The organism is Actinospica sp. (assembly GCF_035552695.1).
Taxonomy (GTDB): domain Bacteria; phylum Actinomycetota; class Actinomycetes; order Streptomycetales; family Catenulisporaceae; genus Actinospica.
Window position 1 is genome coordinate 1 of sequence record NZ_DASZKT010000038.1, and the last position, 56380, is coordinate 56380.

Annotated in this window: 52 protein-coding genes and 1 tRNA gene (1 of these 53 cut by a window edge); 32 read left to right on the top strand and 21 right to left on the bottom strand. The window is 70.2% G+C overall.

Annotated elements, in window-relative coordinates:
• Nucleotides 1-38: 38 nt before the first annotated feature.
• The gene (locus VG296_RS06020; protein WP_414641060.1) at nt 39-1505 is read right to left on the bottom strand and encodes a purine-cytosine permease family protein; all 1467 of its coding nucleotides are present in this window, start codon (nt 1503-1505) and stop codon (nt 39-41) included.
• Nucleotides 1506-1841: 336 nt separating this feature from the next.
• Between VG296_RS06020 and VG296_RS06025 the strand changes: the two genes are divergently transcribed.
• The 13 genes from VG296_RS06025 to VG296_RS06085 all read left to right on the top strand — a co-directional run bounded on the left by VG296_RS06025 (nt 1842) and on the right by VG296_RS06085 (nt 18035).
• On the top strand, nt 1842-2873 hold the full coding sequence (locus VG296_RS06025) for a 2,5-dihydroxypyridine 5,6-dioxygenase (RefSeq protein ID WP_325563935.1): 1032 nt from the start codon (nt 1842-1844) through the stop codon (nt 2871-2873).
• Between the two features lie 30 nt (nt 2874-2903).
• Nucleotides 2904-4175, top strand: a complete 1272-nt coding sequence (locus tag VG296_RS06030) for an FAD-dependent oxidoreductase (protein WP_325563937.1) — start codon at nt 2904-2906, stop codon at nt 4173-4175.
• A 22-nt stretch (nt 4176-4197) separates the two neighbouring features.
• Complete coding sequence (locus VG296_RS06035) at nt 4198-5070, top strand: FAD binding domain-containing protein (protein ID WP_325563939.1); 873 nt, start codon at nt 4198-4200, stop codon at nt 5068-5070.
• Nucleotides 5067-7466 carry a xanthine dehydrogenase family protein molybdopterin-binding subunit gene (locus tag VG296_RS06040; protein WP_325563941.1) on the top strand — a complete coding sequence of 800 codons (2400 nt, stop codon included), beginning with the start codon at nt 5067-5069 and terminating at the stop codon, nt 7464-7466. Before VG296_RS06035 ends, VG296_RS06040 begins: the two co-directional genes overlap by 4 nt.
• Nucleotides 7463-8008 (top strand): (2Fe-2S)-binding protein, encoded by a 546-nt coding sequence (locus VG296_RS06045; protein WP_325563943.1) that lies wholly within the window; start codon nt 7463-7465, stop codon nt 8006-8008. Before VG296_RS06040 ends, VG296_RS06045 begins: the two co-directional genes overlap by 4 nt.
• Nucleotides 7999-8637 carry an SRPBCC family protein gene (locus VG296_RS06050; protein ID WP_325563945.1) on the top strand — a complete coding sequence of 213 codons (639 nt, stop codon included), beginning with the start codon at nt 7999-8001 and terminating at the stop codon, nt 8635-8637. The genes VG296_RS06045 and VG296_RS06050 overlap by 10 nt, the downstream gene beginning before the upstream one ends.
• Nucleotides 8634-10154 carry an isochorismatase family protein gene (locus tag VG296_RS06055; RefSeq protein ID WP_325563947.1) on the top strand — a complete coding sequence of 507 codons (1521 nt, stop codon included), beginning with the start codon at nt 8634-8636 and terminating at the stop codon, nt 10152-10154. Before VG296_RS06050 ends, VG296_RS06055 begins: the two co-directional genes overlap by 4 nt.
• An 8-nt stretch (nt 10155-10162) precedes the next feature.
• Nucleotides 10163-10636: a MarR family winged helix-turn-helix transcriptional regulator gene (locus tag VG296_RS06060; protein ID WP_325563949.1), complete on the top strand. Its 474-nt coding sequence runs from the start codon at nt 10163-10165 to the stop codon at nt 10634-10636.
• Between the two features lie 15 nt (nt 10637-10651).
• A complete protein-coding gene (locus VG296_RS06065) occupies nt 10652-11410 on the top strand; it encodes an Asp/Glu racemase (RefSeq protein ID WP_325563951.1) in 759 nt (252 codons plus the stop codon).
• Between the two features lie 15 nt (nt 11411-11425).
• Nucleotides 11426-12547 (top strand): XdhC/CoxI family protein, encoded by a 1122-nt coding sequence (locus tag VG296_RS06070; protein ID WP_325563953.1) that lies wholly within the window; start codon nt 11426-11428, stop codon nt 12545-12547.
• 55 nt (nt 12548-12602) lie between these two features.
• Nucleotides 12603-15089, top strand: coding sequence for a SpoIIE family protein phosphatase (locus tag VG296_RS06075; protein ID WP_325563955.1), 2487 nt, complete (start codon nt 12603-12605; stop codon nt 15087-15089).
• The gene (locus VG296_RS06080) at nt 15086-17794 is read left to right on the top strand and encodes a hypothetical protein (protein WP_325563957.1); all 2709 of its coding nucleotides are present in this window, start codon (nt 15086-15088) and stop codon (nt 17792-17794) included. The genes VG296_RS06075 and VG296_RS06080 overlap by 4 nt, the downstream gene beginning before the upstream one ends.
• Before the next feature lie 169 nt (nt 17795-17963).
• A tRNA-Cys gene (locus VG296_RS06085) sits at nt 17964-18035 on the top strand.
• 26 nt (nt 18036-18061) lie between these two features.
• Here the strand turns inward: VG296_RS06085 and VG296_RS06090 are convergent.
• From VG296_RS06090 to VG296_RS06105, 4 genes are all read right to left on the bottom strand, one after another.
• On the bottom strand, nt 18062-19312 hold the full coding sequence (locus VG296_RS06090) for a dihydrolipoamide acetyltransferase family protein (RefSeq protein ID WP_325563959.1): 1251 nt from the start codon (nt 19310-19312) through the stop codon (nt 18062-18064).
• Complete coding sequence (locus tag VG296_RS06095; protein ID WP_325563961.1) at nt 19305-21500, bottom strand: alpha-ketoacid dehydrogenase subunit alpha/beta; 2196 nt, start codon at nt 21498-21500, stop codon at nt 19305-19307. The genes VG296_RS06090 and VG296_RS06095 overlap by 8 nt, the downstream gene beginning before the upstream one ends.
• Nucleotides 21493-22017 carry a VOC family protein gene (locus VG296_RS06100; protein ID WP_325563963.1) on the bottom strand — a complete coding sequence of 175 codons (525 nt, stop codon included), beginning with the start codon at nt 22015-22017 and terminating at the stop codon, nt 21493-21495. The genes VG296_RS06095 and VG296_RS06100 overlap by 8 nt, the downstream gene beginning before the upstream one ends.
• Nucleotides 22018-22110: 93 nt before the next feature.
• Nucleotides 22111-23373 carry a M24 family metallopeptidase gene (locus tag VG296_RS06105; RefSeq protein ID WP_325563966.1) on the bottom strand — a complete coding sequence of 421 codons (1263 nt, stop codon included), beginning with the start codon at nt 23371-23373 and terminating at the stop codon, nt 22111-22113.
• 495 nt (nt 23374-23868) lie between these two features.
• On the opposite strand from VG296_RS06105, the gene VG296_RS06110 reads away from it, so the two are divergent.
• The 3 genes from VG296_RS06110 (at nt 23869) to VG296_RS06120 (ending at nt 27448) form a co-directional block, all read left to right on the top strand.
• Nucleotides 23869-24888, top strand: coding sequence for a LacI family DNA-binding transcriptional regulator (locus tag VG296_RS06110; RefSeq protein ID WP_325563968.1), 1020 nt, complete (start codon nt 23869-23871; stop codon nt 24886-24888).
• A gap of 458 nt (nt 24889-25346) precedes the next feature.
• On the top strand, nt 25347-26459 hold the full coding sequence (locus VG296_RS06115) for a glycoside hydrolase domain-containing protein (protein ID WP_325563970.1): 1113 nt from the start codon (nt 25347-25349) through the stop codon (nt 26457-26459).
• 20 nt (nt 26460-26479) lie between these two features.
• On the top strand, nt 26480-27448 hold the full coding sequence (locus VG296_RS06120; RefSeq protein WP_325563971.1) for an FAD-dependent oxidoreductase: 969 nt from the start codon (nt 26480-26482) through the stop codon (nt 27446-27448).
• 46 nt (nt 27449-27494) lie between these two features.
• On the opposite strand, the gene rph is transcribed toward VG296_RS06120, so the two are convergent.
• Nucleotides 27495-30092 (bottom strand): rifamycin-inactivating phosphotransferase, encoded by a 2598-nt coding sequence (gene rph / locus VG296_RS06125; protein ID WP_325563973.1) that lies wholly within the window; start codon nt 30090-30092, stop codon nt 27495-27497.
• 190 nt (nt 30093-30282) lie between these two features.
• Complete coding sequence (locus VG296_RS06130) at nt 30283-31806, bottom strand: CYTH and CHAD domain-containing protein (protein ID WP_325563975.1); 1524 nt, start codon at nt 31804-31806, stop codon at nt 30283-30285.
• A gap of 110 nt (nt 31807-31916) precedes the next feature.
• Here VG296_RS06130 and VG296_RS06135 point away from each other — a divergent pair, with 110 nt between their 5' ends.
• Nucleotides 31917-33026, top strand: coding sequence for a response regulator (locus VG296_RS06135; protein ID WP_325563977.1), 1110 nt, complete (start codon nt 31917-31919; stop codon nt 33024-33026).
• A 33-nt stretch (nt 33027-33059) separates the two neighbouring features.
• On the opposite strand, the gene VG296_RS06140 is transcribed toward VG296_RS06135, so the two are convergent.
• On the bottom strand, nt 33060-34643 hold the full coding sequence (locus tag VG296_RS06140; RefSeq protein WP_325563979.1) for a SpoIIE family protein phosphatase: 1584 nt from the start codon (nt 34641-34643) through the stop codon (nt 33060-33062).
• A gap of 372 nt (nt 34644-35015) precedes the next feature.
• On the opposite strand from VG296_RS06140, the gene VG296_RS06145 reads away from it, so the two are divergent.
• Genes VG296_RS06145 through VG296_RS06160 form a run of 4 tightly spaced genes read left to right on the top strand, consistent with a single transcriptional unit; the run spans nt 35016 to nt 37747 of the window.
• A complete protein-coding gene (locus VG296_RS06145) occupies nt 35016-35363 on the top strand; it encodes an STAS domain-containing protein (RefSeq protein WP_325563981.1) in 348 nt (115 codons plus the stop codon).
• Nucleotides 35364-35412: 49 nt separating this feature from the next.
• The gene (locus VG296_RS06150; RefSeq protein WP_325563983.1) at nt 35413-36249 is read left to right on the top strand and encodes a patatin-like phospholipase family protein; all 837 of its coding nucleotides are present in this window, start codon (nt 35413-35415) and stop codon (nt 36247-36249) included.
• Nucleotides 36249-37343: a 1-acyl-sn-glycerol-3-phosphate acyltransferase gene (locus VG296_RS06155; protein ID WP_325563985.1), complete on the top strand. Its 1095-nt coding sequence runs from the start codon at nt 36249-36251 to the stop codon at nt 37341-37343. Before VG296_RS06150 ends, VG296_RS06155 begins: the two co-directional genes overlap by 1 nt.
• A 56-nt stretch (nt 37344-37399) precedes the next feature.
• Nucleotides 37400-37747 (top strand): STAS domain-containing protein, encoded by a 348-nt coding sequence (locus tag VG296_RS06160; protein WP_325563987.1) that lies wholly within the window; start codon nt 37400-37402, stop codon nt 37745-37747.
• Here the strand turns inward: VG296_RS06160 and VG296_RS06165 are convergent.
• Complete coding sequence (locus VG296_RS06165) at nt 37737-38858, bottom strand: sensor histidine kinase (protein WP_325563989.1); 1122 nt, start codon at nt 38856-38858, stop codon at nt 37737-37739. The genes VG296_RS06160 and VG296_RS06165 overlap by 11 nt on opposite strands.
• A 34-nt stretch (nt 38859-38892) precedes the next feature.
• On the opposite strand from VG296_RS06165, the gene VG296_RS06170 reads away from it, so the two are divergent.
• A complete protein-coding gene (locus tag VG296_RS06170; RefSeq protein WP_325563991.1) occupies nt 38893-39126 on the top strand; it encodes a hypothetical protein in 234 nt (77 codons plus the stop codon).
• A 141-nt stretch (nt 39127-39267) separates the two neighbouring features.
• On the opposite strand, the gene VG296_RS06175 is transcribed toward VG296_RS06170, so the two are convergent.
• The 8 genes from VG296_RS06175 to VG296_RS06210 all read right to left on the bottom strand — a co-directional run bounded on the left by VG296_RS06175 (nt 39268) and on the right by VG296_RS06210 (nt 47524).
• Nucleotides 39268-40803: a GMC family oxidoreductase gene (locus VG296_RS06175; RefSeq protein WP_349259475.1), complete on the bottom strand. Its 1536-nt coding sequence runs from the start codon at nt 40801-40803 to the stop codon at nt 39268-39270.
• Nucleotides 40804-40883: 80 nt separating this feature from the next.
• On the bottom strand, nt 40884-41474 hold the full coding sequence (locus tag VG296_RS06180; protein ID WP_325563994.1) for a gluconate 2-dehydrogenase subunit 3 family protein: 591 nt from the start codon (nt 41472-41474) through the stop codon (nt 40884-40886).
• On the bottom strand, nt 41474-41926 hold the full coding sequence (locus tag VG296_RS06185) for a hypothetical protein (RefSeq protein WP_325563996.1): 453 nt from the start codon (nt 41924-41926) through the stop codon (nt 41474-41476). Before VG296_RS06185 ends, VG296_RS06180 begins: the two co-directional genes overlap by 1 nt.
• Complete coding sequence (locus VG296_RS06190) at nt 41913-43694, bottom strand: glycoside hydrolase family 15 protein (protein ID WP_325563998.1); 1782 nt, start codon at nt 43692-43694, stop codon at nt 41913-41915. Before VG296_RS06190 ends, VG296_RS06185 begins: the two co-directional genes overlap by 14 nt.
• Nucleotides 43691-45493, bottom strand: a complete 1803-nt coding sequence (locus VG296_RS06195; RefSeq protein ID WP_325564000.1) for a thiamine pyrophosphate-requiring protein — start codon at nt 45491-45493, stop codon at nt 43691-43693. The genes VG296_RS06190 and VG296_RS06195 overlap by 4 nt, the downstream gene beginning before the upstream one ends.
• Before the next feature lie 49 nt (nt 45494-45542).
• Nucleotides 45543-46577: an SDR family oxidoreductase gene (locus VG296_RS06200; RefSeq protein ID WP_325564002.1), complete on the bottom strand. Its 1035-nt coding sequence runs from the start codon at nt 46575-46577 to the stop codon at nt 45543-45545.
• A gap of 13 nt (nt 46578-46590) precedes the next feature.
• Nucleotides 46591-46911: a plasmid stabilization protein gene (locus VG296_RS06205; protein ID WP_325564003.1), complete on the bottom strand. Its 321-nt coding sequence runs from the start codon at nt 46909-46911 to the stop codon at nt 46591-46593.
• Nucleotides 46912-46951: 40 nt separating this feature from the next.
• On the bottom strand, nt 46952-47524 hold the full coding sequence (locus VG296_RS06210; protein WP_325564005.1) for a hemerythrin domain-containing protein: 573 nt from the start codon (nt 47522-47524) through the stop codon (nt 46952-46954).
• A gap of 285 nt (nt 47525-47809) precedes the next feature.
• Between VG296_RS06210 and VG296_RS06215 the strand changes: the two genes are divergently transcribed.
• From VG296_RS06215 to VG296_RS06250, 8 genes are all read left to right on the top strand, one after another.
• The gene (locus tag VG296_RS06215) at nt 47810-49588 is read left to right on the top strand and encodes a complex I subunit 5 family protein (RefSeq protein ID WP_325564007.1); all 1779 of its coding nucleotides are present in this window, start codon (nt 47810-47812) and stop codon (nt 49586-49588) included.
• A gap of 76 nt (nt 49589-49664) precedes the next feature.
• A complete protein-coding gene (locus VG296_RS06220) occupies nt 49665-50183 on the top strand; it encodes a Na+/H+ antiporter subunit E (RefSeq protein ID WP_325564008.1) in 519 nt (172 codons plus the stop codon).
• Nucleotides 50173-50436 carry a monovalent cation/H+ antiporter complex subunit F gene (locus VG296_RS06225; protein WP_325564010.1) on the top strand — a complete coding sequence of 88 codons (264 nt, stop codon included), beginning with the start codon at nt 50173-50175 and terminating at the stop codon, nt 50434-50436. The genes VG296_RS06220 and VG296_RS06225 overlap by 11 nt, the downstream gene beginning before the upstream one ends.
• Complete coding sequence (mnhG, locus tag VG296_RS06230; RefSeq protein ID WP_325564012.1) at nt 50433-50768, top strand: monovalent cation/H(+) antiporter subunit G; 336 nt, start codon at nt 50433-50435, stop codon at nt 50766-50768. The genes VG296_RS06225 and mnhG overlap by 4 nt, the downstream gene beginning before the upstream one ends.
• A complete protein-coding gene (locus VG296_RS06235) occupies nt 50761-51090 on the top strand; it encodes a Na(+)/H(+) antiporter subunit B (protein WP_325564014.1) in 330 nt (109 codons plus the stop codon). The genes mnhG and VG296_RS06235 overlap by 8 nt, the downstream gene beginning before the upstream one ends.
• Nucleotides 51038-52045 carry an MnhB domain-containing protein gene (locus tag VG296_RS06240; RefSeq protein WP_325564016.1) on the top strand — a complete coding sequence of 336 codons (1008 nt, stop codon included), beginning with the start codon at nt 51038-51040 and terminating at the stop codon, nt 52043-52045. The genes VG296_RS06235 and VG296_RS06240 overlap by 53 nt, the downstream gene beginning before the upstream one ends.
• A complete protein-coding gene (locus VG296_RS06245; protein WP_325564018.1) occupies nt 52042-52410 on the top strand; it encodes a sodium:proton antiporter in 369 nt (122 codons plus the stop codon). The genes VG296_RS06240 and VG296_RS06245 overlap by 4 nt, the downstream gene beginning before the upstream one ends.
• A 51-nt stretch (nt 52411-52461) precedes the next feature.
• On the top strand, nt 52462-53088 hold the full coding sequence (locus VG296_RS06250) for a hypothetical protein (protein WP_325564020.1): 627 nt from the start codon (nt 52462-52464) through the stop codon (nt 53086-53088).
• Nucleotides 53089-53171: 83 nt separating this feature from the next.
• Here the strand turns inward: VG296_RS06250 and VG296_RS06255 are convergent, their stop codons facing one another.
• The 4 genes from VG296_RS06255 to VG296_RS06270 form a co-directional block, all read right to left on the bottom strand.
• Complete coding sequence (locus VG296_RS06255) at nt 53172-53753, bottom strand: hypothetical protein (protein ID WP_325564022.1); 582 nt, start codon at nt 53751-53753, stop codon at nt 53172-53174.
• Between the two features lie 2 nt (nt 53754-53755).
• On the bottom strand, nt 53756-54085 hold the full coding sequence (locus VG296_RS06260) for a hypothetical protein (RefSeq protein ID WP_325564024.1): 330 nt from the start codon (nt 54083-54085) through the stop codon (nt 53756-53758).
• 122 nt (nt 54086-54207) lie between these two features.
• The gene (locus VG296_RS06265; protein WP_325564026.1) at nt 54208-55011 is read right to left on the bottom strand and encodes a SigB/SigF/SigG family RNA polymerase sigma factor; all 804 of its coding nucleotides are present in this window, start codon (nt 55009-55011) and stop codon (nt 54208-54210) included.
• A gap of 21 nt (nt 55012-55032) precedes the next feature.
• Nucleotides 55033-55497 (bottom strand): hypothetical protein, encoded by a 465-nt coding sequence (locus tag VG296_RS06270; protein ID WP_325564028.1) that lies wholly within the window; start codon nt 55495-55497, stop codon nt 55033-55035.
• Between the two features lie 180 nt (nt 55498-55677).
• On the opposite strand from VG296_RS06270, the gene VG296_RS06275 reads away from it, so the two are divergent.
• Both VG296_RS06275 and VG296_RS06280 read left to right on the top strand, forming a co-directional pair.
• Nucleotides 55678-56094 carry a CBS domain-containing protein gene (locus tag VG296_RS06275; RefSeq protein ID WP_325564030.1) on the top strand — a complete coding sequence of 139 codons (417 nt, stop codon included), beginning with the start codon at nt 55678-55680 and terminating at the stop codon, nt 56092-56094.
• Nucleotides 56095-56223: 129 nt separating this feature from the next.
• A protein-coding gene (locus VG296_RS06280) for a serine/threonine-protein kinase (protein ID WP_325564032.1) crosses the window boundary here: on the top strand, nt 56224-56380 show its 5' end (the start). Its footprint extends 1154 nt past the window's final position; only the first 157 of its 1311 coding nucleotides appear in the window; its start codon is at nt 56224-56226; its stop codon lies off the right edge, out of view.

A 56380-nucleotide genomic window follows, 5' to 3' on the forward strand; every position in this document is an offset into this window, starting at 1 on the left:
TGCACGGCGGCACGGCACTGCGCATCGCCAAGCACGCACTAGTGAGATAGCGACTGCTCCTGCTCGCGGATCCGGTTGCGGGACAAAGCGAGTGTGACCACAAAACCGAGTGCGAGTGCGGCAAGCACGCCGAGGTTGGCGTACGCCCAGGAGCCGGTCTTGCCGCCGAGCCCGAACGCGGAGAGCAGGTAGCCGTGCCAGTTGAGCCAGCCGGCGGAGGAGTTGGTCACCAGGCCCCAGCCGAGCACGGTGCCGATGACGGTTGTTGCGAGTGGCAGGATCCGGATATCGCCGTAGCGGCCTCGGGTGCTGAACAGATCGTGTTCGTCGTATCCGCGGCGGCGCAGGGCGAGGTCGGCGAGGATGACGCCGCACCAGGCGGAGATCGGCACGCCGAGGGTCGTCAAAAAGCCCTCGAACTGTCCGATGAAGCTGGTGCTGAAGAACACGATGTAGATCGCGCCCGCGGTCATCAGCACGCCGTCGATCCCGGCCGCCGCGTAGCGCGGAATCCGCACGCCCGCCGCCAGGAGGGACAGCCCCGAGGAGTAGATGTCCAGCACCGCTCCGCCGACCATGCCGAGAATCGCCACGATCGCGAACGGGACCAGGAACCAGGTCGGCAGGATCGTGGTCAGCGCGCCGATCGGATCGGCGGCGATGGACTTGTTCAGCGAGGTGGACGAGCCGGCGAGCAGCAGCCCGAACAGCAGCAGGACCAGCGGCGCCAGCGACCCGCCGAACGTCGTCCAACCCACGATCGATCGGTTCGAGGCCTTGCGCGGGAGGTAGCGGGAGTAGTCGGCGGCCGCGTTGACCCAGCCGAGGCCGAACCCGGTCATCATGAAGACCAGGGCCCCGATCAGCTCCTGGACGGTGCCCGAGGGGATCGCGCTGACCGTGTGCCAGTGGATGTGCCCCACCACGAGGACCATGTAAACGATCGTCAGCACGCCGGTGACGACCGTGATGATTGTCTGCAGGCGCATGATCATGTCGAAGCCCAGCACCCCGCCGGCGACGGTCAGCGCCCCGACCACGATCAGCGCGATGATCTCCGTGCTGGTCCCGCCGCCCCAGCCGAGCCGGCCGAACACCGTCGCGGTGGCCATCGTGGCCAGGGCGATCAGCACCGTCTCCCAGCCGACGTCAAGCACCCAGGAGATCACGGCCGGCATCCGGTTGCCGCGCACGCCGTACGCCGCGCGGCTGAGCACCATCGTCGGCGCCGAACCGCGCTTGCCGCCGACCCCGATGAAGCCGCACAGCAGGAACGAGAAGACGATCCCCACCACGCCGGCGATCAGCGCCTGCCAGAAGGAGATCCCGAATCCGAGGGCGAAGGAGCCGTAACTCAGGCCCAGGAGCCCCACGTTCGCGCCGAACCAGGGCCAGAACAGCGTGCGGGGAGAACCCTTCCGCTCGCTCTCGGCGATCACGTCGAGTCCGTGCGACTCCACCGCGAACGGCCGACTGTCAAGTCTTTCAACCGGGGCATCCACCATGATGGCCTACCTGTCTAGACGTGTATAGGGGAAATTACGCACTTCCGCTCAGATATGTCAAGAGGCTCCCTAGCATCGTCAAGCTGGTGCCTCTCAACTAGTCCGAGTGCGGATAATTAAGCACGCGCAACCCCATTGCGCAAGACCTCGCGCTTTCGAGGTTACGTGCATGATTCGAAGCGTGCAGATCAGAGACTTGCGGTGTCGGTCCTCGTCAGCGGCTGAGTGCAGAAGAAATCCCCCGTACCCCCTTGACGGATGTAGATAGTTGGTGCTCGGATTAATTAGCGATGGGCGCGCGCTCCGCGTCGCCGCCCCCACCTCTTGGAGCGAGACATGCTCGACCTCACCTCCGTCGATCTGCTCGACGCGTTCACCCGTGAGCTGAAGCTGTGCAAGCTCGAGCCCGACGAGCACGTGGTGGTCCTGTCCGAGCCGAGCAGCCGCGGCGACTACGTGGCGGCCGCCTTCGGCGCGGCCAAGGCCTGCGGTGCGCACGTGATCGCGGCGACCGTGCCCGGCGGCAATCCGTCGCCCTCGGACAGCACGCACACCGGCGCCGGGCCGGGCCTGACCGCGGTACTGAACGACACCGCCGCCCAGGGGCTGCTCAAGTCCGCCGACCTGGTCGTGGATCTCACGCGCGAGGGATTCATCCACGCACCGCTGCAACAGGAGATCCTGCGGACCGGAACCCGCATCCTGTTCGTCTGCGACGCCCCGGACGTCCTGATCCGCAACCTGCCCAAGGAGCAGGACAAGGCGGAGGTCCAGAAGGGTGTCGCGCTGCTGAAGAACGCGTCCGTGATGCGCGTGACCTCCGCGGCCGGCACCGACCTGACCGTCGAACTGCCTGGCTCCAAGCCGGAGTTCCAGGTGGGCTTCGCCGACGACCCGGGCCGCTGGGACCACTGGCCGAGCACGATGGTGCTGTGCTGGCCGCGGCTGTCCGACGGCCGGATCGTGCTGGCCGAGGGCGACATCCTGCTGCCGTTCAAGGAGTACGTGCGCCGGCCGGTCACCCTGGAGATCGCGGGCGGGACCATCGAGAAGGTCTCCGGGGGCGGCGAGGCCCAACTGTTGAGCATGTTCTTCGACGACGCGAACGATGAATGGGCGCGCAGCCTGTCGCACATGGGCTGGGGCCTGATGCGGACCGCCGACTGGTTCGCCACCGCGTTGTACGGCAAAGACGAGCTGATGGGCATGGACGCGCGCGCCTTCGCCGGGAACTTCCTGTGGTCCACCGGTCCGCACCCGGTGCTCGGCCGCGAGTCGTACGCGCACCTCGACATCGCCATGCGCGGCTGCACGGTCTCCGTGGACGGCCGGGACGTGGTCGCCGCCGGACGGCTCGTCGACTTCTGATACCGCTGCCGCACCCGCACTGGAGAACACATGCCATCCACCCAATCGTTCGAAGTGGTCGTCGTCGGAGGCGGACTCGGCGGCATGACCGCCGCGCTCTCGCTGCGGCAGCGGGGCCTGCGGGTCACCGTGCTGGAGCAGGCACCGCGATTCGGCGAGATCGGCGCGGGCATTCAGACGGCGCCCAACGCGAGCCGGATCCTGCTCGGTCTCGGACTGCGCAAACGGCTCGAGGCCATCCACACCGAGCCGCAGGACCAGGTGCGGCGCCGGTGGAAGGACGGCAGCATCGTCGGCCTGACCCGGCTCGGCGACTTCTGCACGCAGCACTACAACGCCCCCTACTGGCACTACCACCGGGCCGACCTGCACAACGTCCTCACCGACGCCTGCACCGACCCAGCCGGTCCCGGACCGGTCGTCGAACTGCGCACCGCGAGCCGCGTCGTGCGGCTCGACCTCGGCGACCCGCTCCGGCCCGCCGCCGTGACCGAGGACGGACAACGCTTCGAGGCCGACGTGGTGATTGGCGCGGACGGCATCCGCTCCCGAGTCCGCGACCTGATGGGCCTGCCCGACACCCTGCAGTTCTCCGGAGAGATGGCCTTCCGGGCGCTGATCCCCGGCGACCTCATCGCCGCGGACCCCGCGACCCGCTTCCTGATGGACCGTTTCCAGAGCACCATCTGGTACGGCCCCGACCGGCATCTGGTGCACTACATGATCCGCGGCGGCGAGTACCTCAACGTCGTCGGCTGCGTCCCGTGCACGGACGAGGCCGCCGCGGATTGGACCGTGCCCGCCACCGCGGACGACCTGGTCAAGGCATATCAGGGCTGGGACGACCGGGTGGCGGCGATGCTGTCCAAGGCGAAGGAGGACGTGCTGGCCTTCGCGCTCTACCACCGCCGGCGCGACCCGGTCTGGGTGGACGGCCGCGTCGCGCTGCTCGGTGATGCCTGCCACGCCATGCTGCCCTACCAGGCCCAGGGCGCCTCGCAGGCGATGGAGGATGCCGCGGTCCTGGCCGAGGAACTGGGCCGCGTCGGGGCCGGCGAGGTCGAGGCCGCGCTGCGCCGCTACGTGGACCGGAGGGCCAAGCACGCCGGCATGGTGCAGGACGCCTCCTTGCAGAACAAGACCTTCTACCACATGCCGGACGGCCCCGAGCAGGAGGCTCGCGACGACCTGCTCAGGCGCGGCTTCAACGGCGAGTCAGACGTCTCCTACGACTGGTTGTGGAGCGGAACGCCGCTCGACGACCCGGATCTGGGCGCCTACTCCTACAGCTTCGCCCGCTGACCGCGGCCAGGAAAGGAGAGAGATGAAGCCCGCAGCCTTCTGCTACCACCGGGCGCGCGACGTCGACGACGCCACGGCGCTGCTGGCCGAGCTGGGCGACGACGCCAAGGTCATCGCCGGCGGCCAGAGCCTGGTCGCGATGATGAACTTCCGGCTGGCCCGCCCCGGGCACCTGGTGGACATCGCCAGGCTGCGCGAACTCGACCACCTCGGCATCGACGCCGATGGCGGATTGCGCATCGGGGCGCTCACCACGCACCACACGGTGGAGACCGCCCCGTCGCGAAAGTTGGGGACGGGCTTCGACGTGATCCGCGACGCCATGGCGTGGATCGGCCACCTGCCGATCCGTACCCGCGGCACGGTCGGCGGCAGCATCGCGCACGGCGACACGACGGCCGAGTGGTGCCTGCTCGCCGTGCTGCTGGACGCCGAGTTCGTGGCCCAGAGCCCGCGCGGCCGCCGCCGCATCCCGGCAGACGGATTCTTCTTCGGCTACTACACCACCGCCCTGGAGCCGGACGAGATCCTCGTCGAGGTCGTCTTTCCGCGCCCGGCGCCGCACGCGGCGCTCACCGAGTTCGCCGAGCGGCGCGGGGATTTCGCGATCGTGTCCGCGGCCGTGGACCTGGACGTGGCCGTGGACCTGGACCTGCACGCCGAGGGATCGGCGGTCCGCGGCGGACGGGTGGCGCTCGGCGGGGTGGCCGCGATGCCGGTGCGGGTCCCGGAGGCGGAGGCGGTACTGGCCGACGGCGGTTCCTTCCGCGACTGCGCCGAGGCCGCGGCCGCCGCGGTGGACCCGCCGAGCGACGCGAACGGCAGCACCGCGTATCGAAAGCACCTCGTCCGCACCCTGGTCGAACGCGCCTGCAAGGAGGCGGTGGCCCGATGAACGCGGTCCCAGTGAACGCCGACCCGATGAAGCCCGTCCAGGACGACCGGATGGTCGGCAAATCGGTACGCCGCCGCGAGGATCCCCGGCTGCTGACCGGGCGCGGCCGTTTCGTCGACGACATCGAGCTACCCGGCATGCTGCACGCGCAGTTCGTCCGCAGCACGGTCGCGCACGGCCGGATCACCGCCATCGACCTCTCCGAAGTACGCCGCGTCCCCGGCGTGCTCGCGGCGTTCACCGCCGCCGACCTGGAGTTGGGCGATATCGTGGCGCAACTCGGTCGCCCGCTCAGCGAGTTCGTGCCCACCGCCATGCCGGTGCTCGCCCGCGAACGCGTCCGCTTCGTCGGCGAGGCCATCGCCGTCGTCGTCGCCCGAGACCCGTACGCCGCCGAGGACGGCCTGGAGGCGGCCAAGGTGACGTACGAGACGCTCCCTCCCATCACCAACGAGCAGCAAGCGCTTGCCACCGGCGCCGCGCTCGTGCACGAGGAGGCCGCGCACAACACACTGGTCGACGTCTCCCTGTTCGCCACCGAGGGCATCGACGAGATCTTCGATCAGGCCTCGTGCGTGGTCCGCGTGGAGGCGAGGACCGGCCGCCAGAACGCGCTCCCGCTGGAGACACGCGGCGCCGTCGCGCAATGGGACGACCGCGAGGAACAGCTCGTCCTGCACACCTGCACCCAGATCCCGCACCAGGTACGGACCGTGGCCGCGCGCTGCATGCGGCTCGACGAGCGCGCGGTGCGGGTCATCGTCCCTGACATGGGCGGCGGCTTCGGACTCAAGTGCGTGGTCGGACGCGAGGAGATCGCGGTGGCCGCGGCCGCGCTGCGACTTCGCAGGCCGGTCAAGTGGATCGAGGACCGCAAGGACGCCTTGTCAGCATCCTTCCTCGCGCGCGAACAGCACTACACCGCCCGCGCCGCTTTCAACGCCGACGGCCGGATCCTCGGCCTCGACGCGGACGTGGTCTGCGATATGGGCGCCTACTCCTGCTATCCGTTCACGGCGGGCATCGAGCCGCTGATGGCCTCCGCCGAGATGCCCGGTGTCTACAAGGTTCCGGCATATCGGGTGCGCGGCCGGGCGATCGCCACCAACAAGGCACCGACCGCGCCGTACCGGGGTGTGAGCCGCCCGCAGCAGGTGATGGTCGTCGAACGGCTCATGGAACGTGCGGCACGCGAGCTGGATCTGGATCCGGTCGAGATCCGGCGGCGCAACGTCATCACCGAGTTCCCGTACACTGGAATCAATAAGATGACATACGATCCCGGCTCGTACCTGGAATCGCTCAACCTGTGCGAGCGGAGCCTGCGGGATGCCGGCTGGTACGAGCGGCAGACCGCCGCCCTCGCCGAGGGGCGGCACATCGGGATCGGCTTCAGCTGCTTCAGCGAACGCACCGGCTACGGCTCGGGCGCCTTCGCCCAGCGGAAGATGAAGATCGTCCCCGGCTTCGACCTCGCCGAGGTCCGCATGGACACGAGCGGCGCGGTCACCGTCACCACCGGCACCATGAGCCACGGCCAGAGCCACGAGACGACCATGGCGCAGATCGTCGCCGACGCGCTCGGCGTGGACATCGCCAAGGTCAAACTCCACCAGGGCGACACGGACCGCATCACGTACGGCTGGGGCACCTTCGCCAGCCGCTCCATCGCGATCGGCGGCAGCGCCGTACGCCTGGCCGCGACCAAGCTCGGCGACAAGCTTCGCGCGATCGCCGCCGCCGAGTGGGGCATCTCGCCCGACGAGATCGAACTGGACCGGGGCCGGGTGCGCCGTCGCGACGTCGACGCCGTACTCACCCACGAGCACCTCGCCGATATCGCCTACCTCCAGTCGCACCTGCTGCCCAAGGACATCGACCCAGGTCTGTCCGCGAGCGCCGTGTTCGACGTCTCCAACGACGGCACGTTCTCCAACGCCACGCACGGGGTCGTCGTCGAACTGCACGAGGGCACCGGCCAGGTGGAGATCCTCGCGTACGTCTGCGTCGAGGACTGCGGCGTGGCGATCAACCCGCAAGTCGTGGAGGGCCAGTGCCGCGGGGGCATCGCGCAGGGCATCGCGGGCGCGCTGTTCGAGCAGGTCACCTATGACGCGCAGGGCGAGCCGTCGGCCACGAGCTTCATGGACTACAAGGTCCCCACGGCTCATGAGATCCCTGATATCAGCATCCATCATCTGGAGACTCCCTGCACGTTCACCGAGACCGGGGCCAAGGGCGCCGGTGAGGGCGGCACGATCGGGGCTCCCGCCGCGGTACTCAACGCCGTCAACGACGCGTTGCGCGCCACCGGCGTCGAGTTGGACAACACCCCGATCACACCGGAGACCGTCCACCGTGCGCTGACCCCATCCACACCGGAGCGGACACCATGAACGAGACCAGCGAACTGGACGACATCCAGCTCATCACCCTCGATGTCAACGGCACGTCGCACGAAGTGATCGTGCCGGCGCGCCACACTCTGGTGGACGTACTCCGCCACGATCTGCGGCTGACCGGCACGCACGTCGGTTGCGAGCACGGAATCTGCGGAGCCTGCACCGTGCTCGTCGACGGGCTGCCGGCCCGGGCCTGCCTGATGTTCGCCGCGCAGGCGGAGGGGGCGCGGATCACCACCGTCGAGTCCCTCGCCGACCCCGAGACCGGCGCACTCGGAGATCTGCAGCGGGCGTTCACCGAGCACCACGGACTGCAGTGCGGCTTCTGCACTCCCGGCTTCCTGATGCTCGCCGAGGGCTTTCTCGCGCAGCGGCCGGAGCCGACCCGCGAGGAGATCCGCGAGGTCGTCGCCGCGAACCTCTGCCGGTGCACCGGCTACCAGACCATCGTCGACGCGATCGAAGCCTGCGCGACCGCCCGGTGCGCGGATCGGGCCGAGCAGGCTCCGGGCGCGGAGGAGACACCATGCAACTGACCAACACCGTCCCCGTCAAGGCGGCGCCCGACGCGGTGTTCGCCCTGATCAGCGACGTCCAACGGGTCGCGTCCTGCATGCCGGGCGCGGCCCTCGAAGGCCGGGACGGCGACGCCTGGCGCGGCACCGTCAAGGTCAAGGTGGGGCCGATCACGGCCGCCTACGCGGGCGCCGTCCGCTTCCTGGAGGTCGACGCCGACAAGCGCGTCCTGCGCGTTCACGCCAGCGGCGCCGACACGCACGGCAGCGGCGACGCGGAGGCCGAGGTCTTCCTGGAGGTCGTCCCGGCCCCGGACGGCGCGCAGCTGAATCTCACCACTGATCTGGTGATCCGCGGCAAGATCGCGCAGTTCGGCAAGGGCGCCATCGCCACCGTCTCCGACCGGATCCTGCAGCAGTTCGCCCAGAACCTCGGGAATCTGCTGCTCTCCGGGGACGGCGCCGCTACTCCCCCGGCGACCGCGACCGCGGCTCCCACGGCACCCGCGGCAGTCGCGGCGGCCGCCGCGCCCGCCGAGTTGAACGGTCTTTCGCTGATCGCCGGTCCGCTGCTGAAGAAGTACGGCCCGGTGATCGCCGCCTTCGCGTTCGGGTTCGTCCCGGGCTGGCTGCTGGGCAGGCGTCGATGAGCGGATTGCACGGCGTCGCCACCGATCTCACCTACGAGCAGGCCGGATTCGGCGCACCGGTTCGCCGCGGCAGCCGGCCCGCGATCGTCGTGGTGGACCTGACGCGCGGTTTCACAGAAGACTCATATCCCTCGGGCGCCGACCTGACCGACGTCGTCGCCGCGACGACGCGCCTGATCGAGGCGGGTCGGTGCGCCGATGTGCCGGTGCCAGTGATCTTCACGGCCATCGCCTATACCGAAGCCGAAGCGACCGGCGACTCGGTCGCCTGGCTGCACAAGGCACCAGGGCTGCGCGCACTGCGCGAGGGCAGCGAAGCGGTGGACCTCGATCCCCGGCTGCCCTGGCAGCACGAACGCGACGTGCTGGTCGTGAAGAAGGGCGCGTCCGCGTTCTTCGGCACCCATCTCGCCGCCGTGCTGACCGGACTCGGCTGCGACACCGTCCTGGTGTGCGGCGCCACCACGAGCGGCTGCGTGCGGGCCACGGTCGTCGACGCCGTCCAGTCCGGCTTCTCAGCGCTCGTGCCGCGCGAGTGCGTGGGCGACCGGGCCGTCGGACCTGCCGACTCAGCTCTCTTCGACATCCAGGCCAAGTACGGCGACGTCATCAGCCTCGCCGACGCCGTCGGCTATGTCAGCTCGCTGTCTCAGCGTTCGATTTCGCGGGACGCGCTCGCCGACCTGGCCGACGCGCCGGCCGTCAGCCGATGGGTCCGCTCCGAGGACGTGCGGCTGCACGCGCTCGACTACGGGGGCGAACTTCCTCCGCTGGTCGTGCTGCCCGGCATCACCAGTCCCGCGATCACCATGGATTTCGTCGCCCGCGAACTGACCGACCTGGTCAGGCCGGTGGTGGTGGACGTACGCGGCCGAGGGCTGTCCGACGAGGGCGGAGCCTACGGGCTCGCGGAGTACGCATCCGACGTCGAGGCTCTGATCACCGGGTTGGGGCTCGATCGGCCGGTGCTGCTCGGCCACTCCATGGGCGCGCGGATCGCGGCCGTCGTCGCGGCGCGGGCCAAGGTGCCGCTGCGCGGGACCGTGCTGGGCGATCCGCCGATGAGCGGGCCGGGCCGGGCGCCGTACCCGACGAGCCTGGACGCCTTCCTGCGGCAACTGTCGGAGGCTCAGCGCGGCACGGACGCCGATGAGGTGGCCAAGTCCTGGCCCGCCTGGCCGCGACGCGAACAGGCGTTGCGGGCACGCTGGCTGTCCAGCTGTGCGCGGCAGGCGATCGTCGCCACGCATCACGGCTTCGAGCACGAGGACTTCTTCGACTGGTGGCCCTCGGTGCCGACGCCCGTCGCCCTGCTGTACGGCGCCGACAGCCCGGTGGTCACCGCCGCCGGAGCCGCGGAGGCCGCGGCGAGCAACCCCGCGGCCTCGCCGCACCGGATCCCGAGCGCCGGGCACATGATCTTCTGGGACGCCCCGTCCGCGGCCCTCGCGGCCCTGCGCGGGGCCCTGGAAGAGATCCTTTCCCCGTCCCGTCCGCACTCGCGGCAGCGTGCTTAAGTGTGACCATGCCCGATGAGACCTCTGCTTCCGCCCCCCAGGCCCCCGCCGCCCTGACCGCGGCCCCCGGCTACCAGGTGCGCCGCCTGTACCAGGCCTATCTCGCCGTATGGCTGCGCGAGGTGGACCCGGTGCTCACCGGGCCGCAGTTCGCCGTGCTGCAGACCGTGCAGGCGTATCCCGGCCGCGACCAGAGCTCCCTGGCATCGGCGGTGGCCCTGGACACCTCGACGATGGCGGACGTCGCCCGGCGCCTCGAGCGGCGGCGGCTGATCACCCGTCGCACCGCGGCCGACGACGGCCGCCGCAAACTGCTCTTCCTCACCGAGGAGGGCGAAAAGATCCTCACCGAGGCCGAGCACCGCACGCGGGCGCTGGACGAACTCCTGCTGGAGCCGTTCGGCCGCGCCGGCCGAGAGACCGCGCTGCACCTGCTCACGTCCCTGGCCGACCACTGGGCCGGACTCGCCTCGGGCTCATAACCCCCGGAGGAACACATGACGGATCATCACATCGGGCTGATCGTGCCGAGCTCCAACCTGACGATGGAGACGGAGCTGCCGCGGATGTTCAACGCCCGCGAGGCGGTCCTGCCCGGGGACCGTTTCGTGTTCCACAGCAGCAGAATGCGGATGAAGCACGTCACCCCCGAGGAACTGCGCGGGATGAACGCGCAGACCGAGCGGGCCGCGCTCGAGCTGGCCGACGCCCGCCCGGACGTCGTGGCCACCGCCTGTCTCGTCGCCATCATGGCGCAGGGACCGGGACACCACTGCGTCGCGGAGGCCGAGATCAGCTCGGCGCTGCGTGCCGAAGGCGCCGAGGTTCCCGTCGTCTCCAGCGCCGGCGCGCTGCTCGGCGGGATCGAGGCCCTCGGGGTCAAGCGGGTCGCGATCATCACGCCGTACATGAAGGAGCTGACCGCCCGGGTCGTCGACTACATCGAGGACACCGGCATCGAGGTGGTCGACGCGCTCAGCCTCGAAGTGCCCGACAACCTGGCGGTCGCCCGCCTGGACCCCGCCGATCTGCGCGAGCACTGGCGGCGCCTCGACCTGCGCCGCGCCGACGCCCTGGTGCTGTCGGCGTGCGTGCAGATGCCGTCTCTAGCGTCGATCCAGCAGGTGGAGGACGAATCGGGGCTGCCCGTGCTGTCGGCGGCCACATCCACCGCGTTCCGCATCCTCGCGGAACTCGGCCTGCCCCCGGTCGTGCCGCATGCCGGAAGCCTGCTCGGGTCGGCCGCGGCCGCGTGACGGGAGGAGGCATCCATGCGCGACGTGCTGGACCAACTGCTGCCCTGGTGGGCTGAGGGCAAGGCGTGCGCGCTGGCCACCGTCGTGGCCACCGATCACTCCGCTCCCCGCCGGCCGGGCGCGTCGATGCTGGTCGGGCCCGGCGGCGAGGCGGTCGGCAGCGTCTCGGGCGGCTGCGTCGAGGCCGCCGTGTACGACCGCGGCACCGCGGTGCTCGCCGGAGCCCGTCCGACGCTTGAGCGGTACGGGGTCTCCGACGACGCCTTCGCCGTCGGACTGACCTGCGGCGGCACCATCGACGTGTTCGTGGAGAAGGTGGACCCTGCGGCGTTCCCGCAGCTGGGAGAGGTGGCAGCATCGGTCCGGTCCGGACAGCCGGTCGCGGTGGCAACGGTGATCGCCGGGCCGCCGGAGCAGCTGGGCCGCCGGCTGGCTGTGTGGCCGGACCGGGTGGCGGGCGGCACCGGGTCGCACCGCTTGGACGCCGCCCTAGTCCAGGACGTCGGCGGGCTGCTGGACGTCGGGCGCAACGGCGTGCTGCATTTCGCACCGGACGGACGGTGCCGTGGCGAAGGCCTGGATGTTTTCGTCGAGTCTTTCGCCCCAAAACCCCGGATGATCGTGTTCGGCGCCATCGACTTCGCGGCGGCGATGGCCAGAATGGGCGCCTTCCTCGGCTACCGCGTCACCGTCTGCGACGCACGCCCGGTGTTCGCCACCGCACCGCGGCTTCCCGGCGCACACGAGGTCGTCGTGGAGTGGCCGCACCGCTACCTGAGCGCCGAGGTGGCGGCCGGACGGGTCGACGGCCGCACTGCCATCTGCGTGCTGACCCATGACCACAAGTTCGACATCCCGCTGCTGGAGGTGGCCCTGCGCCTGCCCGAAGTCGGCTACGTCGGTGCGATGGGATCACGGCGTACGCACGAGGAGCGCCGGGCCCGGCTGATGGAGGCCGGGCTGACCGAGACGGAACTGAAGCCGCTGTCCAGCCCGATCGGCCTGGACCTGGGCGCCCGGACCCCGGAGGAGACCGCCGTTTCCGTCGCCGCCGAGATCCTGGCCCTGAACCGGGGCGGCAGCGGAATCCGGCTGGCCGACCGGACGGGCCCGATCCACCTCGGCTCCGCGCCGTGAGTGGAGGACAATGGGAGCGTGGGGTGGGCCGCTTTCAGAAACGGAGAGGGCTGCCGTGCGGGCTCACGAGCGGCAAGACGCGGCCGAGCGGCGATTGCGCGCTGCTGACGCCGCGCCGCTGCTGCTCGATGCGCACGCGGCCGTGATCTCCTGGACCGCGGACGCGGAGCGCCTTTTGGGATATCCGGCTGCCGAGGCACTCGGCCGGGCCGCGGCGGAGTTGCTCCTCCCGCAGGACGCGGCCCGGGTCCCGGAGTTGGCGGACCGGTGTCGCACCGACGGCGGCTGGAGCGGGATGCTGACGGCCCGCCACCGCGACGGGCATCCGGTCGAGGTGGCGGTTCGGATCGTCTCCGTCGAGGACGGACGCGGCCCGACGTGGCTGGTGCTCCTGGAGGAGCGGGGCCGTGCCCGGGGATGGGACATGAGCCGGGGCGTGCTCGGGCGCATGGTGTCGCACTCCCCCGTGGGCATGGCGATCGTGGACACGGATCTGCGGTACGTGTGGTCGAACGCGGCCCTGGCCCGCTTCGGCGGCGGTCCGCCGCTCGAACGGCTCGGCAAGAGGCTCGCGGACGTCCAGCCGGGCCTAGACGCGGCGCAGCACGAAGTGGAGATGCGCCGCGTGCTGGAGACCGGTGTGCCCGTCATCGGGTTCGAGCAGGTGGGCCGCGTACGGTCGGCACCGCACCGCGAGACGGCGTTCGAGTTGACGTTCACCCGGCTCGAGGACGACCAGGGGCGCCCGATCGGCGTCTTCTACACGGTCGCGGACATCACCGAACGCCATCGCGCCCGGCAGCGGCTGGCGCTGCTCGACAAGGCCGGCCAGCGCATGGGCCGCACGCTCGACGTGATGCGGGCCGCGCAGGAGCTGGCCGACGTGGCGGTCCCCGGCCTCGCCGACTTCGTCACCGTGGACCTGCTCGAATCCGTGCCGAGCGGCATGGAGCCCGCACGCGGCGTCAGTGACCAGGAGCTGGTGCAGGTCCGCCGCGCCGGGCACCAGTCGGTGAACGAGGACGTCCCGGAAACCGCCGTCGAGATCGGCGCCGTGGCCTCGTACCTCGCCGGTTCGCCGCTGATCCGCTGCCTGGTCGGCGGCCGGTCCTGGCGGCGGGAACGGCTCGATCCGCTGGCCACGGAGTGGGTCGCCGATCCTCCCGGCGGGCGGCAGGCCACCTTCCGGGAACTCGGGCTGCACAGCGTGATGATCGTGCCGATCCAGGCTCGCGGCATCACCTTGGGCGTCACCACGTTCTTCCGCCGGACCCGGCAGGACCCGTTCGACGAGGACGACCTCAGCCTCGCGGAGGATCTGGTGGCCCGCGCGGCGGTCTGCCTCGACAACGCGCGCCGCTACACGCGGGAGCGCGGCGCGGCCCTCGTCCTGCAGCGCAATCTGCTCCCGCACCACCTGCCCGAACAGGAGGCCGTGGAGGTGGCCGCCTGCTATCGGCCGGCCGACGAACTGACCGGCCTCGGCGGCGACTGGTACGACGTCATCCCGCTGTCCAGCGCGCGGGTCGCGCTGGTCGTGGGCGAGGTGCCGGGCCACGGCATCGACGCCGCCGCGGCCATGGGGCGGCTGCGCGCCGCCGTGCGTACCCTCGCCGACCTGGACCTGCCGCCCGAGGAGGTGCTCGCCCACCTGGACGACCTGGTCGCCCAGGCCACGCGGGACGAGGAAGGGGAACCCGGTGCGCTGTGGAGCGGCGCCCAGCAGACCGTGGGCACCAACTGCGTGTACGTGGTCTACGATCCGGCGACCGGTCAGTGCGCCATGGCCAGCGCGGGACACCCGGTGCCCGCGCTCATCGCTCCCGACGGCGAGGTCAGCTTCGCCGAACTGCCCGTCGGACCGGTGCTCGGCGTGGGCGGACCGCCCTTCGAGTCCGTCGAGTTCACGGTTCCGGAGGGCACCACGTTCGCGCTGCACACCGATGGGCTCCTCGAGTTCGCGAGCACGGGGGACGGCCGAGCCGGCGATCCTGAGGCGGCCAGGGACCGATTGCGCCGAAGCCTGGAGCCGGCCGGTCTCCCGCAGCCGAGCGGCCCGTCCCTCGACCAGTGGTGCCGCACGGTGGTCGACAAGCTGGTTCCGGAACGCCCGTCCGACGACGCGGCCCTGCTGCTGGCCCGCACCCGGCGACTGAGCACCGAACAGTTCGCCACGTGGGACCTGCCGACCGACCCGGCCGTCGTCTCCGAGGCCCGCAAGAGGGCCACCGTTCAGCTCGCCGCCTGGGGGCTCGACGACCTCGCCTTCACCACCGAGCTCGTGGTCAGCGAGCTGGTCACCAACGCGATCCGGCACGCGATCGGCCCGGTCCGGCTGCGCCTGATCGTGGAGCGGGCACTGATCTGCGAGGTCTTCGACGGCGGCGCCACCGCTCCGCACCTGCGCCACCCGAAGACCACCGACGAGGGCGGCCGCGGCCTGTTCCTGATCTCCCAATTCACCCAGCGCTGGGGCACCCGCTACACACCGACCGGCAAGATCATCTGGGCCGAGCAGTCGCTGACGGAGCCCGCGCTGTGACATCCACCGTGGACGTCCCCGGTCCGTGGCACGCCCCCTGCTGCTACTGGTTCTGGCACTCGATCCCGGACCGGGCGCAGATCGAGGAGCAGGCCGGGCGCATCGCGCAAGCCGGCTACGGGTCCTTTCAGATCCAAGCCCGCAGGTCCTTTCCGATGCGGGAGTACCTCTCAGAGCCCTACTTCGCCGCCTATCGCCTCGCGGTCGAGACGGCGAAGCGGCACGGCCTGATCGTGGGCATCTACGACGAGTACAACTGGCAGTCCGGCAGCGCGGGCGGCCGGGTGGCGGCCGGCGGCGACCGGTTCCGCGAGCGCCACCTGTTCTGGGCCGTCGGAGCGGCGCCGGCGGGGAACCGTTGGCTCGAGTTGTGGATCGATGGAATCGAATCACCGACCGAGCACCTCGGCGACCCGGGGATGAGCTGGCACTACGAAGACGGCAAGGTGCGCTGGTCGGCGTGGGAGCTCGTGATCGCGGTCGCGAACGACGGCGAGCGCGCAATGGACATCTCGGGGCGCGCCCGGATCATCGCGTCTACGGATGACGGCGTCGTCGTGCGCGTAGACACCATGGACCTGCCGACCGGAACCGCTCTCACCGCGTTCGTCGCCGCCACCTGCAGCACCTCCCGCGTGATCAACTACCTGGATCCCGGGGCCGTACAAGAGTTCCTCGCGGTCGGATACGAGCCTTACGCCTCTCATCTGGCCGAGCATTTCGGCGAAACGATCCGCTACGTCTTCTTCGACCAGCCGCACGCGAACTTCTACACCTGGCAGCAGATGACCGGTCAGCTGCGGTCCAGCATCCCGATCTCCACCGAATGGTGGGACCGGCTTCGCCGCGTCGCGGGCGACGAGCTCCCCGCGATGATGCGCTCGTTGATCGCCGGTGATACCGAGGCGGCCGAACGGCTTCGAGCCGCGTTCTTCACACACCACGGAGAATGGACGCGCAGCAACGTCCTCGGCCAACTCCGCAACTGGACCGCCGATCACGGTCTGGAGCTCACCGGCCACGAGGTACTCGGGCACGTGGGTACGTGGGCGTTGGGCGGCGCCTTCGCCGACTGGGACCTGCGCGTGAACTTCGGACTGGACTACTTCGCAGTCGACGCCTACCGAGATCGCACCGCAGTCGATGCCGAGAGCGGCGGAGCGCAACTCGGCGCGAAGCTCGGCGACTCCGTAGCCCGCTGGAACGGCCGCTCCGGCACCATCCTCGAGCAGTACTACGGCGCCCCGCCAGGGCAAGAGCCGTTCTCCGGCCACTGGGGCCTGACACCTGCCGAGCTTCGCCGCAGCACCATCCGCAACCACCTTCTCGGGATGCGGCAACTGGTGTTCCACGGCTTCTACCAGACCGATGGAGCCGACAGTCCGGCTCAGGCGCTCGCGAACCCCCGCTACGACTTTCCCCCGGGCATCAACTACGAGCCCTGGTTCGACCGGTACCACCGATCCTTCGCGCACGAGACGGGACGGCTCTCGGCCTTCCTCGACGACGCGCAGCCCGCCGCCCACCACCCGGTAGCCGTGCTCTACCCGCTGGCCACGCTCCTGGCCGACGGACTGGACTCCGAGGCCGGACGGCACACCGGCCGGTGGTGCGAACGGCTCTTCCGCGCCGGGATCGGCTACGACGTGGTGCCGGAGGAGGCACTGGCGACCCTCGCGGGCAGATACCGCGCCCTGGTGCTGCCGGCCGCGCGCCGTTTCAGCACTCTGACCGCCGCCGCTGAGATCGCCGCCTTCGCTCGCTCCGGCGGCCTCGTCTACGCGACGGGCGAGAGCGCGGCCATCCCGGCGCCGGGCGTCGACGCCGACTTCGACTTCGACTTCGACTCGTCCGTGCCAGAACGGAGCCGGATCGCCGAGTGGGCCGCAGACCTCTGCGATAAGGACACGCCGGCGGCCAGGCCACTGCACCCGGATGACGACTGCTGCATCTGGATCGGCCGCACTGACGACGGCACTTGGCGGGTGGCCCTGTTCAACGACTCAATCGAGGAGGCAACCGACGAGGTCACCGTCGAACTCGCACTGCCCACGCCGTCCCATGTCAGGAGATGGGATATGGCGAGCGGCCGCAAGGAGGACCCCACCGAACCCGCCACACGACTGCGAATCTCTCTCGCGCGCGATGAGCTCTTCGCCGCTGAACTGCTCCCGGCCAACGCTGAGCAAGCCAGCCGACTCGACACACTCATCCTGCCGCCGAGCGCCGAGCCGACCGCATCCCGGCACGTCGTGCTCAGCGACAGCTGGTCCCTGGATACCGGCGCCGGCCCTCAGCCCGTGGACGTATCCACCGGCTGGGAACAGCAGGGGCTGGCGGACTTCGCGGGAACGTCCGTCTATCGCACCACGGTCATGCTGAATGAAGACGCCGACCATCCGGCACGCCTTGAGCTGCCCAGCGTGCACTGCACCGCGGCAGTGACCATCAACGGCACCGCCGTAGGCGAGCGCTACACGTCGCCGTTCACCTTCGACATCCCCAGCGGCCTGCTGCGTCCAGGACGCAACGATATCGAGATCGAAGTCTGCAACACCGCCGCGAACCGCTACTACGCAGCCGCCGCCTTCCATCGCGAACCGCAGCCCAGCGGACTGACCGCGGCCCCACGACTGACACTTCGTCTTCCACTCAGCCTTCGACGACAAGCCCCTTCGCTTCGAGAACCCGCGGTTGACCGATAGCGCTCGACATGCCAGAGTGATCAGTATGACCACCCCCGGCGAGCGCCTCATCGTGCGCCTGCACGTCGATCTGCGACGTCAGGCCAGCGCTCTGTGTCAGGGTTCGGTCGAGCTCGTGCGTCGCTGAACTCCGCGAGGCCGAGAGCGGTTTCCTTCCTTTCTCCCTGTTGGCGGAGTGTCCGAGTGGCTTAGGACGTGGCCTGCAAAGCCATGCACGCGGGTTCGATTCCCGCCTCCGCCTCAACCCCTGATCATCTATCCCCATACCTAGCCGAGCAGCCGAAGCGGTGCTTCCACCGCGTCGCGGAACACTGACATCCACTGCGCGGCCAGGGCGCCGTCGATGGCCCGGTGGTCGACGGAGAGCACGACCCGGATCTTCGTTCGTACCTTGACGGCTCCGCGCCTGGTCACGTCGGCTTCCGGGCGGGCCGCGCCGACCGCGAGGATCGAGGACTGCGGCGGATTGATGATGGCCGTGAACTCCTCGGTGCCGTACATGCCGAGGTTGCTGACTGTGGAGGTGCCGCCTTCCAGTTCGGCTTGTTTAAGCTGTCCCTCCGACGCGCGCCTGGCCAGGTCGCGGGTGGTCTCCGCGAGTGTGCCGATGCTGAGTCGCTCCACCTGCGCGATGACGGGGGTTACCAGGCCCTTCGGTGACGCGATCGCGACGCCGAGGTTGACCGAGCCGTACTGTCGCAGGCCGGTCTCGGTCCAGATGACGTTGACTTCGGGGACCTGGGTGTGTGCCACGGCGACGGCCTTGAGGATCAGGTCATTGACGGACACGCGGACGGGCAGTGCCGCGTTGAGCTCGGCGCGCAGCTTGAGGAGCCGGTCCGCGCGGACGCTTGCGCGCAGGTAGAAGTGCGGGATGGTGGCCTTGCTCTCGGTGAGCCTGGTCGCGATCAGTCGGCGGAACTTGGTGTGCGGTATCTCGCTCCGGCCGTCGCGCGACTGTGCTGCCGCCGTCGGCGTCGGCACCGACGCAGGTTCGGGTTGCGCGATCGACGACTGCGGTGGGATGTGCAGAGCGATGGCCCGGGTCACGTCGCTGCGGACGATGCGTCCGGCCGGGCCGGTTCCGGTGAGCTGCGCGATGTCCAGCTTCGCGTCTTTGGCGAGGCGCCTGGCGATCGGGCTGGCGAAGACGCGTCCGTTGCCGTTGGTAGAGCCGGAGCCGAATTCGGATCCGGTGCCGTTGTCCGCTGCGCCCGCACCGACGCCCACGCCCACGCCGAGTCGGGCGAGTTCGGCGTCGATGTCCTCGATGCTCTCGCCGGGGCGGCCGATCAGGGCGATCGGGTCGCCGACCTGAACGTCGGTGCCGGGGGGAACGAGGGCTTTCAGGATCACACCGTCGGTCTCGGCCTCGACGTCGACGGCCGCTTTGGCGGTCTCCACGTGCACGATGACGTCGGTGGCGGCGTAGGTCTGGTTCTCGGCGACGGCCCATGCGGAGAGGTGGGCTTCTTCGGTGCCGGTGGCGACCTCGGGCATGCGCAGCAACTCAGGCATGACGGCCCGCTTCGATGTCGGTGAGCTTCGCGGCGACTTCTTCGGTGCGGGCGATCGCCGCGCGCTCGAGGACCCTGCTGATGCTCGGCGAGGCCTCGCCGCCGGTGACGCGTTCGATGGGCGCGTCGAGGTAGTCGAAGTAGCGGTGTTGGATCTCGTCGGCGAGCCAACCGCCGTAGGACGTGCCGAGGGCGCCTTGCTCAGCAATCAGCACCCTGTTCGTCTTACGGATGCTCGCGCCGACCGTCTCCCAGTCCAGGGACGCGCGATCGAGCCAGCGCAGGTCGATGACTTCAGCGTCGACGCCGGTCTCGGCCACGGCTTCGAGGACGTAGTTGGTCATGGCCAGATAGCTGATGACGCTGAGCGCGGCTCCACTGCGTCGCACGGCGGCGCGTCCGACGGGCAGGCAGTAGTCCATGTCCTGCGGCTGCGTCGGTCCGACCCCGCGACTCGTGTACAGGTCGACGTGTTCGAGCACGACGACGGGGTCTTGGCAGCGCAGTGCGCTGTTCATCAGGCCGACGTAGTCGAAGGGGGTCGAGGGGGCGACGATGCGCCAGCCCGGGGCGGTCGCGAAGACGCCTGCCGGGTCCATCGAGTGCTGGGAGCCGTAGCCGGTGCCCATGGCGACCTTGCTGCGCAGTACGAGCGGGACGGGGTCGTCGCCGCCGAACATGTGACGGGCCTTGCCGATCTGGTTGAACAGCTGGTCGGCGGCGACCCACATGAAGTCGGCGTACATGAACTCGACCACCGGCCGGAAACGGCCGTCCAGCGCCATGCCGCCGCCGAGTCCGGCGAAGGCGTTCTCGCTGATCGGGGTGCCGAGCACGCGATCGGGATGGGTCTCCTTCAGCCCTCGGGTGGCTCCGTTGGTCCCGCCGTTGAGCCGGTGGACGTCCTCGCCCATGACGACGATGCGCGGATCTCGCTCCATGCGGCGGGCCATCACTCCGGCGACGGCGTCGATGAACTTCACCTCGTCCAGTCCGGTGACCGCCGCCTCGTCGTACTCTGCGAAGGCCGCGTCGGCGAACTCGCTCAGGTCGCCGCGCACGCCCACGTTCACGTATTCGGGGTCCGGCCACTCGGCCGCCTTGATGCGCCGCTGTCCGGGCTTGCCGCCGATCACCGGTTCGAGCAGCGTGCTGCCGAGTTCGCGCATCGTGTCCGCGGCGCGGGCGGTGGCGTCGGCGAGCTGGCCGGCGGTGAGGATGCTGCGTCGTTCCAGATGTCCGGCGAGCTGCTCGATCGGGTCGCGAGCGCGCCAGGTGGCCTCTTCTTCCTTCGTGCGGTAGTGGAAGGCGCTGCCCGGGAACGGCCCGTTCTGGTGAAAGTAGCGGTACAGGTCGGCCTCCACGAGCGTGGGGCCGTCGCCGGCGCGCATGTGGGCCACGGCCTGACTCATCGCCAGATGGGTGGCCAGCACGTCCATGCCGTCGACGCGGAAGCTGCGTACGCCGAAGCCGGGTCCGCGGGCCGACAGGCGCGGTTCGCCGGTGGCCTCGTCGACGTTGGTGGACACGGCGAAATGGTTGTTCTCGAGAAAGAAGCACAGCGGCACGCCCCACGCGGCGGTGAGGTTGAGCGATTCGAGGGTTGAGCCGATGTTGGCCGCGCCGTCGCCGAAGTAGGTCACGGCCACGTTGTCGGTCCCCGCGTGCCGGTGCGCCCACGCCGATCCGGCGGCGAGCGGGACACCGCCGCCGACAATGGCGTTGGTGCCGATGGCACCGGCAGGCTTGTGCTGCAGGTGCATCGAGCCGCCGCGTCCGTGGCTCCAGCCGCGGTCCAGGCCGCAGATCTCGGCGAGGGTGCGCGACAGCGCCTCGCGTACCTCAGGCGAGTAGTCCGTCGTCGGGTCAATGCCCTTAGGCTCGATGTGTTGCAGCACCTTCGCAAGGAACTGATGGTGGCCCCGGTGTGAACCGTTGACGGTGTCGCCGTGTTTGAGGGCGAGCACCGAGCCGACCGCCGCGCCCTCCTGCCCGATGCTCGAATGCGCGGGACCGTGCACCAGCCCTTCGCCGGCGAGTTCGAGCACGTACTCCTCGAACGCGCGGATGAGCACGAGTTGGCCGTACATCGCGGTAAGCAGTGCGGGCTCGGCCGCGTCCCAGTCGGCGGCGGTGGCCGTGATCTCGGTCCAGGACGCTCGGGGTGTCAGCTCGCGGCTGTCAGGCATGGGGGTGGTCCTTTCCGGCGGCGCGTTCCGCCGCGTCGAAAGCCTTGCCGTCTGGGTAGGACACGAGTTCGAACTGCATGCCCCAGGGCGCGAGGAAGTAGACCCAGCGTTGTCCGGCGCTCGGGCCGCTGCTGGCGGTCGGCGCGCCGAGTACGGTCACGCCGTGCTCGCGGAGGAAGGACACGGCCGCATCCAGGTCCTCGACGTAGATCGCGACGTGGTGGCCGCCGTGGTCGCTGTTGCGCGGCAGAACGCTGCGTTGGTCGGGCGCTTCGTATTCGAATACTTCGAAGATGGCTTGCCCGGCGAGGCGGAAGAAGTGCAGCTGACGCATGACAGAGCGCGGATCGACGTTGAGATGCTCGGTCATCCAGTCGTCGTCGTGGACGTACGGGCCCAGGGAGTACATGTACTCGCAGCCGATGACCTCTTCGAGGAAGCGCCGCGCTTCGGCCAGGTCGGGGACGGTGAAGCCGAAGTGGTCGAGTCCGGTCACGCCGGGCAGCGTGTCAGCCATCGTCCCTCACCACCGGGTCACGATGCGCAAGTCGGTCGGCAGGTCGAGGGGTGGCAGAGCCATGGTCGGTGTGCCTTTCGAAATCGCAGGGCGTCAGGTCGCTGAGAAGGGGTTCGCGACCACGAGATTCTCGGCGGGATAGAGGGTGAGCACGCGCGGGCCTTCGGCGGTGACCACGACCTCCTCCTCGATGCGGGCGGCGGAGAACCCGTCGTCGGCCGGGCAGTAGGTCTCCAACGCGAAGACCATGCCCTCGCGCAGTTCGATCGGTTCGTGCATGCTGTTGAGCCGGGAGATGATCGGGCGCTCGTGCAGCCCGAGCCCGAGCCCGTGCCCGAACTGCAGGCCGAAAGCGGCCAGCTCGTCGGCGAACCCGAAATCGGTGGCCCTCGGCCAGACCGCGGCGATCTCGTCGGTGCCGACGCCGGGTTTGACCTTGGCGATGGCGGCGTCCATCCACGCACGCGCGGTGTCGTAGGCGGCGCGCTGCGAGTCGGTGGCGCGCCCGACCGCGAACGTGCGGTAGTAGCAGGTCCGGTATCCGTTGTAGGAGTGGATGATGTCGAAGAAGGCCTGATCGCCGGGACGGATGATCCGGTCGGTGAAGTTGTGCGGGTGCGGGTTGCACCGCTCGCCGGAGATCGCGTTGACCGCCTCGACCTGGTCCGAGCCCATCTCGTAGAGGCGCTTGTTCGCCAGGGCGACGATCTCGTTCTCGCGCACCCCCGGGCGCAGTGCGTCGACGATGTCGGCGTAGACGCCGTCGACCATCGCCGCTGCCTGAGTCAGCAGCACGATCTCGTCAACGTTCTTGATCACGCGCGCATCCAGCATCGCCTGCTGGCAGTCGACCACGTGCAGCCCCTGACGCTGCATCTCGAACAGGAATGCGGGTTCGACGATGTCCGCCCCGACCGGTTCGTCCGCGAGGCCGGCGTCCCGGAGCATTCCGGCGATCTCGGCGACGGCCGAGACCATCAGACCCGCGGACGGGGCGACCGCGCCGCGCATGCCGAGCATGCCGGGTCGGCAGTTCTCGTCCGGGAGCCAGTTGGAGTAGAGCTGGTGGTGGCGCACAGCGGAGCCGAAATCCCACAGCCACGGATCCTGCGCGTCGCGGGTCAGCAGCGCGTAGCGCGTCATCTTGTCGCCCAGCGCGCCGCCGATCCAGGTCTGCGTGGTGTAGCGGATGTTGTAGAAGTCGAATAGCAGGAACGCGCCACACTCGCCGTCCTCGAGCGCCGCCCTGGCCCGCGCGAGCCGATAGGCGCGCAGGCGCGCGAAGTCGACCCGCTCCTCGTAGTCCACCGCGGTGTGCCCGGGTGCGGCCAGCGGCCTGGCGGTCGGCTGTGTCATGAGGAATTACTCCGTTCCCGCGGTGCGGTGGGTCAGGGGATGCTGATATGGCCCTTGACGTCCTGGCCGCTGCGCGCCCTGTATACGCGGCGGGCCACCGCCGACCGCCGCCGCAGGTGACAATGCAGCCTGGCCGAATGCAATGCTTTGCAGTCAGGGTTAACGTGGCACTGCCCAAGTGCCCCGTCAAGGCCCCCGGACCCGCGACCGAAACCGGCCCACGGCGGGCCGGGTCGACCCGCCCGCGTCCCCTTTACCCTAGGAATAGGCGCTACGCTGGCAAAACAGCCGAGTGTGACGTGGCCATGGCCGACCATCCGACGCGGCGCTTCGGAAACGCGATTCTGCAAACGATTGACATTTACTGATGCCAGCTTCAGTTGCGCGACAGCCCGCGGCGACACCTGCGCGGCGCGACCGGCGTGGTCCTCGCGCCCACCGGCGGCGCCGTCTTGACATGACCTTCTCGTCCGCCGACATCGCTAGGATCGCGCCATGAACGGGGTCACCATGCAGGACGTGGCGGAGCGCGCCGGCGTCCACGTCGGCACCGCCTCGCGCGCGCTCGACCCCGACCGCCAGTACATGGTCAGCGCCAAGACACGAGAACGCGTCCGGCAGGCCGCCGACGACTTGGGCTACCAGGTCAACGCCCTGGCCCGCGGCCTGCGCAAGGGCTTCACCGGCATTCTGGGCGTGGTCGTTCCCGACATCGGCAACCCGTTCCTGGCCCCGCTGCTGCGCGGCCTCGAACAGGTGCTCGGCGCCCGCGGTTTCATGACCCTGGTCGCCGAGACCCACGAGGACCCGCGCAACCTCCGGCAGATCTGCGAGCACCTGATCGCGCGGCGCGTCGACGGCGTCATCGTCAGCGCCGCGCACCAGAGCGACGGCCCGTTCCTGTCGACCGTCGCCAAGACCATGCCCGTCGTGCTGGCCGTGCGCAAGGTGGACGAACCCGGCCACTACACCGTCACCCACGACGACATGCTCGGCGCCATGCTGGCCACCGAGCACCTCATCGACCTCGGGCACGGCACTGTCGCGCAACTGCGTGGCCCGGATGACGTCTCGTCGTTCTCCATGCGCACCGAGGGCTTCGGAAAGGTCGTCAAGCAGCGCCGCTGCCGCGACGTCTCCTCCGACGAGACCGCCGTCGAGCCCACGATCCAAGAAGGCAGACGACTGGCCGAGCGGCTGCTCAAGCGCGGCCACAATCGCCCGACCGCCATCTTCGCGCAGAACGACCTGATGGCCATCGGCGCCCTGGAGGCGCTCGCCGAAGCCGGGCTGCGCTGTCCCGAGGACATGTCCATCGTCGGCTACAACGACGCCCCGCTGACCCGGCACCTCGCCCCACCGCTGACCAGCGTGCGCCTTCCGAGCAGCGAACTCGGCCAGCGCGCCGGGGCCCTGATGCTCGCTCAGCTCGCCGGCACCGCGAAGGAACCCACCATCGAACTGTTCCCGCCGGAGCTGGTGGTGCGCGCGTCCACCAGCCGCGCGACGTTATAAGCGGCTCGGAATGTGAAAACCTGGTCACCCATCGGCTCGCCCTGCTACGATCCGCGCGTTTGCACAGTGTTCTGAGCAAGTGACGGTGGGGGATGAAAGGCATGCGTATCAGATCTCGATCTCGCCTGTGGTTTGCGGGCGTCGGAGGCCTGCTACTCCTGGCGGGCGCCGGGTCAGCTATGGCAACGGTCGGCTCGGCGGGGCACGAGCCGGCCCAAGCCGCACATCAACGGCCTGCCGCAGTCCCTGACACGTCCGGCACCGGCTCATCTCCGTCTACGCAGAACACGAACACCAACACCGCGCCGGAATCGGCCGCCTCACCGCAAGGCAGTCAGCCGTCTGCCATACCCGGTGCAGCCTCGGCCAAGCTCCGATACGTCACGTATCTCGGCCACAGGTTCACCGTCCCAGCCGGATGGCGGCTCGTCGACCTCGCCGCGAATCCGTCCACCTGCGTGCGCTTCGACGTACATGTCGTGTACCTCGGTGGCCCCTCGGCCGACCAGCAGTGCGCGACCCAGGGCAACGCGGCGGTGACCGGAGCGCTGGTCATCGAGCCCTCATCCGCGGCGCGGTCGGCGAGCGCCAGCGATGACCCGTTGGAGCAGCGAATCACCGCTACGCTGCCGGGCGTCGCGATCACCGCGTCGTACGGCAGCGACCGGCCGAGCGTGGTCGCGTTGCTGACCGCCGCCGGTGTGCCCACGCCCACCGCGACCGGCGACAGTGGCTCGGCCTCGGCCGTCGAAGCACGTATCACAGCGAACCTCAAGCCCATACAGGGTCCTGTCACCCCGGCCGTCGTCGCCACGATGACGCAGTACTACACCGGCCTTGGATTCGACGCATGCACGGCACCGAGCACCGCCCAGATGACCGCGTGGGGCTCGTCGCCGTTCGCAGGCATAGGCATCTATATCGGCGGAGCGGGCCGTGCCTGCACCCAACCGAACCTCACCACATCCTGGGTATCCGCCGAAGCCAGCGCCGGCTGGCACCTACTGCCGCTCTACGTCGGGCCGCAGATCGCGTTTGGCACGATCACGAACGCGACCGCCCAGGGTACGTCCAGCGCCCAGGACGCAGCGAGCCAGGCCTCTTCTCTCGGAATCGGCACTGGGGCCCTGCTCTACTACGACATGGAAGGCGGCGACTACACCGCCGCACAGACCGCGACCGTCCAAGCATTCCTCGGCGCCTGGACCACGGAACTGCACACGCTCGGCTACCACGCGGCGGTCTACGGCACGGAAACCGGAGCAGTCGGTGCCGCGGTCTCGGGCTGGGGCAAGATGACCGAGCCCGACGCACTCGACGTCGCCAATTGGAACGGCCAGGCCGACAGCGACCCGGGCGCCGACCCCGCCAGCCACTGGGCCGCGCACCGCGTGCACCAGTTCCAAGGCGCGGCCAACGCCACCTACGGCGGCGTCGTGATCAGCATCGACCAGGACTACTTCGGGCTCGGCCAGCCCTGCCAGCCGGCGCCTTCACCCGGTCCCGGCCAACAACCGGAGTACCGCACCAACTGCGCCGGCCTCGTCCCTGCGCCATCCCCCACAGCTTGACGGCCGTTACGATGGGCGGCGTGGGTGACGTGACGGTAGTGGGCGCCGGAGTGATCGGGCTGAGCATCGCCCACGAGTTGGCCGTGGCCGGCCATCGCGTACAGATGGTGGCCGCACGGGACGCCACGAGCAGCGTGTCGGCGGTGGCGGCAGCGATCTGGTTCCCGCACGACGTCAACAGTTCCGCGCAGGTGCTGGACTCCGCGCAGGTGACCTACCGAAGGCTTCAGCATTTGGCGAGCCGGCCGGGCACTGGAGTCCGTATGCGTCAAGGCACGGTGTTGATGCGCCACGCGGACACCGATACCACCTGGACGCGCGCGGTGCCGCAGCATGAGTGGCTGGACTCCTCGGAAATCCCCGCGGGCATCGTCGCCAGCGCCGGGGCTTCGGGCGTGCGCTGCACGGTACCGGTGGCCGTGACCGACGTGTACCTGCGCTGGCTGCAGGCGGCGGTGCTGGCCCTAGGCGTGAAAACCAGCACCGCGGAAGTCAGAGACCTGCGAGAGGTGCTGGATCAGGAAAACCCTGACGCACTCGTCGTGGCCGCCGGGATACGGTCCGCCGCGCTTCTCGGCGATGACGACGAGACGTACCCGATCCGGGGCCAGGTGGTGCGGCTCGCCAATCCGGGCCTGACCGAATGGGTCACCGACGACGACAACCCTGAGGGTCTGACCTACGTCGTTCCGCGCGAGCACGACGTCGTGTGCGGCGGCACCGGAGACCGCGGGTCGTGGGACGAGCAGGTGGATCCTCTGGTGGAGCAAGCGATCCTCCGCCGGGCACTCGCACTCGTTCCCGCGCTAGCAGGCCAGCCCGTGCTCTCGCGCGCAGTCGGCCTGCGTCCGGCGCGCACTAGCGTGCGGGTGGAAGCGGTGGCCGGCTACAACAAGCCGGTGTTCGCCTGCTACGGCCACGGCGGCGCCGGTTTCACCCTGTCCTGGGGAGACGCGGCGCGCATCGCCGGGCTCATCGGCCCGGCCTGATCTCACGTCACGCTGAACGCCACGCGGAATCCGCCGCCGGGGTTAGTCAGGGCAGGATCTCGATGTATCCGTCGGTTCCGTGTACTCGGATGCGCTGCCCGTCCCGGATGAGCCGGGTGGCGTCCATCACGCCGACGACGGCCGGCAAGCCGTACTCCCGGGCGATCACCGCGCCGTGGGTCATCAGGCCGCCCACCTCCGTGACCAGGCCCGCGATTCCGACGAACAGGGGTGACCAGCTGGGGTCCGTGTGGGCCGTGACCAGGATGTCGCCAGCTTCGAGATCGGCCTGCGCCATGTCGAGGATGACGCGCGCCCTGCCTTCGATCGTCCCGGCGGAGACCGGTAGGCCGATCAGGGCTCCGGGCGGCACGTCGTCGCGCCGGTACGCTCCGGCGAGGGCCTCGCCGTCCGATGTGAGCACCCGGGGCGGGGTGAGCGCGTGGTAGGACTGGAACGCGTCCTTGCGCTCTTGGATGATCCGATGGTCCGCCTGGTTCGTGCGCGCTACGTCGTGGAGCTCCGGGAACGTGAGGTAGAAGATGTCTTCCTTCTCCGGGAGCACGTCGGCTTGGACGAGGCGCTCGGCCTCCTCCATCAGGGCCTGCTTATAGACGAAGTAGCGGCTGATGATGTTGTACTTCGGGTACTCCCGGTAGCCGATGAAGGCGCGGACCTGGTCGATCATCCGCTTGGTCTCGTCGGCCTTCTGCTCACCGTCAGACAGGGCCCGCAAGCGGGTCAGCACCTCGCGTTCCTTCTTCTGCGCCTCCTGCCGTCCGTGCTCGAAACGCCGCTCGGCCGCGCCCGGCTCGAAGTTCCTGACGTTGTCGAGGATCACGGGCACGAGCGTGGTGGGGCGCTCGCGCCAACGCGGCCTCGTGATGTCGATCTCGCCGACGCAGCGCATGCCGTAACGGTCGAGGTAGGCATCGATGGCGTCGCGCGCCTCGGTTCCGCCCGGGAGCTTCGGCAGCTCGTCCAGGAAGTCTTCGTTCTCGACGCCCTGCAGGAAGGCCACGACCTCCGGGTACGGGCGGATCACGTCGGCGACGTCGAGCAGCGCCAGCCCCATCTCCGACGTGACGTTGTCCGGGGCGGACAGCGTGAGCGTGTCGGCCGCGTTCTTCTCGCCCAGCCACTCCTGCAGCTTGTCGTTGAGCCACCACGTGGCTTTCATCCCCGCCATGATCGCCGGGAGGTTCAGCGGATCGGTCAGGACCCGCTTGTGCTCGGCGAAGGCCTCCAGCAGGAAGTCGAACAGCGCCGGTCCGGTTTTCGTTCGGATCTCGCGGCGCAGGGTGGCGATGGACGCCTCGCTGCGCTCGATCAGCCCGGCGACGATGGACGGATCGGTCTCGACCGCGGCGGACGCGCCGCGGGTCGGCGGCGGCCCTCCGGGCGTGTCCGGGACCGTCGGGATGAAGTCGCCGCGCTCGAGGACGGTCTCCACTGCGTCCCTGGTCAGCGGGTCACCCCTCCCGATGAGGTCCAGGAAGCCGGCGCGGCCCGCGGGCGAGGCCAGTTGCCGGGTGGCGTCGACGAACAGCCGCCCGCCGGCCTCGTGCATCGGCGCCATAGCCGTGAGCTGCCATACGGAGATGCCCAGCGGCTTCATGGCGTCGGTCATCATCTGCTGGTGGCCGACGGAGAGGTAGACGCGGTTCTCCGCGTCGCCGGTCTCGGGGATGGGAAACAGCGTCGTGATCGGTCGGCTCTGGACGATCTGGAATTCATCGTCGGCCAGACACCATTCGATGTCCTGCGGTCGGCCGAAATGTGCTTCGATCCGTCGCCCGAGTTGCACGAGCCGAACGACCTGAGCATCCGTCAGCGCAGGCTGTTCGTGCCGGTGCGGGTCGATCGCCACTTCCTGCGTTCCGCCCGTCGGCAGGGCACTGATGGCACGCCGCTTGGCGGCGATCGCCTTGGCGACGACTTCGCCGTCCCGGACCTTGAAGACGTCCGGGTTCACCAGGCCGGAGACCAGGGCCTCGCCCAGACCGAAGCCGGCGTCCACGGCGGCGACCTTCCGGTTGCCCGTGATGGGGTCGGCCGTGAACAGAATGCCCGACGCATCCGGGAAGACCATGCGCTGCACGACCACGGCCATGTGGACCGTACGGTGGTCGACGCCGTTCCGCAGGCGGTAGGTCACGGCCCGCTCGGTGAACAGCGACGCCCAGCACCGGCTGACGTGCTGGAGGATCGCGGCCGGCCCCGCGACGTTGAGGTACGTGTCCTGCTGGCCGGCGAAAGAGGCCGTCGGCAGGTCTTCCGCCGTCGCGCTGGATCGGACGGCGTAGGCAGCTTGATCGCCGAGCCCTGCGAGCGCGTCGGTGACCGCGACAGCCACATCCTCGGGGATCATGACCCCTTCGAGTGTCTGGCGGATCTCCGCGCTGAGCGCGCGGATCGCTTCCTGGTCGTCCGGGTCGAGGTGCGACAGCCGGTCCAGTTGATCGTCGATCGACGGCGCTTGCGCCATCATCCGCCGGAAGGCGTCCGTCGTGATACAAAAGCCGGCCGGCACGCGGATGCCCTCGATCCGCGACAGCCCGCCCAGGTGCGCGCCCTTGCCGCCGACGACCGCGAGCTGCGTCTCGTCAATCTCTTGAAGGCCCAACACGTACTGCTCGATCATTGCGATACCTCCAAGGCAGCCCTGTTCCGTCGCACTGCAATGGATTTCAACCCACGCACATTGCGCCCCGTTCCCGTAGGTTATGGCTTCGATCGACGATTCTGCGCCACGACCCGGGCCTTGCCGCAAGGCCCCCAGTACGCTATACATTAAGAGTGGCGAGGAGAGTTCTCCTTGCCTTTCTTATTTTCTATTTCATCCAGGCTGTGCGTTTGCGGCGGTCGGCGCGGCTCCAGAGGTCCTCCGCGCGCTCGGCGAAGCGGCGGGCGCGTTCGTTCATGCGCTCGTGCAATACGCCGTAGGTGTAGGACGTCTCGCCCTCGGAATTCGCACGGGTTGCCAGGCCGCGCAGTTCACCCGCGGCGATGACGGAGTCGTGGTGCTCGCCTAGGGTCGATGCCAACTTCTTGAGCGCCTTCGCCGACTTCCTGGCCTTCTTGCCGGACGCGAGCGACGCGACTTCGGCGGCGTAGCGTGCGCGCTTCGCGGCCTTGCGCACGTCGTGTAGGGCGGTGCCGTGCGCTTCGCCGGACGCATGCCGTGCGGCTCGCATCCTGCGCTTGACCCGGCGCTGCGAATGCCGGACCAGGCTGGGCAACGCGCCGGTCGCGCGTCGATCGGCGTCGGCGTTCAGCGGCGTGTCGGCCGCGAACGCATCGAGAGCCTCCAGCAGTTCGATGTAGCGGCGAGAGCGCAGGACGTCCGCCACGTGGCGCTCGCCCTCGGCCAGACGCGACGCGAAGTTTCCGCCGACCCGTGCCCTGACCGGCCCGAGGACGGACTCGGCGGGGATCCGCGCGAGTTCGTCGAGGAGCAGGTCGCGCAGCACCTCCTCGTCGCGGGCGCCGGACAGCTCGCGGCCGAGCCAGCGCAGCTCGCTCTCGAGGTTCGTGTTCTGCGACGTGAACAAGGGGCGGAACTCCCGCAGCGCCGAGCGCATCCTGCGCGCCGCGACGCGCATCTGGTGGATGGCGTCGGGCTGGGCGCGGCGCACCTGCACGTCCCAGGAGAGCAGTTCCTCGAACTGCTCGCGGAAGTAGGCGCGCACGACCTCGCCCGCGCTGGCCGGCTTGCGCGACGACGGCCGCGGGCCTGCGAATATCCGCGGGTCCGAGGCACTGAGCGCGGCCTCGAGCTTCATCCGATACGTCGAGCGTCTCAGTCCGCTGCGACGTAGCGTCCGGTCGGCGGCCTTGAGCAGTTCGCCGCCGTCCTCGACGCCCTCGGCCAGCTCCACCTCGATCTCGGTCCAGCGGGTCAGCACCGCGGTGCCGCCGAGCGCCTCGGCGGTCACCGAGTCGAGCGCGACCTCGGCGAGCGGATCACCGGTCACGTCGACGAGCGTGCTGGCGCGGCGGCGGGTGGTGATCGTCGCCACCGCGCGCGGTGTGCGGCCGCGCAATCGTCCGGTGAGCAGGTCGGTGAATTCCGTCGGCATCTCGGCGTCACTCGCCAGGCGAAGCTCGGTGCGCGTCTCGGCGTCCCCGGCGGGGATCTTCAAGTGCCAGCCCGCATCGTGCCCGCCGACGCGGTGCCGCAGCGTGATCCCGGCCCGCGCCAGGTCATAGGACGCGGTGTCGTAATACGTCGCCTCCAGGCGCACCTCGTCGGCCTCGGACTGCGCGGCGACACCCGGAAGACTCCGCAGGTCAGGCAGCCGCGCACCCGGAGGAGCTTCGTACTTTCGTTCCGTCTCGCGCATCACCGTGGCCATGCATGGCCCGGTACCCCGATTGCGGCGGATGATGAATCCCGGATCCGCCGGGGGCCTGGTAACTTCACTGGTGTAGCCCTCGGACAGGACTTCGGCCGGGAGGAACCACGGTGAGCGGTGCCCCGGAAGACAGCGCCGACAACGCACGCCTCGACGCGTTGCTCCGAGCGATGCGCGCCTACCAAGGCGGGGAGGCCTCGGCGCGCGCTCCGATCGCCCCCGGCGAGAGCGGTCGAGACGCCGAGCTGTGCCGACTGTTCAACGCGATCGTGGAGCGCTCGGCGCTGCTCGAGCGCCGACTGGCGCAGCAGGCGGGCACCGGGGGCGCTCAGCGCGAGGACGCGACGGCCGCCGCCTCGGCGACGCACGGCCGAGTGACAGTGGTCGGGACCAGGTCCTCGGCCATCGCGGTCTTCGAAGACGTCTCGGCGGCGGAGACGCTCGGTGCCATGGGCGAGGCGGCCAAGGCTGCCGTGCACGGCCTCGGCGGCGCCTGGGAGCGCGCCGTCATCCTGCGGATCCGCTCCGACGAGGACGTACGCACGGCGCTCGCGGGACACGACATCGTTTGCGCGCTCTTCGACGCCCGATCGCCGCTCGAACCGCTGCTCTCGGCCGCCCGAGCGCTTGAGGCGGCGGTCCCGGACGCGCCGATGGTGTATTTCGCCCCGGAAGGCGATCACGCGTCCGCGGATCGGGCGGCCGCGGCGGCGCGGGGCCGGGACGGTTCCGAGGTCGTGCGCTCCATCGGACAGGCCTCGGAACGGCTGACGCTGCACTGGCTCACCAAGGCTTCGGGGGCGGACGAGCTGTCCGTGCAGCAGCCCGATCCCGGCTACGGACTCCAGCGGTTCGAGGGCGAGAAGGTGCTCGTCGTGGACGACGACGTGCGCAACGTGTTCGCCATGGTCAGCGCCCTGGAGCTGTACGGCCTCACGGCCCTGACCGCGGACAGCGGATACGCGGCGATCGAGATCCTCGACCATACGCAGGACGTCAGCCTGGTGTTGATGGACCTGATGATGCCCGGCCTCGACGGGTACGCCACCACCGCCAGGATCCGCGAACGCGCCGCCTTCAGCACTCTGCCCATCATCGCCGTCACCGCCCGCAGCGGGGCCTCGGACCGCGAGCGCAGTCTCGCGGCCGGTCTCACCGAGTACGTGACCAAGCCGGTCGAGGTCGAGCACATGCTCGGCTTGATCAGAAGTCTGATCTAGACCGCTGGAGCGAGAGCTGAGAGCCCAGGGCCGTCAGAGGAAGCGGACGACCAGCAGGCACGCGTCGTCGTCGGTGTCCGAGCGCGCGTTGCCGAGGATGCAGTCCGCGTATTCCTCGAGGCTCTCGGGGGTCGCGGCCGCCAGCCGCATCAAGAGCGGAGTGCCCTCCTGCGGAGCACGGCGGCGCTCTATCAGACCGTCGGTGTACAGCAGCAGCAGGTCGCCCGGCTCGATCTCGATGTCCACTTCCTCGTACCGCGCGGCCGGATCCAGCCCGAGCATGCCGCCGGCGGGCTTGGCCACCGCCTCGGCTTCGCCCCCGCGCACGAAGACCGGACTCGGATGCCCCGCGTTCGCCAGGGCCAGGCGCCGACGCTCGGGGTCGTACACCGCGCAGCAAGCGCTCGCGAGGGTGAACTCCGAAAGCTCACAAGTCAGACTATTGAGCCAGTGGAGCAGGCCGGCGCTGCCGGCGCCGGTTACCGCCAATCCCTGCAGTGCGTGATAGAGCCTGGCCATCGCCGTGGCCGCGGGGAATCCATGCCCGGCCACGTCTCCGATGTACAGCAGCACCTTGCCCTCGGCCAGCGGAGTGACGCCGTACCAGTCGCCGCCGACCCCGGCCGCGGCGCTGGCCGGGCGGTACCGCGCGGCCACCTCGATGCCCGGAACGCTTTCGGGTACCGGGCCCGTGGGCATGATGACCTGCTGGAGCAGGCCGGCCAACTGCCGTTCCGAATCCGCGCGGGTACGCCGGGCCGCGAGCTGCACCTGGGCGATCTCCAACGCCGTCTGCGTGCGCCGACGCACCGTCACATCCTGCACGCTGCCGTAGACCCGCATTACGCGGCCGTCCTCGTCCGCGATCGGATCGCCGCCGAACCGGATGTGCCGCATGGCGCCGTTCGCCTGGAGCACGCGCACTTCCACATGGGTGGGGCGCGCCTCGGCGATCAGTGAGCGCAGGAACGCCTCGTGCTCCGCGGCGTCCTCGTGGTGGACCTGGTAAGGAGGCCGGTCGACGGGCAGCGGGCCCGGAGTGACGGTCGAGCCGAGCACGGCCAGGGCCTGGGCGTACCAATGGATCGCATCGCCGCGCACGTCCCACTCCCACGGCCCGGTGCCGGCGAGGCGGTACACCTCCTCCTCCCACGCCGGGTCGGTCCCGGTGGTTCCGCGGTTGGGGCGCAGGGTGACCAGCAGCAGCCCGGGCTCGATGCGCAGGGCACCGACCGAGATGCTGCGCGGGCGCACCCGCCCGCCCGGCTCGGAGGCCTCCTCATAGGCGTGTTCGTGGATGCGCAGCGGCGTGCCCGTCTGCACGACCTCCTCCAGGGCTTCGAGCAGACCCGAAGCGCCTGCCCACGGAATCAGCTCGGCGAGGGCACGGCCGGGCAGGCGGCGGCCGTCGGGACCGGGAGCGAGCAGGTCGGCCGCGGCGATGTTCGACGCGAGCACCACGAGCCCGGTATCGAGATCGGCGGCGCCGTCCGCGGCGCGGACGAGGAGCGCGGGTTCGAACGCGGTGTCGACGACACTGCGCAGCAGCCGAATGTGGTCCCCCTCTGGCAGGCTTCGAGCATCCTGCCCACCCGTCGGCGGGGTCCTGCGCTGCATCAACCAGCTCCTACTAGATGTGGACCCGGCCTTGTGTCCGGCCTGAAGGTCGGCGTCCAGCCCTGGCTCTCGCGAGTCGTCGCCGCACAGCAATGCTACGCGACGGCGCGACCAGCGGCGGGTCCGCGCGGGAGCCTGTTCGGCGCACCCCGCGGGCCGGGCTTTCGCGCCGGCCCTCGGCCCTGACCAGCGCGAATCGTGCCATGGCCGCCTTCATGCGTCACGCAGTCGGCGGATTGGCCCCGTTTTCCGACTGAGGGGTTCGCGAGGTGGTCACCGCTACGTTCACGCCCTCAAGTCCTCGGGTATGCGGGTCGGGCCCCCTGATAGCGTGGGGAGCAGCTCGGACCTACGCGACGAAGGGCTGGAGCGGTGACTGAGAACAATCCGGCGCTGACGGTGAAGGCGATTCGCGGGTCCGGCGGCGAGACCGTGCTGGCGGTCGAGGGGGATATCGACCTTACGTCGGCGGACTCCCTGCGCGGAGAACTGCTGTCGGCGGTCGAGCATGGGACGACTGTGCTCGACCTCGCTGAAGTCGGGTTCTGCGACTCCAGCGGCCTGCGCGTCCTGGTAGAGGCGGACCGTAAAGCACGATCGCACGGCGCGACGTTCCGGCTCGCCGCGCTCGCCGCGCCGGTGGAACAGCTCCTGGAGCTGACCAAGGCCGACGAAGTCCTCGACGTCTTCCCGAGTGTGGAGGCCGCCCTCAAACGGTGAGCAGCCGGGCGAGTGCGTATCCGAGGCGAGAACGGTTACCCGCGCACCCATGACAGCACCAGTGACCGCGTTCGTGCTCGGTGGTGGAGGACCGGAGGGCGCCAGTGAGGTCGGCATGCTTCGGGCGCTGGTGGAGGCGGGCATCGAACCCGACCTCATCGTGGGCACCTCGGTGGGGGCCGTCAACGGCGCGGTGTACGCCGCGGAGCCCGGCCCGGCGCGTGTGAAACGCCTCGAGGCCGTCTGGTCGGGTCTGGAGGCGAGCGGAGTCTTCGAGGGATCGCTGATGACGCGCGTGGGCACGGCGTTGCGCACCCGGACGCACATCCACTCCAACGAACCGCTGCGTCGGCTGCTTCAGGACGCGGTCGGCGACGGCCCGATCGAGCAGATGCCGGTGCGCTTCGAGTGCGTCGCCGCATCGATCGAGCGCGCGGCCGAAGTGTGGTTCAGCAGCGGTTCGATCGTGACCGCGGTGCTCGCGTCCAGCGCCGTGCCGGGTCTGCTACCGCCGATCGCGTACCGGGGCGAGCACTTCCTCGACGGAGGGCTGGTCGACAGCGTCCCGGTGGGCCGCGCCGTCGAGCTCGGAGCCGATCGGATCTTCATCCTGCACGGCGGCCGGGTCGAACATCCCCTGGCCGTGCCCCGCCAGCCCTGGCAGGTGGCGGCCGTGGCCTTCGAGATCTCCCGGAGACACCGTCTGCACCGCGCGCTCGCCGATCTGCCCGACAGCGTGGCCGTGCACTTGCTGCCCGCGGGGACTCCCGCGCCGTCGCCCGCCGACTGGGGCCGATACCTGAACTATCGCGCCTACGGCCGGGCCAAGGATCGGATCCGGCTCGCCTACGAGGCTTGCGCGGCGTATCTCGAGGCGATGGCTTGATGACAAGCACGATCCGGTTTCTCGTGCGGCACACGGCGCTTCGCAGGTTGATGGGCCTGTGCCTGCTCGGCGTCTTCCTGCTTGCCGGGCTCGTGGTGCTTCCCGTGGCATTCCTTCTGGGCGTGCTGCTCTCGCTACGCCCGGGTGGCCGTGGCCGATCCGCCCGATTCGCCGCCTTCACCACCGTCTATCTGGCTGCCGAGATCGCGGGATTGTGGCAGGTCCTACGGCTTCGAGGGCCACTCGCCCGAGCGGACGTGGCAGGTGATCCGGCCCGGCTCCTGGACGAGCACTACCTGCTTCTTCAACGCCTGCTCGGGCGCCTGCACTCTGCTGCGGAGCGTTGGTTCGGGCTTCGCCTCACACCGCCCGATCGCGGGCATGACGTGCCCGACGGCCCGCTGATCGTGGCGAGCAGGCACGCAGGGCCGGGAGATTCGTTCCTGCTCGTTTACGCCCTGATGGTGGTCGCCGGGCGGCGCCCCAGGGTCGTACTCAGCCGCGCGCTGGCTCTGGATCCGCTCATCGACGCGCTTCTCAGCCATACGCCGAACTGCTTCGTCGGGTTCGAGAGCGATCAACGGCAGCGCTCGACCGACGAGATCGCCGGACTGGCCCGCACACTCGGGCCGCGGGATGCGGTCGTCATCTTTCCCGAGGGCCGCAACTTCACTGTCTTGCGCCGCGCACGCCTGATCGAGCGGCTGCGTCGACGCCGCAGGGATGCACGTCGCTTGCTGCCGTCGGCGCGCGCCCTCGAACACGTCCTGCCGGCGCGCGGCTGCGGCCTATTCGCGGCCGTGGATGCTGCCCCGCCGGGCACACACCTCGTGTTCGTCGCCCACACGGGGCTCGACGCGATCGAGTCCGCGCGCGACGCGTGGCGCGCCGTTCCGCTGGAACGGCCGGTCGAGCTGGACTGGTGGTCCAGCCGCGTCGACGAAGTGCCGACGGACGCCGCCGATCGCGAGAGGTGGCTGGAGGCGCAGTGGCTGCGAGTGGACGCCTGGATCGACGATCACGGTGCTCAGTCGGAGGCCGGACCGGATAGTGCCGTGGTGGACGCGAACCAGAATCGTGCCATACCGACCTGACGCGAGTAGTGTCAGCTGAGAACGTCCATGCCGCAGGCCGGAAGGAAACTCCTGTGATGTCTGAACCTACCCGCCTGGACATACGCGTGGCACACGACGACGAGAGCGCGACGACGGTCATCACGACGGTCGGTGAGCTCGACCTCGCCTCGGCGGAAGCGCTGCGTGAGGCGCTACTCAAGCGGGTCGAACTCGGCGTGGTCGTCCTCGACCTGCGCGGTCTTGACTTCTGCGACTCCGCCGGACTGCGCACCCTGGTCGAAGCCGACCGGGCGGCCCGCGCTCGGGGGTTCGCGCTGCGACTGGCCGCCCTCTCGCCGTCCGTGGACCGCGTGCTCGAACTCTCCGGGGCCCGCACGGTACTCTCCACGTTCCCCGACGTGGCGGCCGCGCTCAGGGCCTGAAGTCATCCGGCACCCGCCAACCGTCGTCCGCGGCACCGACATCGACGTAGGCGCGGACCGTGGTGCCCGAACTCGGGGTCGAATGGATCAGCAGCAGGTCGGAGATTTGATTCGCGGTCCACAGGCCCGCACCGCCGTCCCGGGTCCGGACGTCCGGTCGGCGCCGACCGACGAGCGGGTCGGCGATGAGACCGTTGTCGCGCACCTCGCATATCGCGTGCGCGCCGTCGCGCCACACAAGTAACCGGCCCTTGCCGCCGCCGTGGCGAATGCTGTTCGACGCCAGCTCGTCCGCGACCAGGAGGAAATCCGCGAGGCGCCGACCCCTCAGCCCAAGGCGCGGCGCCAGCCCGCGGATCAGCGAGCGCAGTCGGCCCAGGTCCGCGAGAGCGAACGGGAGCTGCGCCAACGGAGCTCTCAGGTCGGAAAGTGGCGCGGTGAACGCACGCTCCGCGGCCTTCGCATCGTAGGCGAGCCGCTGACTGGGATCGCCGTCGGACCCGCCCAACACGATGGGATGGGATCCGGACACGTGCTCGACCACCTCGGCGGGAAGCCGCCGAGCGTCGTACGGGCACAGCAGCGACCACGCAGGTCCCGCGTCGAACGCCGCGTTCAGCAGGTGCTCGTGGGTCTGGCATTCGCGGATCTCGATCGGGCTGCGGCCCGCCCAGATCTGTTCGCCTATCCCGCGGAAGGCCCGGGGCCACGCCGTGTTGCGATCTACCCACTCCTGCCAGGCGGGGATGAGGCGCGCGGGGTTGGGGCCGAGACTCTTGATGTCGAGGAACTCCACCTCCCGCGCGTCCTGTCCCAATTCGCCGCGCAGTGCCTGGGCGTTCGCGGTGACCACCGCCACGAGGACGGCCTCCTGGGCGTCCAGCCCCTCGCGCACATAGCCGGCCGCCCTGGCCACGAAGTCCTCGGTCCCCTCGTAGACGAGCGCCTCGTGGCGGAACCGCGGTGACTGCGGCTGGAATGCGGTATCCGGTTCCATCGTGCCAATCCTCCCGCAACCTGCTCGACGCGCCCGGATGCCCCGTCGAACCGGCCCCAAACGTCCCAGGATCGTGCCCGAGAACGTGAAGTCGAGACAGGAGTTCCTGCGCACGTGTCGATCCGCATGTCGCGGTGATACCGAGACCATGCCGAATCTTCACGCCGCTACACCGGGCCGTGGTACCGCCGTCAGAGGCCTGAGCCCGCGACTGGCCGTCGCGGTGCCGGTCGCCGTGCCGGCCGCTGTCGCGGTGGGGCTGCTCGTGCTGGCGGTGGAGAGCTCCTTCGCGGTGTTCCTGGTCACCACATTTCTCGTGCACCGGCCGCGGCCCTCCGTGGCCGAACTGGATGCTTCCCCCTCACCGCCATCATGGCCCTGATGGTCTGGGCCAACCTCACCGCGATCGCGCTCTTCTACGGACTCGCCGCCGCCGCGCAACTCGAGGCGGCGCGGGCCGGCGGCCTGCCTCCGGTCCGCCCCGATCCCGGGGTGTAGCCGCTGGGCGCCGGCGTCCCGCGGCTCACGCGCTCAGCCGGTCCGCCGCCCGGGCCGCCAGCGCCATGATGGTGAGTGCCGGGTTGGCAGAGCCCTGGGTGGGCAGCACGCTGCCGTCGGCGATGTAGAGGTTCGGAACGGCGAAGCTGCGGGAGTCCGCGTCCACGACTCCGTGCCGCTCATCCGCGGCCATCCGGGCGCCGCCGACCAGGTGTGCGTACCGCTCGATCGTCATGACCTCGTCCGCTCCGGCCGCGCGCAGCAGGTCCTCCATCACGCCGCGCGCGGCGCTCATCAGAGCCCTGTCGTTCGCGCAGCGGCTGTAGGCCATGTTCGCCACCGGCAGACCGTGCCGATCGGTCTCCTGCGCCAGGGTGACGCGGTTCTCCGGCTGCGGCAGGAGTTCGCACAGCGCGCCGAGGCAGGACCAGTGCACGTAGTCGCTCATCATCCGCCGCAGGTCCGCACCCCAGTGGCCTTGGGCGGCGACGTGTTCGGCCCAGGTGATCGGCAGCGGCGAGACGGTCTGGATGGCGAACCCGCGGTGGTAGGGCTTGGCCGGGTCGGTCTCGTAGAACTCTTCGGTGCTCACCTCGGGCGGCGGGGCCTTGTACATCCGGATCTCGGAATCGAACCGGCCCGCGGTCTGCGGCGCGCCTTGCACCATCACGTACCGGCCGACCTGGTCGAAGTCGTTGCACAGCCCGTCGGGGAAGCGTCTCGACGCAGAGTTGAGCAGGAGCCTCGGGGTCTCGATCGAGTATCCGGCGACGATGACGACGCGGGCGCGTTGAAAGCGCTGCAGACCGTTCCGGATGTAGTGCACGCCGGTCGCGAGGCCGGTGTGTTCGTCCACGTCGATGTGCGCGACCATGCTGTCGGCGCGGATCTCAGCGCCGTGCGCGAGTGCGTCGGGCACGTGCGTGATCAGCGGCGAGGCCTTCGCGTTGACCTTGCAGCCCTGGAGGCAGAAGCCGCGGTATACGCAGTGCGGGCGGTTTCCGAAGCGGCCGTTGGGGATGGCGACCGGCCCGACCTTGGCGGTGATCCCGAGCTTTTCCGCGCCCCGCAGGAAGATCTCCCCGTTGCCGCCGACCGGGTGCGGCCGATGCGGGTAGCCGTGCGGATCGCCCCAGGGCCAGTGTTCGCCCGCGACCGGCAGTTCCTGCTCGATCGCCGTGTAGTACGGCTTGAGGTCGCGGTAGGCGATCGGCCAGTCGGCGCCGACGCCGTCCTGGCTCAGGGTCCTGAAATCGCTGGGGTGGAATCGCGGGACGTAGCCGGCGAAGTGCACCATCGAGCCGCCCACGCCGCGCCCGGAGTTGTTCGAGCCGAGCGGCACGGGGTCGGCGCCGGAGATGACCCGTGGATCAGTCCAGTACAGGTGGTGCGAGCCGGCCTCGTCGCTGACCCAGTCGGTGTCCGGGTCCCAGAAGGGTCCCGCGTCGAGGCCGACCACCCGCCAACCGGCGCGCGCCAACCGCTGCAGCAGCACGGACCCTCCCGCGCCGCAGCCGACGATCACCGCGTCGACCTCGTCGTTGTCGTCGAAACGGCGCATGTCCCTGCGCAACTGATGGTTCGTGCGGGTGCCGTCGTTGGGCAGCAGCCACGCGGAGGCGTTGCGCTCGCGTACCGAACTCACGATTTCCCCTCGTCTTCGACCTCGTATGGTTCGCGCGCGTCGACGCCGAGATTCTTATAGCCGCGCGGATAGGCCGGTCCCGGGAACCCGATCTCGTTCCAGGCGAAGGGATGGGAGTAGAACGCGGTGCACGCGTACCTGGTCCACAGGCTCCACACGTGTCCGGCCGGAAGATCGTGCCACGGCGTCGAATCCAGCTCGCGGACCCGGCCGATGAGCCGGTCGCGCCGGTCGGCGGTCAGGGCGGCGAACGGGCGCTGGAAACAGTCCACGGCGTCGGCCTTGAGCGCGGCGAGCGAGAGCCGCCAGGCCTGTCCGTCCTCCGGCATGTCGGCGTAGCGCCAGCCGTCGGTCTCCTGCTCGGCGAGCCGGGCGTCGATCATCGCCACGACGGGGACGGGTCGGTCCGGCTCGAGCGCCAGCAACCGTTCGCACAGCGCGTCGGCCGTCGCGTGCTCCTCGGGGGTGAAGAAGCGGATGGGCTGAGGCGGCCCGAGCCTGGCGAGGACCGAGCCGGCGGTCGCCGGGTCCCAGTGCCGCCACTGCGCCGCGGCGTCGAATCCGGGGAAGCGGCCGTACCGCCCCATCAGTCCTCCCGGCGCAGCACGGAGGCGAGCAGCCCCATGCCGCCGACCATGGTGACCAGCAGCGGGGCGAACAGCGGCGGGCCCGTCTCCATGTTGTAGCGGGCGTTCGACCAGCCGCCGGGCTTCTGCGCGATGCCGCGGGCGTGCAGATAAGTGCCCTGCAATCCGTTGGCGACGATCGCCGCCGAGGTGATCGGCAGCATGGTCTTGGCCATCCGGCGGCTGAAGAAACCGGCGACCCCGGCCGCCGCGCCCACCGGGCCGAGGGCGACCGGCACCCACATCATCTTGTTGCCGAAGCTCGCCGAGTCGTGTTCGAAGTAGATCTCGGCCGCGGTCACCAGCGCCCCGGCGGCGGTGAGTGCGGACAGGGATCTCTCGAAGCGGCCGGTGCGCACGTTACGCAGCAGCCGGTCGACGCCGTGCACCGCGGCCGTCTCAGTGTTCTTCATCGGTTCCTCCGATCATCGCGGACGGCGGCCTTGCCAGCCTCGCGGCCGCCTCCAGGAGCACGGCGTGCACGAAGGCCTGCGGCAGGTTGCCGCGGAGCTGGCGCTGTTCGACGTCGTACTCCTCGGCCAGCAGGCCGGGTGAGCCGCAGGCCGAGCGGGAGCGTTCGAACCAGCGGCTCGCCCGGACCAGGTCGCCCTGCTGGTGCAGGGCGAGGCTCGTGGCGAAGCCGCAGAGCAGGAAGGCGCCCTCGCCCTCGCCGAGCGGGCGGCCGCCGAGCCGGAACCGGTAGACGAACTCGTCCTGGGACAGTTCGCCGAGTACGGCCTCGAGCGTGGCGCGCGTGCGCGGGTCGTCGGCGGGTACGCCACCGCGCACGGCGGGCAGCACCAACGCGGCGTCGATCCGTTCGTCCTTCGGCGAACGCTGCCAACGGCCGCTGGAGTGCAGGCAGTCCGCATCCGCCTCGGCGAGCATCGCGTCGGCGAGCGTGCTCCAGCGTGCCGCCTGGCCACGTGGTGCGTACCGGCTCACCGCGCGCAGACCGGCGACACAGATCAGCCGCGAGTGCGTCCAGCGCTGCTCGTCGAGTTCCCAGATGCCGGAGTCCGGCTCGGCGCCGCGCTCGGAGATCGCATTGGCCGCGGCCTCGACGGCCTTCCAGTGCCGCGCATCGAGCCGGTCGTGCCCGGCCGCGGCGGCGAACAGCAGCAGCGCCTCGCCGAACGCGTCGAGCTGGAACTGGCCGTGCGCGTTGTTGCCGGTGACCGGGGCGGCGCCCGGGTATCCGGGCAGGTCCACCGGCGCCTCCGCGGGGACGGGCCCGCCGCGCACCGTGTAGGCGGGCCGCAGCCGCGGACCGTCCTCGGCGAGCCGGTCGGCGACGAAGTCCACCGCGCCGGTGAGCAGGGCGGCGTGCGGGCCGAGCGCGGCGACGGCCTGGCCGGCGTAGGACTGGTCGCGGATCCAGGCGAATCGGTAGTCGTAGTTGCGCCCGGCTTCGGCGCGCTCCGGCAGGCACGTCGTCGCGCCCGCGACCATCCCGCCCTGACGCGACGTCAGGCCGCACAGCACGGCGTAGGCGTGCCGGGCGTCGCGGTCGGCGACCGTGCCCTCGATCGGAGGGACCGCCTCGGACCACGCCTGCTCGGTCGACTGCCAGAGCGTGCCCGGCGACGTCGGGTCGCCGTGCATCGGCTGGTCGGAGATCTCCAGCACGAGGTCGTGATGGCCGCCCTCGGGCACGTCGATCAGCGCTTCGAGGCCACCGCCATCGAATTCAACGGCGTCCGGTGCCCCGGACCAGCGCACGTAGAGTTCGCCGCAGCGACCGGCCCAGACCCCGTCGCGGCGCCGCAGACGGGAGAGCCGATGGCGCCCGAACCCTGCGCGCGGGTCCAGCAGCGCGCGGACTCTGGCGTCCCCGTCTATCGCCTCAATCCTGCGCAGCACCACCGCCGTGTGCGGGTCGGCAGGCATCCTGAGCGCTTCCCGGCACTCGATGATGCGGGATCCCGTGACCCACCGGTTGTGCCAGATCAGCGTCGCGTCCCCGTAGTAGCCGCCCCACACGAACGGCGTCTCGACCGGGGTTACGGCGTAGAGTCCGCCACCGCCGATGAGAGTGCCGAACACCGCCTCCGAGTCCCACGCGGGAGCGCACATCCACGCGTGTTCGCCGCGCGGACCGACGAGGATCCCCCGCTCCCCGTCGGCGAGCAGCGCGTAGTCGCGCAGGACGTGCAAGGGGTATTCGGCGTGTGTTCTCAACGATTCGAGCCGTCCCGGTGCGGCAGGAACTCCTGCAGCTTCGTCTTCAGGCCCTGCTTCACCACGCCGACGGCGTCCTCGTCGCCCTTGATCAGGGCCGTGGCGGTGTCCTTGGCCTGCTCGAAGGTGGCGTGCGGCGGGATCGGCGGGACGTTCGGGTCGCAGCGCACGTCCAGCACGCAAGGCCGGTCCGCGGCCAGGGCCCGGTCCCAGGCCGGGCCCAGCTGATCCGGCTTGTCCGCCGAGATCGCGATCAGGCCGAGGCTCGCGGCGAAGGCGGCGTAATCCACGTCCGGCAGGGTCTGCGACTCGGTGAACTTCGGCGCCCCGCTCATCGCCCGCATCTCCCAGGTCACCTGGTTCAGATCGTCGTTGTGCAGCACCGCGACCACCAGCCGCGGGTCCGCCCACTCCGGCCAGTACCTCTTGATGGTGATCAGCTCTGCCATGCCGTTCATCTGCATCGCGCCGTCGCCGACGAGCGCGATCGCGGGCCGGTCCGGGCAGGCGAACTTGGCGCCGATGCCGTACGGAACGCCCGGGCCCATCGTCGCGAGCGTGCCGGAGAGCGAACCGCGCATGTGTCCGCGGAAGCGCAGGTGCCGGGCGTACCAGTTGGCGGCCGAACCGGAGTCGGCGGCGACGATCGCGTCATCCGGCAGCCGGGTGGACAGCTCGTGGAACAGCCGCATCGGATTGACCGGGTCGGCGTCGACCATGGCCTCGGCCTCCATGGTCTGCCACCAGCGGGCGACGTTCGACTCGATCTGCTCGCGCCACTTGCCCGCCTGCTTCTGTTCGAGCAGCGGGATCAGAGCCCTGAGGGTGGCCGCGGAGTCGCCGACGAGGTTGACCTCGTTCGGGTAGCGCAGCCCGATGAACTTCGCGTCGATGTCGATCTGCACGGCACGCGCCTGCCCGAACTCCGGCATGAACTGGGTGTAGGGGAAGCCAGAGCCGACGATCAGCAGCGTGTCGCAGTCCTTCATCATGTCGTAGCTCGGACGGGTGCCGAGCAGCCCGATCGAACCGGTGACGTACGGCAGCTCGTCCGAGAGCACGTCTTTGCCGAGCAACGGCTTCGCCACGCCGGCCTGCAGCAACTCAGCCACGCGCATGACCTCCTCGCGGGCGCCGCGTGCTCCGGCTCCAGCGAGGATCGCGACCTTCTCCCCGGCGTTGAGCACGTCGGCGGCGCGGCGCACCGCAGCGTCCTCCGGGGTGATCGCCGGCCACTCGACGCCCAGGCTCGAGGGGACCATCTTGAACGCGTGCGTCGGGGCGCTGTATTCGAGTTCCTGCACATCCGAGGGGATGATCAAGGCGGTGGGTGCACGCTCGTCGAGCGCGGTACGGATCGCGCGGTCCAGCACGTTCGGCAGCTGCTCGGGGACGTTCACGGTCTCGATGAAGGCGCCGGCGACGTCCTTGAACAGCGTGTGCAGGTCGACTTCCTGCTGATACGAGCCGCCCATCGCGCTGCGCGCGGTCTGCCCCACGATCGCGACGACGGGCACGTGGTCCAGCTTCGCGTCGTACAGGCCGTTGAGCAGGTGGATCGCGCCGGGCCCCGAGGTCGCGGCGCACACCCCGAACCGGCCGCCGAACTTCGCGTAGCCCACCGCCTCGAACGCGGCCATCTCCTCGTGCCGGGCCTGGACGAACTTCGGCTTGTTCTCCGCCCTGCCCCACGCGGCGAGCAGTCCGTTGATCCCGTCCCCCGGGTACGCGAAGACGGTCTCCACGCCCCACTCGCGCAGGCGTTCGAGCAGATGGTCGGCAACGGTCTGACTTGCCATGATGTCCTCCTGGGAACGGGAGTTGGAGAGTTCGTGGTTCGCGGCCGGGTCAGCGCCGACGGCCGAACGCCGCGAGCGCGGCTGCCGCGGCGAGCCCGGCTCCACCTATCGCGGCCGCGAGCGCGCCGTGATTCTGCGAGGCCCAGAGCTGCGCGCTGCGGTTGTTCGCGCGGTCGTCGAAGCTGCCGTGGGCGGTGTGATCGCGTCCGCCGCTGCCGTCGACGGGCTCGAACAGGTTGTCCTCGTGCTCCGGCTCCGGGCGGTCGGCCTGCTGCGAGGCGAATCCGGTCTTCGCGAGGTAGCGGTCGAGCAGGCCAGGGGCTACGGCGTTCGCCAGCAGCGTGCCGGCCGTGCTGCCGCCCACCCAGTACTCGCGGCGGCGCGGGTGCCGGGCGGCGTAGAGAATGGCGCGCGCGGCGAGTTCGGGCTGGTAGATCGGCGGCACCGGCTGAGCGGGCTTCCCGAGGCGCGAACGCACCCAGTCGAACTGCGGCGTGTTCACCGCCGGGAGCTGGACCATCGTCACGTGCACGTTGCTCTCGTCGTGCATGAGCTCGCAGCGCAGCGATTCGTTGAAGCCCTGGATCGCATGCTTGGCCCCGCAGTACGCGCTCTGCAGCGGGATACCGCGGTAGGCCAGCGCCGAGCCCACCTGCACGATCGTGCCGCGGTCGCGCGGGAGCATCCGCATGAGCGCCGAGCGCGTGCCGTGCACGTAGCCGAGATAGTCGACCTCTGTCACTCGGCGGTACTCGTCCGGCTCGATGTCGATGAAGCGTGCGAATACCGAGCTGAACGCCACGTTGACCCATACGTCGATCTCGCCGAGCGATGCCTCGACGTCCTGCGCGACCTGCTCGATCTGGTGCGGATCGGCCGTGTCCGCCGGAAAGGACTTCGCGGAGCCGCCGTCCCGCTCGATCTCCTCGATCGCGCCTTTGAGACCCTCTTCGCCGCGCGCGACGAGCGCGACCTTCGCGCCCGCACGGGCGAACGCCACGGCGGCGGCCCGCCCGACGCCCGCGCTCGCGCCGGTGACGACGACCACGCCGCCCGGCGCGTGCGCGCTGTTCGCCATGCTCATGTCTCTATTCCCATCAGCCGACGGCGCGTTCGAGCTCTGCCTTGGTCATCTTCGAGCGGCCCTTCACGCCGCGGCGCTGGGCCTCGGCGTACAGCTGACGGTAGGTCGGGCCGCCGGAGCCGCTGTGCGAGCGCAGCCCGCCGCGCCGGCTCGAGGACATGTCGCGCAACGACTCCTTGCTCGCCGTCTTCGCCTCGCCGGTGCGCGCCCGGCCCTTGTTGACCGTGCGCGCGGCGATCTCCTTGGCGCGTCCCGGCTTCACACCGCGGGCACGCTCGCTCTTCTCGATGTGCTCGTACTGCCGCTCCCGCTTGGGGGTTGAACCTCTAGGCATGTCTGAACCTCCTTGCTCAGAACTCAGGCTTGCTCAGAACTCAGGACTTGTGCGCGTCGCGGGCCTTGTCCAACAGCGCCGCGAACGGCCCGACGACGCGCTGCGCGGTGGGCGAGCCGGCGGCGGCCGGGTGCGGGTGCGTCGGGGCCAGGCTCTCCGCTTTCAGCAGCTTCTCGCCGAGCGCCCGCAGCTCCGCCTCGGTGTGCGTGGCCTGGACGGTTGGAAACTCCTCGAGTTCCTCATTCTCGGCGTGTGCCGACACGGCCTTCTCGAACTCGGCCAACTGGTCCGCGAACTGCCGACTGGAGACGTCCATCTTCTCCAGATCCGCCAGCACGTGCGCGGCCTCGTCCTCTTCCTGGTTGCGCGCGTCGGCGATCCGAGCCCCCGGGCCCCGGCGCGAGACCGGCCGGAGCACCATCTCCTCGCCGCCCTCGTGCACCGCGAGCAGTTCGCGCAGGTCGTCGAACAACTCCTGGCGCCGCTGCCCGGACGCCGCCTGTACGGCCGTGAACATGTCCCGGATCTGGGCATGCTGCCTGAGCAACACGCTGATCACGCTTCCGGCCGGCAGCTGGGCCGCGTGCGCCCGCTCGTTGTCTGCTTCGCCCATCAAGCTCATGGTTACCGCCCTTTCCCGAGGCGGCGCTTCGGCCGCCGCGGTCTCGGTCGCAGGGGATGCGACGTGCGGCGGGTACCCCGGCACAGCGGTATAAACGCGGAACTTCATTGGCGCCCGCTCCGTCCGCTCGATAGGCGCAACTGGGGAGTATCGCGCCGCGGACGGGGCACTGGAGCAGCGCCGCGCGCCGGGCGCGGCCGGGTGCGCGGAGGGAGAACCGGTCATGACGGCCGCGATCAAGTTCTCGCAACTCGAAGAGAGCGGCGAGCACACCGCATGACGCTTTCGACCGCGGCGCTCGGGTCGCTGCTCCCGCTGGCTGTCGCGATCCCGGTGTGCGGCGCCGTCGCCGCGCCGCTGCTCGCCCGCTGGTCTCGGCACGCGGCGCTGATCGGCTGCCTGCTCGGCATGGGCGGCGCGCTCACCGTCCTCGTCATCGTCGCCCCACGGGTGTTCGGCGGGACGGTCCTCGTGCACTACATGGGTGGTTGGAAGCCGGTCGGCGGGGCGGCGCTCGGCATCGCGTTCGCCGCCGATCCGTTCGGCCTGCTGTGCGCGCTGGCGATCGCCGGCATCGGCCTGCTGCTCCTGACCTATACGCTCTCCGAGCTCGGTGGCCTCGGCAAACGGGAGCTCGGCGGCTTCGCCTGCCTGTTCCAGCTGCTGCTCTCGGCGCTGATCGGCGCCGCGCTGACCGGCGATCTGTTCAATCTGTTCGTCTGGTTCCAGGTCGCCGCGCTGGCGAGCTACGGACTGACCGGGTTCTTCCTGGAGCGCCCGATCGCGCTCGAGGCGGCGTTCAAGATCCTCGTGCTCACCACGATGGCCGGATTCACCGTGTTCCTCGGCGCCGGGCTGCTCTACGCCAAGACCGGAGCACTCAACCTCGGGCAGCTCCACATCGCGCTCGCGGTACCGGCGGGCGTGCTCGACGCGGTCGCCCTGGGTCTGCTGATCGCGGGCTTCGCGACGAAGGCGGGTCTGGCGCCTTTCCACGCGTGGCTCGCCGACGCGCACACCGCCGCGCCCGGACCCGTCTCCGCCCTGTTCTCCGGGCTGATGGTCAACCTGGGACTGATCGGGATCGCGCGGCTCGCGCTGCAGGTCTTCCCCGGCTCAGGGTTGCCCATCCTCGGCGCGCTCATGGTCGTCGGGCTCGTCTCAGCCGTGCTCGGTGCGGCCCTCGCGCTCGCGCAGGACGACTTCAAGCGCGTGCTCGCCTACGACACCGTCTCGCAGATGGGCGTCATCACGGTGGGGTTCGCCACCGGCAACGCCACAGGCGTCACCGGGGCCGTCTACCACCTGGTCAACCATGCGCTGTTCAAGGCGCTGCTGTTCCTGTGCGCGGGCGCGGTGGTGCACAGGACCGGCCAGACCTCGCTGCGCGCGCTCGGCGGCCTCGCCCGGAGGATGCCCGCGGTCACCGTCGCGTTCACCGTCGGCGCGGCCTCCATCGCCGGACTGCCGCCGTTCAACGGCTTCGTGTCGCTGAGCCTCATCCACCAAGGACTGACGGGCAGTCACCAATACGTGCCGTACGCGGTGATGCTGCTCGCGCAACTGCTGACCGTGGCCGCGCTCGGCCGAGCCGCCTGGCTGGCCTTCTTCCGGTCGGAGCCCGAGCTCACCGACATCGAGGCTCCGCACCCGGCACACGAATCTCTCGCGCCGGGCATGGCGGCGGGCCTGATCGGGCTGGGCGGCTGCTGCCTCGCGTTCGGTGTCTTTCCGCAACAGCTTCTGCGGCTGCTGATGGAACCGGCCGCGGGCGGGCTGCTCGAAGCGGGCCGGTACGCCGCCGCGGAGTTGCACGTCGGCGGCACCGTCCTGCCGACGCATGTGGCATTCGACTACGTGGGCTGGGTGGAACTGGTCGTCACCGTGGTCACGGTCGCGGTGGCGGCGCTGGGTGTCTTCCGCTACCTACGGGCGCGGCGCGATCCGCAGCCCATCCGCGCGCTTCGCGCCCTGCACACCGGCTCGGCCAACGACTACGCCGCCTTCGCCGTCGTCGGGCTCGTGGCCCTGGTCGCCGCATTGCGCTGGGGTTGATCCCGCCCCGTTTCCTTCGTTCGCCCGATCGGCCAGGTCGGCGCATGTTCGATCGACGTCGGGGTATCGGGGCCGCATGGTCGCTCTCGCCCAGCGCGTACTCGCACTCGCCTGCTGGTGCTACCTGGTGTGGATCCTGCTGACCTGGACGCGCACGGCCGAGCAGCTGCTGTTCGGCGCGGGAATCTCGCTGCTCGTCGCGATCGCGCTCGCGCCGCTCGGCCGAGTCGCCGGACCGTGGCGCCTCCTGGTGCCGCGCAACGCCGTGGCCGCACTTAAGCTGCTGGTCACCGCGCTGGTGAAGATCCCCGTGGCGAACGTGCGGCTGGCCGTGCGGATCTGGCGCCCGAGCCGTCCGCTGCGCAGCGGCATGGTCGTGGTCCCCACTCGGGAGCGCAGCGATCTCGGGCTGACCACGGTCGGCCTGGTGACCTCGCTGATCGTGGACAACCAGATCGTCGACCTCGACCGACGACGCCACCTGCTGCAGTACCACGCCGTCGACGTGCCGGACGGCGGCCCCGAGCAGAAACGGGCCGCGATCAACGAGCCGGTCGAACGCTGCCTCGAAGGGCTGAGGACCGATGAACCCTGATATCTACCTCGCCGCGGCGATCGCCGAGATGCTCGTCGCGCTCCTGCTGCTGCCGCGCCTGGCCATCGGACCGAGCGTGGGCGACCGCGTCGTCGCGCTCAACACCGCCTCCACCCAGGCCGCGCTCGCCGTGCTGTTCTACGCCGCGTACGCGGACCGGCCGATCTACCTGGACGTGGCGATCTGGCTCGTCTCCTTCAGCTACCTCGGCGCCATCGTCTGGGCCAGGTTCCTGGAAAGGGGACTGCTGTGAGCACCGCGCACACCGTGATCGTGGCCGTGCTGGCCGGGGTCGGATTCGTCTTCTCCCTGTCCGGCGCGCTCGGAATCCTGCGAATGCCGGATCTCTACAGCCGCATTCAGTGCTCGTCGAAGACGATCACCATGGGTGCGGTCCCCGCGCTGATCGCGCTGGTGGTCGGCGAGGGGATCGTCAGCCCGTACGCGGCGCGCGCCCTGATCGTCGGCTTCCTGCTGCTGGTGGTCAACCCGGCCGCCTCCCACGCGTTGGCACGCGCCGCCTACCGCGCCGGGGTGCCGATGTGGCCGGGGGCCGTGCGCGACGAGGTGGCTGACGATGAGTGAGTTCTGGGTCCTGGACTACCTCGTGCTCGCGCTCATCCTCGGTTCCGGCGTGCTCGTGGTGCGCATCGCGAACCTGCCGGGCGCGACGATGGCACTTTCGGCGGTCGGGACGTTCCTGTCGTTGCTGTTCGTCGTGCTCGGCGCCCCGGACGACGCACATTCCGAGGTCGTCGTCGGCGCGATCGCACTGCCCGTGCTCTTCCTGACCGCCATCGCCAAGGTCCGCGCCGATGTCATCGACAAGGGCGAAATGCGAGAGGAGGGCGAGGATGGCGGCGACGCGGAAGGCGAAGGCAGCGAAGAAGCGGCCGGCCGTCACTGACCGCGAGCCGCGCCACCGCCAGCGGCTCGGGCTGCTGCTGACCGCGGCGACCGCCGTAGTCCTCGGCGCCGGATACCTCGCCGCGCCGCGCGAACACGCGCCGCTTCCCGCCGTCGCCAGATACGCGCTGACGACCTCGTTGCCGGACTGGAAACTCCTCGAACCGGTCAACGAGGTCGTCTACGGATCGCGCGGCTTCGACACCTTCGGCGAGACCTTCCTGCTCCTCGCGGCCGTCGTCAGCGTCATCGTGCTGACCCGGCCGCGTGAGGCGCGCCGCGGCTATTTCGGCGAGCACACGGCCGGCGAGCGCGAGCAGCAGGAGATCGACCCGGTTCAGGCCGCGGACGCCGAGGAACGCCAGACCCGTGCCGCGGACGAACGTGAACTGGAAGGCGACGGCCACCCGCAGCGCTACCCCGACGATCCCGACGCCGAGCCGCTGGGCATCCACGGGCCGGAGCGCGCGGAATCGCTGACCGTCGTCACGCGTACCGCGATCCGCCTGGCCGCGCCGGTCCTCGCCGTGACCGGCTGCTACCTGGTGGCCTGGGGCTACTCCCCCGGCGGCGGCTTCCCCGGCGGCGCCGTACTGCTCGGCGTGCTGCTGCTGGCGTACGCCGGCTTCGGGCGGCGCCGGATCGCCCGCGTCGTACGGCCGGCTCCGCTCGAGACCGCCGAGATGGCCGGAGCGCTGCTGATCATCGGCACCGAACTGCTCGGTCTGCTGCTCAAGGGCTCGTTCAGCGCGAACTGGCTGCCGCTGACCGAGCCGGGCACCATCCGCTCCGGGGGCATCGTGCAGCTTTTCTCCGTCGGGGAGTTCATCGAGGTCGGCACGGGTCTGTCCATCGCCGTGTTCGCGCTGCTCGGGGTGCGCCGCGACTGGACCCGCGAGCAGCACGGCGACGGGCAGGAATCCGACGGTTCCGGCGAAGGCGGCGGCTCATCGTGATCGTCGCCAACTATCTCGCCTCGGCGGCGCTGTTCTGCCTCGGCCTCTACACGCTGCTGACGCGGCGGAACATGATCAAGATGGTGATGGGCCTGTCCCTGATGGAGGGCTCGACCTACCTGCTGTTCGTCTCGCTCGCCTACCGCGCCCGCTCCACCGCCCCGGTGCTGGTCAACCCGCCGGACGGGGAGAGCCCCGCGCAGCTCGCGCACGGCAACGTCGCCGACCCGGTACTGCAGAACTTCTGCCTGACCGCCATCGTCATCGGCGTCGCGGTCACCGGCGTGTTCCTCGCCGTCGTGGTGCGCGTCGTCCAGCACTACCGCACGCTCGACTCCGACGCCGTCAGGGAGATGCGCGGGTGACGAGGCCCGCCGCTGCCGGTTGGAACGGACGGGACGGGCAACGAGGTGCCCATGGACATCGCGCCCTTCGACCCCATACCCGTCGCCAAGGCTCGGCTCAAGAACGGGCTTTCGGGCCTGGTGCCGCGCACGCATGCCAGAAGCCTCACGCTGTTGCGCGCCGAGTATCCGGGCCTGGAGCCCGATGAGCTCGCCCAGCGGCTGGTCGCCGACGCCACGCGCCAGAGCGCCGCGTTCGGTGTGGCCGCCGCCTGCTGCGCGTTCGCTCCGCTTCCCGGCGCGGCGCCTTTGGTCACGGCCGGGGACTCGGCGGTCACCTCGGCGCTGCGCTGGCGCCTGACCGCCGAACTGCACACCGTATACGGGCTGCTCGATCCGAGTCCGGTGAACCAGGGCGGCACCGGATACCTCGCGCAGTGGGCCTCGCGCGGCTCCGGGGACGTGGTGACCTCGCTCGCCGCACTGCCCGCGCTCGCCCTGGCGGCGACGCGGGCGCTGCCGAAGAAGCTGCGGGGCCGCCTCCTGCGTCCGCGCGCGCTGTTCACGGCCACAGCCGTGTCCGCGGGCCTGCATCGCGGCCGAGCGACCCGGCGGTACGGCGAGGCGTTGCGGCAGGACCTGCGTGCGGACCCGACGGCCTGGTCGCGCTGGCCGGACGAACCCGTCGTGCCGCGTTGACGGACGCGGAGAGGGGCCGGGCGGCCCGCACGCCGCCCGGCCCCTTCATTGCCCGTTCCCGCCGCCCACGCAGGGCGGATGGGTCACCCGCGGCTGCTCCGCCGACGTCGGGCGCCTCTCCCGCGGCCCCGGGGTCGGACCGGCCGACCGCTGAGGGTGGTCACGGCGACGGGGGCCTCGGGCGTGTCGACCGCGTCGCCGGATCCGGCGCGCACTGCCGCCTCATAGGCGGCGTACCCGGAGCCGCCGACGACGGCCGGTGTCGGCGTGCTGCCGGCCGCGGGCATCTGCGCCGTGCCGTACGGATCGCCGGTCGCCGCGACCGTGTCGACCACGTCCCCCGGCGGCATGGTGCCGGGCAGCGGGGCGACCAGCGGCGGACGAGCGGACGCCGTGGGGTTCCGTACCGCGATCGGGTTGCCGGCGGCGTCCAGGACGGGCTCGCCGAGCGGTTCGACGACCGCGGCGATGTCCGCGCTCTGCGGGCCCAGCAGCGGGCTGTCCGCGATCAGGGACCTGATGAGCAGGTCCGCGGCACCGCCGAGCATCACGATGAGGCCCACGGCCCGGAGGTCGAAATCCTTCGGCGAAGCGTGGATCGCGAAGGCCAGGACGCCGCCGACGGCGATCGCCACCATCGCTCCGGCGAAACTCGTGCGTCGCATGATCACCACTCGTTTCCGGTGTACTCGTCGGCGGACTGACAGGGGGATTCGCCCGGCGCCGGCGGCATCGCCGTGGTGCCCCGCGGGCCGTACGGCTGCCGGATGGAGCCGTTCGGCCGCACGAGCACGGCTTCGGGCGACACCTCGGCCTGCACGCTGGTCAGCTCGCGCTGCTTTGCCAGGGCACTGATCTGCATGGCCAGGCTGACAGCGCCGACGGCCATCAAGACGGCGCCCACGGCGTACACACTGAATCCGCTCGTGTGCACGCGCACCGCGAAGGCGATGACGGCGCCGGTGGTGATGACCGCGATGTTCGCGCCGATCGACATGGGTCCGACTCCTTCCCCGCCGCCTCGCGACGGCGATCAACTCAACTCCGAGTGCCCTGTTCGACTCAGGTGATGCACCGTCACCTCATGAAACTCATGTCAAGGCATGCTCTCGAGCGGTCTCACTGGAAGCCGTCACGGAGTTGATTCAGGATCCTGGTGATGAGCCGGGAGACCTGCATCTGCGAGATCCCGAGCTCCTCGCCGATCTCGGACTGGGTCATGCCGCGGAAGAAGCGCAGCAACAGGATTCGCTTGTCCCGCGCGCTCAGCCCACCGACCAGGCCGCGCAGCACCTCGCGGTCGACGGCCAGTTCGAAGCCCGGATCGTCGCCGCCGATCAGGTCGCCGACGCTCGCGCTGTCCTGGTCCTGGCCGACGGGAAGGTCGAGCGAGGCGGTCGAGTACGCCTCGGCCGCGTCGAGGGCCTCGATGACCTCCTCCGCCTCGACACCGACGTGCGCGGCGAGCTCCGCGACCGTCGGTTCGCGGCCGAGCTTGCTGGTGAGCGCGCCCATCGCCTTGTGCAGCGACCCGGTGAGCTCCTGCATCCGGCGCGGCACGTGCACGTCCCACGTCGCGTCCCGGAAGTACCGCTTGATCTCCCCGACGATCATCGGGGTCGCGTAGGCGAGGAAGCCCGTGCCGTACTCCGGATCGAAGTTCTCCACCGCCTTGACCAGGCCCAGGTACGCGACCTGCTCGAAATCCTCGTCGGTGACGCCGCGCCGCCCGTAGCGGCGGGCGATGTGCCGCGCGTAGGGCATGTGGTCCTCGACCACCTCGTCGCGCAGCCGTACGCGCTCCGGATCGTCGACCGGCAGCGCGACCATGCGTCGCAGCACCCGCATCGTCTCCGCGCGCTGTGCCTCGCGCTCCACAGGCGTGACCGGGCTCGCTGAGGGCGCAAAAGGGCTTGTACTCATCGGTTCAACTCCCTCGCGCTCTCACTGCTCGGGCAACGATGCGATCAGCGTCACGGTCGCGGTCGCGGTCGCCGTCGCGGTCGCCGTCACATGGGTCGTCTCCAGGCGGACCTCGTCCACCAGCGCCTGCAGCACGAGCCAGCCGATGTCCTCGGGATCGGGCCGGTGTGCCGGCGCGGGTCCGCGGACGTTGACGCGCAACTCTCCCGGGCACCGGTCGAAGCTCAGCTCCAACGCGTTCTCGGCGGTCGCGTTCCGCCGGTCGGGCGCCTTCGCGGGCGTGCTCAGCAGCAGCGCGCACGCCTCGTGCACGGCGAGTCGCAGATCGCCCACCCGGCCGATCGGCAGGTCCAGCATTCCGGCGACGTGCATCGCCGCCAGGCGGGCGAGCGCGAGGTAGTCCTTGTCCGCGGGCATGACCAGCGCCGCCATCCGGAAAGGCAGTCCGTCCAGGATCGGCCGACCGACGATTGTCGCGCTGCGCATGGACGGCTCCCTCAATGTCTCGGAAAACCAGGACGAGACGGGCTGGTAACCGATCGCGGCGGCCGCAAACGCACGGCACGTTCGGCGGTTGGCGTCGCTTCGTCACTGTATGAAGTGCGAAGTTCCGGGCACCCGCGGGCTCCGAGACGAATGCACCGCCAAAAAACGAGGAGGACCACGATGGCCCAGAAGGTGCACGAGATCATGACCGCGAACCCGGCCACGGTGTCGGCGCAGACCACGGTCTCCGAGGCGGCGCGGGTGATGCGCGACGCGAACATCGGCGACGTGTTGATCACGGAAGCGGGACAGTTGCGCGGCGTGCTGACCGACCGCGACATCGTGGTGCGGGCCGTCGCGCACGAGCTCCCGGTCGACACCCGTGTCCAGGAAATCTGCAGCCCGAGCACTGTCACATGCGCGCCGTCCGACGATATCGACCGGGCGGTGGCGCTCATGCGCGAACACGGCGTGCGCCGGCTTCCGGTGGTCGACGCGGACCAACTCGTCGGGGTGCTGAGCCTCGGCGACCTGGCGATCGAACGGGACCACCGTTCCGCGCTCGCGGACATCAGCGCTGCGCGGCCCAACAGGTAAGGCGCCCGGTCGGGCGATGTGACGATACGGAAACGACGCGGCGGGGCCGCATGAACCGCGGGGTTTCGGGCACAGCGTCTCAGCACTCGATTTCCCGTTCACACCTCGTTCGAAAGGCGGTAGCGGCCAATGACCCGATCTTTGATCACGTTGGAGCAGGGCCAACTTCTCGCCGGACGGTACCGGCTGCTGCGCCCGCTCGGCTCCGGTGGCAGCGCACACGTGTGGGCGGCGCGGGACGAGTCGCTGGGCCGCGAGGTCGCGCTCAAGGTGCTGTCCGGGTCCA

Bases quoted from the DNA above. Each gene is read 5' to 3' on its own strand.
- VG296_RS06020 (WP_414641060.1), bottom strand. From the start codon at position 1,505: ATGGTGGATGCCCCGGTTGAAAGACTTGACAGTCGGCCGTTCGCGGTG.
- VG296_RS06025 (WP_325563935.1), top strand. From the start codon at position 1,842: ATGCTCGACCTCACCTCCGTCGATCTGCTCGACGCGTTCACCCGTGAG.
- VG296_RS06030 (WP_325563937.1), top strand. From the start codon at position 2,904: ATGCCATCCACCCAATCGTTCGAAGTGGTCGTCGTCGGAGGCGGACTC.
- VG296_RS06035 (WP_325563939.1), top strand. From the start codon at position 4,198: ATGAAGCCCGCAGCCTTCTGCTACCACCGGGCGCGCGACGTCGACGAC.
- VG296_RS06040 (WP_325563941.1), top strand. From the start codon at position 5,067: ATGAACGCGGTCCCAGTGAACGCCGACCCGATGAAGCCCGTCCAGGAC.
- VG296_RS06045 (WP_325563943.1), top strand. From the start codon at position 7,463: ATGAACGAGACCAGCGAACTGGACGACATCCAGCTCATCACCCTCGAT.
- VG296_RS06050 (WP_325563945.1), top strand. From the start codon at position 7,999: ATGCAACTGACCAACACCGTCCCCGTCAAGGCGGCGCCCGACGCGGTG.
- VG296_RS06055 (WP_325563947.1), top strand. From the start codon at position 8,634: ATGAGCGGATTGCACGGCGTCGCCACCGATCTCACCTACGAGCAGGCC.
- VG296_RS06060 (WP_325563949.1), top strand. From the start codon at position 10,163: ATGCCCGATGAGACCTCTGCTTCCGCCCCCCAGGCCCCCGCCGCCCTG.
- VG296_RS06065 (WP_325563951.1), top strand. From the start codon at position 10,652: ATGACGGATCATCACATCGGGCTGATCGTGCCGAGCTCCAACCTGACG.
- VG296_RS06070 (WP_325563953.1), top strand. From the start codon at position 11,426: ATGCGCGACGTGCTGGACCAACTGCTGCCCTGGTGGGCTGAGGGCAAG.
- VG296_RS06090 (WP_325563959.1), bottom strand. From the start codon at position 19,312: ATGCCTGAGTTGCTGCGCATGCCCGAGGTCGCCACCGGCACCGAAGAA.
- VG296_RS06095 (WP_325563961.1), bottom strand. From the start codon at position 21,500: ATGCCTGACAGCCGCGAGCTGACACCCCGAGCGTCCTGGACCGAGATC.
- VG296_RS06100 (WP_325563963.1), bottom strand. From the start codon at position 22,017: ATGGCTGACACGCTGCCCGGCGTGACCGGACTCGACCACTTCGGCTTC.
- VG296_RS06105 (WP_325563966.1), bottom strand. From the start codon at position 23,373: ATGACACAGCCGACCGCCAGGCCGCTGGCCGCACCCGGGCACACCGCG.
- VG296_RS06110 (WP_325563968.1), top strand. From the start codon at position 23,869: ATGAACGGGGTCACCATGCAGGACGTGGCGGAGCGCGCCGGCGTCCAC.
- rph (WP_325563973.1), bottom strand. From the start codon at position 30,092: ATGATCGAGCAGTACGTGTTGGGCCTTCAAGAGATTGACGAGACGCAG.
- VG296_RS06130 (WP_325563975.1), bottom strand. From the start codon at position 31,806: ATGGCCACGGTGATGCGCGAGACGGAACGAAAGTACGAAGCTCCTCCG.
- VG296_RS06140 (WP_325563979.1), bottom strand. From the start codon at position 34,643: ATGCAGCGCAGGACCCCGCCGACGGGTGGGCAGGATGCTCGAAGCCTG.
- VG296_RS06150 (WP_325563983.1), top strand. From the start codon at position 35,413: ATGACAGCACCAGTGACCGCGTTCGTGCTCGGTGGTGGAGGACCGGAG.
- VG296_RS06155 (WP_325563985.1), top strand. From the start codon at position 36,249: ATGACAAGCACGATCCGGTTTCTCGTGCGGCACACGGCGCTTCGCAGG.
- VG296_RS06160 (WP_325563987.1), top strand. From the start codon at position 37,400: ATGTCTGAACCTACCCGCCTGGACATACGCGTGGCACACGACGACGAG.
- VG296_RS06170 (WP_325563991.1), top strand. From the start codon at position 38,893: ATGCCGAATCTTCACGCCGCTACACCGGGCCGTGGTACCGCCGTCAGA.
- VG296_RS06175 (WP_349259475.1), bottom strand. From the start codon at position 40,803: ATGCGCCGTTTCGACGACAACGACGAGGTCGACGCGGTGATCGTCGGC.
- VG296_RS06180 (WP_325563994.1), bottom strand. From the start codon at position 41,474: ATGGGGCGGTACGGCCGCTTCCCCGGATTCGACGCCGCGGCGCAGTGG.
- VG296_RS06185 (WP_325563996.1), bottom strand. From the start codon at position 41,926: ATGAAGAACACTGAGACGGCCGCGGTGCACGGCGTCGACCGGCTGCTG.
- VG296_RS06195 (WP_325564000.1), bottom strand. From the start codon at position 45,493: ATGGCAAGTCAGACCGTTGCCGACCATCTGCTCGAACGCCTGCGCGAG.
- VG296_RS06200 (WP_325564002.1), bottom strand. From the start codon at position 46,577: ATGAGCATGGCGAACAGCGCGCACGCGCCGGGCGGCGTGGTCGTCGTC.
- VG296_RS06205 (WP_325564003.1), bottom strand. From the start codon at position 46,911: ATGCCTAGAGGTTCAACCCCCAAGCGGGAGCGGCAGTACGAGCACATC.
- VG296_RS06210 (WP_325564005.1), bottom strand. From the start codon at position 47,524: ATGGGCGAAGCAGACAACGAGCGGGCGCACGCGGCCCAGCTGCCGGCC.
- VG296_RS06215 (WP_325564007.1), top strand. From the start codon at position 47,810: ATGACGCTTTCGACCGCGGCGCTCGGGTCGCTGCTCCCGCTGGCTGTC.
- VG296_RS06220 (WP_325564008.1), top strand. From the start codon at position 49,665: ATGGTCGCTCTCGCCCAGCGCGTACTCGCACTCGCCTGCTGGTGCTAC.
- VG296_RS06225 (WP_325564010.1), top strand. From the start codon at position 50,173: ATGAACCCTGATATCTACCTCGCCGCGGCGATCGCCGAGATGCTCGTC.
- VG296_RS06235 (WP_325564014.1), top strand. From the start codon at position 50,761: ATGAGTGAGTTCTGGGTCCTGGACTACCTCGTGCTCGCGCTCATCCTC.
- VG296_RS06240 (WP_325564016.1), top strand. From the start codon at position 51,038: ATGGCGGCGACGCGGAAGGCGAAGGCAGCGAAGAAGCGGCCGGCCGTC.
- VG296_RS06250 (WP_325564020.1), top strand. From the start codon at position 52,462: ATGGACATCGCGCCCTTCGACCCCATACCCGTCGCCAAGGCTCGGCTC.
- VG296_RS06255 (WP_325564022.1), bottom strand. From the start codon at position 53,753: ATGCGACGCACGAGTTTCGCCGGAGCGATGGTGGCGATCGCCGTCGGC.
- VG296_RS06260 (WP_325564024.1), bottom strand. From the start codon at position 54,085: ATGTCGATCGGCGCGAACATCGCGGTCATCACCACCGGCGCCGTCATC.
- VG296_RS06265 (WP_325564026.1), bottom strand. From the start codon at position 55,011: ATGAGTACAAGCCCTTTTGCGCCCTCAGCGAGCCCGGTCACGCCTGTG.
- VG296_RS06270 (WP_325564028.1), bottom strand. From the start codon at position 55,497: ATGCGCAGCGCGACAATCGTCGGTCGGCCGATCCTGGACGGACTGCCT.
- VG296_RS06275 (WP_325564030.1), top strand. From the start codon at position 55,678: ATGGCCCAGAAGGTGCACGAGATCATGACCGCGAACCCGGCCACGGTG.